Genomic DNA, 51,459 nt, shown 5'->3' on the forward strand with positions numbered 1-51,459 from the left:
GTATCGGATTCCCACATTCATCCGTACATGTACGGATGAATGTGGGAAGTGTTCGGATGAAGTTGCGAATCAAGGGAAGCCAAGCGTTTCAAAAAATGCCAAGTTTTCTGTTTGCACTTTGCGATTCCTCGTGTATACTGACTTTCGCATTTAACGGAGAGTTGTCCGAGTGGCCGAAGGAGCACGATTGGAAATCGTGTAGGCGTCAAAAGCGTCTCCAGGGTTCAAATCCCTGACTCTCCGCCAGTTAATTCCAAAGCAGGCCTTTGAGCCTGCTTTGTTTTTACCCCACGCGGAGGGGTGGCAGAGTGGTTGAATGCGGCGGTCTCGAAAACCGTTTGGCCTGTATAAGGTCACGAGGGTTCGAATCCCTCCTCCTCCGCCATTTAGATTGAGAAAGCTCCCGGTATTGGGGGCTTTTTTCTTTTGAGTCCCTTACAAGCAAATACGGCGGAGGAGGAGGGATTCGAACCCGCCAGGGCGCGGAGCGTAAAGAAAACGCGCCAGTGGCGCGTTTTTAGCGCAGCGCGGTCGGCGTAAGCCGACCGAATAAATTTTGAGCTCCGCTCAAAATTTGGACATCCCTCCTATTCAACCCGCCCCCGTATCACGTTCGATCCCGGCCCAAAATCACAAATGTGTACACCACCCTCCAAAACCGACATTTTTCGACGTCTTTGGAGGCTGACGTGCACGTTTGGTGCTTACGCCCGCATCCAGTCCCGACCGTTTACCGAGCAATAGGGCCGCCAGGCCCGCCGAACATGTACTATGTACGGGCATTATCCAAACCCGCAACTCAAAGGACCCCATCTTGCCCGTCGCCACCGCCATAACCGTTACCTCACATGCCTCGGATGCCATGGTCGCTATCCCCTTTTGGCTCGAGATGTTCGCTGTTGTCGCGGCATCAATCTCGGGCGTGTTGGTCGCGCGCGAGCATAAGCTTGACCTGGTGGGCGCGGTCGCACTCGCCGTGGTCTGCGGCCTGGGCGGTGGTCTTTTGCGCGATATGACACTCCAGGTCGGCAACGTCTACATCCTCAACCAACCGATGGCGCTGCCGCTCTCCATCGCCACGGCGGCCATCATCTACATCTTCCCGGCAATCGTCGATAAACCCGAGAAACTCATTCCCCTGCTCGACATCATCTCGGTCGGCATCTATGCGGCAACTGGCGCAGACAAGGCGCTGGTCTACGGCTTTGCGCCGGCGGTGTGCATCATGATGGGCTTCTTCACCGCGGTGGGTGGCGGCATGTTGCGCGACGGCTTTATGGGCGTGGTTCCGGGCATTTTCCAACGCACTAACTTTTATGCCATCGCGGCCATCGCCGGATCGGCAAGCTATGTAAGCCTCGTCATGAGTGGCTTGGTCAGCAATGTCGCCGCGCTAGTCGTATGCGTTGTCGTGACCATGGGTCTGCGCTGGCTCTCGCTGCGCTTTGACATCAAAAGTCCCACCGAGGACGACATCGCACGTTTTTTGCATCGCAAAAAGTAGACAGCACGGCACAGCCCTCCGAAATGCAACCGAGAGGTTCTTTTAGAGCACCCGCGCGTTGGGTACCCTGTTAGATACATGTCGAGTATCTAACGAAGGATTCACTATGCCTTGCAACCTAGCACCGTCGTCCCGGCGCCGTAAAGCGCGTGGCCGCATCGCCCTCCTGTTCGCACTGATTGTGCTTGCGCTGACCGTACTTCCCACGGCTTCGTTCGCCGGCACAGACACCGCCGGCAACGTACTCACGACCGACGAAGGCTCCACCCCGTCCGGGGTCGAAGGCGACCTGTACTGGGCCGGTCAGAGCCTCAACCTGGACGACACCTCCATCGGCCGCGATATCATCGCGGCGGGCGAGACCCTCTCGATTCGCGACTGCACCGTGGGTGGCGCCGTTCGTCTTGCGGCACGCACCATCGACATCGCCAAAACCACGATCGATGGCAGTGTTACAGTGGCCGGTCAGCACGTTGTACTCAACGCCGACAGCACCGCCAGCTGTTTCTATGCGATAGGCGAGACGGTTGCCCTGCGCGGTTCTACCAAGTCGGCAGTGCTCGCGGGCGACACCGTGACCATCGATGGCACCGTCGACGGCGATGTCGAGGTTTGGGCCGAAAAGCTCATCTTGGGTAAAAACGCGCACATCACCGGCACCGTGAACGCGCATGTTTCCGAGGACCCCGAGCGCGCCGCAGGAGCCGAGGTCGGCGCGCTCAAGATCGACCGCACCGAGAACGAAGATACTTCCACCCTTAACGATATCGTCGGCGGCATCGTCGCCGCAGCGCTCTCGACCTGCTTTATCGCCCTGTTGCTCGAGCTCGTCTTTCCGCGTGCGACCGCCAGCGCCGCCGGAATGCTCCACCAACGCCCCACGCCCCTGTGGGTGAGCGGTCTTCTGGGTACGATTGCTGTCGTCCCCGCCGTCCTGCTGCTGATTATCTCGATTGCCGGCCTGTCGCTTGCCGGAGCCCTCTTGTGCGGCGTTATCGGCATCGCGTTGGTGTCGAGCGCCTTTGCGGGGTGCGCGATCGCCCGCATGATCGGACACAACCAGAACCGCTACGCCATGGCAGCCGTCGGCGGTGTGGCCGCAGGCGCCCTCACAGGACTTCCCCTCATCGGCGACTTCATCAGCGGCGTGGCATTTGTCTTTATGCTCGGCTACGTTATCCAGATCATCTGGCGCAACGCCCACCTCAAGCCCCAACAAGCCTCCAACACGCCAGGACTCCCCACCGCCTAGCCGCCAACCACCGCAAAAGGGCCAGGCACCTTTGCGGTGGCGCAAAATAACCTGGCCCCATTACACCAAAAAGGGCGCCGACCATTGCGGTCGACGCCCTTTCTTATTGGCGGTTATAAGCCCCAGCGCTTATTTGTTGACCTGGCCGGCGCGGACGGCTGCCTTCTTGCGGTCGGTGGCGTTGAGCAGACGCTTGCGCAGGCGGATGTTCTTGGGAGTGATCTCCACCAGCTCGTCGTCGGCAATGTACTCCAGCGCCTCTTCCAGCGAGAAGGTGCGAGGCGGCACCAGCTGCACGGAGATGTCGGAGGTCGAGGAACGCTGGTTACCCAGGTTCTTGGTACGGGCGATGTTGACGACCATGTCGCCGGCCTTGCTGCGCTCGCCCACGATCATGCCCTCGTAGCACTCGGTGCCCGGCTCAACGAACAGCTGGCCGCGCTCCTGCAGCGTACCCAGAGCGTAGGCAACGGCCTTCTCGGTGGTCATGGAGATCATGGCGCCGTTCTGACGATTGCCGATCTCGCCGGCGTAGGGGCCATACTCCAGGAAGGTGTGGTAGAACACGCCCTCGCCGTGGGTGACGTTCATGATGCGGTTCTTAAGACCCATGATGCCGCGCGTCGGGATCTTAAACTCAAGGTGCGTCACGATGCCCGAGGTGTCCATGCTCGTCATGATGCCACCGGAGGTACCGAAAACCTCGACGACCTTGCCCGAGTACTCGTCCGGGCACTCGACAACAGCCTGCTCGACAGGCTCCAGCTTGTTGCCGTTCTCGTCCTTCTTAAACAGAACGCGGGGACGGCCGACCTGGAACTCAAAGCCCTCGCGGCGCATGGACTCCATCAGGACGGACAGGTGCAGAATGCCGCGGCCAGAGACCTCGACGCCGCTCTTGTCCTCGAGCTCCTCGATCTTCATGGTCACGTTGTTCTCGGCCTCGTTGAACAGGCGCTCCTTGAGCTGACGGGCGCCCACGATGTCGCCGTCGCGACCGACGAGCGGGGAGGTCGAGGCCTCAAAGACGATGGACAGGGTCGGCGGATCGATCTCGATGGGCTCGAGCTCGACAGGGTTCTCGGGATCGGTGTAGACATCGCCGATATCGGTGCGGTCAATACCCACGACGGCGGCGATATCGCCGGCGCCGACTTCCTGGCACTCGGTGCGGCCCAGGTAGTCGAAGGTAAAGAGCTGCTTGACGGTAGCGGTGGCGCTGGAGCCGTCGTTCTTCACAACCAGGATCTGATCGCCCTGGTGAATGGTGCCGGAGTACACGCGACCGATACCGATGCGGCCAACGAAGTTGGAGTGGTCGATGGTCACGCACTGCATGGCCAGCGGAGCGGTCTCGTCAACTTCGGGCGCGGGCATGTCGTCGATGATCATATCGAGCAGCGGATACATGTCCATGTTGCCGTCGTTGGGGTCAAGGCGGGCAAAGCCATTCATGGCGCTGGCGTAGATGACGTGCTCCATGGCAAACTCGAGCTGGTCGTCGGTGGCGCCCAGGTCGGCCATAAGGTCGAGGCAGTCGTTGTAGGCCTTCTCGGGGTTGGCGCCCGGACGGTCGATCTTGTTGATGACGATCATGATCTTGAGGCCGGTGTCGATAGCGTGACGCAGCACAAAGCGGGTCTGGGGCATGGGGCCCTCAAAGGCGTCGACCAGCAGCAGGGCGCCGTCGGCCATACGCAGCACGCGCTCGACCTCGCCGCCAAAGTCGGCATGGCCCGGGGTGTCGATGACGTTGATCTTGACGTCCTTGTACTCGATAGAGATGTTCTTGGCGAGAATCGTGATGCCGCGCTCGCGCTCCTGGTCGTTAGAGTCCAGGACGCGGTCCTCGACCTGCTGGTTGGCACGGAAGGCGTCCGTGGCACGCAGGAGCTTGTCGACCATCGTCGTCTTGCCGTGGTCGACGTGGGCGATGATGGCGATGTTCCTCAGATTGTCTACGCGCATGTAGTTCCCCTATCTTCTATCCATATACAAACGGCACGCGTATGCGACCCACCCAGCAATGCAACGCTCGGCGGGAATATTGAGCCTTTTACCGAAAACTCGTTTATTTTAGCGATTTTAGATAAGAGGGGTTTCCTCGCCTGCAGGTTCAGGGTCGCTCCACATAAAACCATCGCCGGCACCCATGCCCTCGTACAGCACGTAAGCCGAAAAGCCGCTCTCGAGCGTGGTCTCAAAGAAGCTCACGAGCAGAGCGTCGTGATAGCCGCCGTCAATCTCGACGCAGCCGGTATAGCCGATGGCATAGCGGGCGATACGGCCCAGACCCTCGTCCTTAAGGCCCATCTTGTGCTCGGAGATAAAGTTGGTGGCAGCCTCCAGGCACGCCTCTTCGCCGTCCTCGTCGAGTGCCGCCAGATAACGGTTGGAAGCAGCGTCCTCGATCGCCACGACTACGCCCGGATTCTCGCCGGCGGCAAGGTCGTCCAAGAACGCACCAATCAGGTCACACACCATGGCGTCGAGCTCGGCGGAGACGTTACCGGCGTCCTGCATATCCTGTGCCATCTCTAGACCTTCCCATCGAATCCGGCGTCGTTACAGTTCTTGTGCCTCGGCAGCGATCTTGGCGGCAGCGTCGCGGGCGCGCACCATATCCATCGCGCGCTTGTCGAGTACCTTGATCTGGTTGGTCAGCATTACTGCATCGACCACACCCCAGATTACCAAGCCTGTTGAAATCGAAAACCCAAGCGCACCAACTGTACCACGAAGACGAGAACAGATTACCGCGACAAGGGCGGAGATGATAACCATCTTGATATAGGAGCCGCGGCGCTCGCGAAGCGTGCGGGCCTGCGTCACATAGGCGATGCGAGCCGCCTCGGATGCCTCCGAGCGCATCTGGGCTTCACGCGCGATGGCGGCGGCCTCGGCCGAGGCGCCGCGCTCCATTAGTGCACACTCCGTCTCATGGCTACCCGTCATTTAAAAATCATCGGGCGAGAGCGTATGGACGAACTCGTCGAACTTCTCAAATTCCTGCTCGTCATCGACTTCCTCGGCAACCGGAGAGACAGTCCCCAGGCGGTTCATGATGTCGTCCTCCACAAACATGGGGGCATTGCTGCGCACGGCGAGGGCGATGGCATCGCTCGGACGCGCATCGATCCTATGCTCGCTATCGCCGGCCAAAACGACGACCGTCGCGTAGAACACGGGAGGCTCGGCGCGGACAATCTCGATACGCTCAAGTTTTGCATCCAGGGCATCAAGCGTATCGAGCAGCAGGTCATGGGCAATCGGACGCTCGGCGCGGCCGCTGTCGATACCGCGGCTGATGGCCGCGGCCTCAAACGAACCAGTCTGGATAGAAAGGGAGCGTAGCGGCGCAGGGGAGTCCGATTTGCTGCAGCGCTCGCGAAGCACGATAAGCGATGGCACGGGACCGGCGGCCATGACGATGGTCTCTATGTCGACACGAACCATGGAACACCTCCGGTACGTAGCGGTTAACACGCGGCGCCTTCGCCGCATTGAATTGCTATACTACCCAATCTTTCGCACAGCACACAAAACCAAAATGAGTTCTATAACACACAAGAAAAAAGCCCCGAGGCAACACCTCGAGGCTCTTCACAGTTTTGATGGTGGACCTGACAAGATTCGAACTTGTGACCTCCCGGTTATCAGCCGGACGCTCTAACCAACTGAGCTACAGGTCCATCATGGTGGAGGTTAGGGGGATCGAACCCCTGACCTCAGGCTTGCAAAGCCCGCGCTCTCCCAGCTGAGCTAAACCCCCACGAAGACAGTAATAAACACCCCAGCGGCGACTCGGCTCTCGCTGGGGTGTTTATTGCGAAAGAAAGTGGTGGACCTGACAAGATTCGAACTTGTGACCTCCCGGTTATCAGCCGGACGCTCTAACCAACTGAGCTACAGGTCCATCGCGCAAGGGATATATTAGACGAGTCGTTACGCGCGCGTCAACAACTTTTTTGAAAATCTTTGAGGGGTGTGTCAGACGGCTGGGCGAGATGGGTTAGGTTTGCTGCTCGGGCAGTCCTGCGCAAGACGAAGGCCACATTAAGTGGCCTTCTTTGCGTGCGGAACTCGCGACAAACCCAACCCATCTCGCCCAGCCGTCTGACACGGGGCTCCAAGCTTGTCAAAAAAACGGTCGGCGCGCAGTGCGCCGACCGCCGATATATGGGGTCTGATGATTTTTACCAGTTAGGGCCTCTTACTCGTCTAGGAGATCCTCTGGCATGTCGTTGCCGTCGCCCAGGTCGACTGGGGCGTCGTCGGTGTCGGCTGCGGCCTCGGCACCTTCGCCTTCGGGCTTTTCCTTGGCTGCCGTCATGCGGGCGACAGCGCATACGCGGTCGTTGTCGTCGACGGACATCATCTTGACGCCCTGGGTGGCGCGGCCGGTCTGGCTGATCTCGTCGGTCTTGACGCGAATGACCGTTGCACCTTCCGTCACGATGAACAACTCGTGCTGCGGGCCCACCGTCTTCATGGCCGCGAGGTTGCCCTTACGCTCGGTCATCTGGATGGTATAGACGCCCTGACCGCCGCGGTTCTGCTCCGGGTAATCCGCGACCGGCGTGCGCTTGCCGTAGCCGCGCTCGGTGATGACAAACAGGTCACCGTTGCCGTTGGTGACCTCCATACCCAAAACGCTCACGTTGTCCTTCATGCTGATACCGCGAACGCCGCTGGTGTCGCGGCCGGTGGCGCGCACCTGCTCCTCGGAGAACATAATCGCCTTGCCCGCAGTGGTGGCCAGGATGATCTTGTCGCCCTCGCGCACACGGCGCACGGCGAGCAGCGCGTCGTCGTCCCTCAGGTTGATGGCGATCAGGCCGTCGCGGCGGCTACGGTCGTAGGCGCTCATCACGGTCTTCTTGACCATGCCGCTCTTGGTGGCAAACATCAGGTACTCGTCGGCGGGGAACTCGCGGCAGCTGATGACGCTCGCGATCTTCTCGCCCTCCTCGAAGGGCAGCAAGTTGACGATCGCGGTGCCGCGGGCCTGGCGCGTACCCACCGGCAGTTCGTGCACCTTCAGGCGATAGACCTTGCCCTTGCTCGAGAAGAACAGCACGTACTCGTGCGTGGATGCGATAAACATCTCGTCGATGACGTCGTCCTCTTTAAGGTTGACGCCCGACACGCCCTTGCCGCCGCGCTTCTGGGCGCGGTAGGCAGCCACCGGGATGCGCTTCACGTAGCCGGTGTGGGTAATGGTCACGACCATGTCCTCGTCGGCGATGAGGTCCTCGACATCCAGATCCTTCTCGACATGGCTGATCTCGGTGCGGCGTTTGTCGCCAAACTTCTTCGAGATCTCGCGCATCTCCTCCTTGATGACGCCCAGGATCTTCTCCTCATGCGCCAGCAGGTCCTCGTAGTAGGCGATGGCGCGGCGCAGGCCGTCCAGCTCTTCCTGGATCTTGTCGCGCTCCAGGCCGGTCAGGCGACGCAGCTTCATCTCGAGGATGGCCGTGGTCTGCTCGGGCGTAAAGCCAAAGCGCTCGATCAGGCGGCCGCTAGCCTCGGAGTCAGTCTGCGAGGAGCGAATAATGCTGATGACCTCGTCGATATGGTCGAGAGCCATCAAGTAGCCCTCGAGGATATGGGCGCGCGCCTGGGCCTTCTTAAGGTCAAAGCGGGTGCGGCGGGTGACGACGTCGACCTGGTGGTCGATGTAGTGCTGTAGCATCTCGCGCAAGCTCAGGCATTTGGGAACGCCGTTGACGAGCGCCAGGTTGTTGGCACCAAAGGTCGTCTGCAGCGAGGTGTACTTATACAGGTTGTTGAGCACGACCTGTGGAATGACGCCCTTCTTGAGCTCGATGACCAGACGGATGCCCTTCTGGTTGGACTCGTCGCGCATGTCCGAGATGCCCTCGATGCGCTTGTCGTTTACGAGCTGGGCGATCTTCTCCTGCAGGGTGCCCTTGTTGACCATGTAAGGGATCTCGGTAAAGACCAGGCGGCTGCGACCGGTCTTGGTGGATTCCACGTGAGCCTTGGCGCGCACGGTGATGGAGCCGCGGCCGGTCTCGTAGCTCTGCCTAATGCCGGCGCTGCCCATGATGATGGCACCGGTGGGGAAGTCCGGACCGGGCATGATCTGCATAAGCTCGTCGACGGTGGCATCGGGATTGTCGATCAGGTAGCAGGTGGCCTCGATCGCCTCGGTGAGGTTGTGCGGGGCGATATTAGTGGCCATGCCGACGGCGATACCCTGGCTGCCGTTGACCAGCAGGTTGGGGAAACGCGCGGGCAGTGCCACGGGCTCGGCGAGCGACTCGTCGTAGTTGGGCTGCCAGTCAACGGTATCCTTTTGCAGGTCGCGCAGCAGCTCCATGGCGGGCTTTGCCAGGCGGCTCTCGGTGTAACGCATGGCCGCCGCGCCGTCGCCATCGATGTTGCCGAAGTTGCCGTGGCCGTCGATGAGCGGCGTGCGCATGGAGAACCACTGCGCCAGGCGGACCATGGCCTCGTAGACCGCGGAGTCACCGTGCGGATGATACTTGCCGATAACTTCGCCGACCGTCCAGGCCGACTTCTTGTGTGGGCGGTTGGGGTAGATGCCGCTCTCGTTCATCGCGTACAGGATGCGGCGGTGCACCGGCTTTAGGCCATCGCGCACGTCCGGCAGGGCGCGCGCCGTGATGACCGACATCGAGTACTCGATGAACGACTGCTTCATCTCGCGGCCGAACTCCGAAATCTGGAGCTGACCGCCGTTGATATCCTCGCCGGCCGAGGCACCGCGATCGACCGCACCGAAGCTCTCCTCGAGCTCGGCGTCGTCATCCTCTTCCTCTTCATCCTCGGCGTCGGGGTTATAGGAATCTGGATCGCCGTCCTCGCCCTGCTCGGCGCGGGCGAGCAGGCGCTTCAGATCATCGGGCATACCGGCGTCGCCGGCATCGTCCATACCCTCGTTGTTGTTGATATCGTCTGCCACGTTACCTCCTCATGGTTTGCGTGGTCCATTAGTTCCCTACCACGGAGACGAATTACCGGGAACACCGGATAACCCTCCTAGGTTTTCCAGGTGCCCCAGGTTGCCCTGAAGGATGAGGGCGCGCGCCTTGCGTGCGGCGGCCGAAATCCTGAAGGGTAAGATGGGGTGCCTGGGAAAGCTAGGCGTCTAAGAAGCGTGCATCATGCGCGTGTTTCTCGATGTACTCGCGGCGATAGCCGACCTCGGAACCCATCAGTTCGCGCACGGCGCGGTCCGCCACCACGGCGTCCTCGATCGACACGCGCTGCAGGATGCGGGTCTTGGGGTCCATCGTCGTCGAGGCAAGCTGCTTGGGGTCCATCTCGCCCAGGCCCTTGTAGCGCTGGACGGTATAGCCTTTGCGCTTCTTGGTGATCTTGCCATCCTTGGCCTTGCCGTCCTCGTCGTTGTCGTCGGGGTTCAGGCCCAGGCTCTGAATGGTGTCGCGCAAAATCTCGTCTTCGGGCTGGCGGCCGTTGGGATACACGTAATGGATCTTGTTGCGCACCTTAATGCCAAAGATGGGCGGGCAGGCAACATAGACGTAGCCGGCATCGATCAGCGGACGCATGTACTTGTAGAAGAACGTCAGCAGCAGGATGCGGATATGCGCACCGTCGACGTCTGCATCGGTCATGATGATGATCTTGTGGTAGCGCGCCTTGGTGATATCGAAGTCGCCGCCGTCGCCGGCACTCGTCGTGACACCGCAGCCGATCGCGGTAATCAGCGACTGGATGGTGTCGCTCGAGAACGCGCGATGGTCACCAACGCGTTCGACGTTCAGAATCTTGCCGCGCAGGGGCAGAATCGCCTGGATGTCTCGGCGACGGCCGTCCTTGGCCGAACCGCCCGCCGAGTCGCCCTCTACGATGAAGAGCTCGGTCAGCTCGGCGTCGCGCACCGAGCAGTCAGCGAGTTTACCGGGCAGAGACGCCGTCTCGAGCAGGCTCTTGCGGCGGGTCGCCTCGCGCGCCTTGCGGGCGGCGTTGCGCGCCTTGCAGGCCTGTTGCGCCTTCTTGACGATCTCGCGGGCGGGCTTGGGATGCTCCTCGAGGTAATCGGCGAGGCCGTCGGTCACGATCTTGAGCGTGAGCGCGCGCATATAGGAGCTACCGAGCTTGGCCTTGGTCTGGCCCTCAAACTGCGGATCGGGCAGCTTGACCGAGATAACGGCCGAAAGGCCCTCGCGCACATCGTCGCCGGTCAGGTTGGCGTCTTTTTCCTTGAGCAGGTTCTGTTTGCGCGCGTAGTCGTTGATCACGCGGGTGAGCGCGGTGCGGAAGCCCTCAAGGTGCATGCCGCCCTCGGGAGTGTAGATGTCGTTGGCAAACGACATGACGTTCTCGCCGTAGCCGCTATTCCACTGCAGGGAAACCTCGACCTCGCCCATCTTGGCCACGGGAGCGTCCGGGTCCGATTTGCCCTCGATGTAGATGGGCTCCTTAAAGGCCTCGGGGACGTCCTTGCCCTCGTTGAGGAACTTGACGAAGTCGATGATGCCGCCCTCGTAGCAAAACTCCTCCACGTGGGGAGTCGCCTCGCGCTCGTCGGTCAGCACGATCTTGAGGTTCTTATTGAGGAACGCTGTCTCCTGCAGACGGTTGTGCAGCGTATCGAAATCGTAGATGCAGGTCTCGAAGATCTCGTCGTCGGGCCAGAAGGTGACGGTGGTGCCCGTCGAATCCGAGGTGCCCACGACCTCCATCTTCTTGACGGTCTTGCCGCGCGAGAACTCCATCTCGTAGGTGTTGCCATCGCGACGAACCTGAACGACCACGCGCTTGGACAGTGCGTTGACGACGGAGATGCCTACGCCGTGCAGGCCGCCCGAGACCTTATAGGCCGAGTTATCGAACTTACCGCCGGCGTGCAAGATCGTCATAACGACCTCGAGCGTCGGGATCTTTTTAACAGGGTGCTCGTCGACGGGGATGCCGCGCCCGTTGTCGACGACCGTGATGGAGTTGTCGGCGTGGACCGTCACCTGGATCTCGGTGCAGAAACCGGCCATGGCCTCGTCGACGGAGTTGTCAACGATCTCCCACACCAGGTGATGCAGACCGCTGGCGCTCGTCGAGCCGATATACATGCCCGGGCGCTTACGAACGGCCTCGAGACCTTCGAGAATCTTAATCTCGCCGCCATCGTAATCGTTTTCGTTTGCCACACGTCCTCCTTCAGTCAAGAAAATGTGTACAGCCTTACTAGTTTATCGTAAAAAAATACCCTCGGGACCGAGGGTATTTGGCTCTACAAGGCCACCAGATGCGATTTAAGGCTCTTTTTTGCTTTGCACGCCCTTGGCCCACTCGGCACTGGCTCTCATGGCATTCTCGAGGGCCTCGCGCAGTTTTTGGTCTTCGATGGGCGCCACCTGGCGCTCGATCTCGGTGCACTCGGCCTCACTTAGGTCGGCGTGCGGGGCCGGCGGGCGCTCGGTCGTCGCCGGGCGCAGGCGCTCCTTGGCGGCGGGCGGCGTGTGACCGGGCGCGGTGGTTTTGAACACCAGGCCGTCCACATGCGCACCGGCGCGCTCCATGCGCGCGCGGATGATCTCGCGCAACAACGTCATTTCCTGCGTCCACGAGGGCGAGTCGAGATACACCAGCAGCTCATTGGACTCGGGCAGGTAGCGCAGTCCCGTCACATGCCGCCCCTCGCGCGTGCCCGAGCATACCGCGTTCCATGCGCGATAGACCGTGCGCGACTCCTCGGCGGCCTCCATCTGCGCACGGCGCTTAGGCGTTGCAGCCGCCAGGATGCGCTGGCGCTCTGCGTTCAAAAACCCGCTGAAGGCGACTGTCTCGCTCTCGCGCTCGTAATTAGCACGTCTCACCCATGCTCACCACCTTGGCTCGATCAAGCAGGTCATCGGTAAAGTACCCCAGGTTGGTCGTAGTTATGACCGTCTGGATATCATCGCCAATCAGCCGCAGGAAAGCGCCGCGACGCTCGCCGTCGAGCTCGCTCATCACGTCGTCCAAAAGCAGCAGTGGGGCGGTGCCCAGGACATCGCGAGCCACGGCAACCTCGGCCACCTTCCAGGACAGCACCAGCGTGCGCTGCTGTCCTTGGCTGGCAAATGAACGGGCGGAGCGACCCGCCACGGTAAACTCAATCTCGTCGCGATGCGGTCCCACCAACGTCACGCCGCGGCGAATTTCCTCGTCGGCATGCTCGTCAAGGGCGGCCAGCATGCGCTCGTACGCCCAACCCTTCAGCTCTTCGCGATCCTCGACCTGGGGCAAAGCCCCCAGCGTGGACGCATAGGTCACGTTGGCGGCCTCACCTGACGCTACTTGCCCGTAGGCAGTGTGCACATGGCCCGCCAGCCGGTCGAGCAGAGCCAACCGGTGCACGAGCAGGGCCGAGCCCGCGCGGGCAATCGAATCGTTCCACGCGCCGAGCATCTCGCGGCAGCACCAGGTCTCCTTGAGCAAGGCGTTACGCTGGGTCACGCAGCGCCCATAGGTGCTCGCAAGATCGGCATAGCGTGCGCTCAGTTGCATGCCAAAGTCATCGAGGGCGGCGCGGCGCACACTGGCGCCACGCTTAACCATGTCCAGATGGTCGGGGCAAAACAGCACGCTCGGAAGAACCCCGCGCACACCGGCGGCAGAGCATCTCTTGCCGTTGCGGCTAAACGAGCGCTTACCGTCCTCCGCGCTCAATCCCATATCAAGCACGCGGCCGTCGCCCTCGAGCCTCAGCTCGATCTTGCACGAGCCCACGCCGTCATGGACGAGCTCGGCTGCGGTCGGATGCCTAAACGAGGCGCCGCTCGTCAGCAGCTGCAGCGCCTCTATGAGATTGGTCTTTCCCGCCGCGTTGGGTCCCGCAAGTATCGTCACGCCCTCGTCCAGGGCAAGGCGATAGCTATCGAAGCTGCGGTAGTGCGCGACGGAAAGATCGCGGGCGAACATGGTCATGGCGCAGCGCTAGATGCGGACCGGCATGACCAGGTACAGGTAGTTGATCTTGTCGTAGGACTTAAAGATGCCCGCCTGCGAGTAGCTCTTGAGCTCCAGCGTGATCTCCTTCTCCTTGGACAGGGCATTGAGGCAGCCGAAGATGTAGTGGTAGTTGAAGGCGATGGTGCCCGACTCGCCCTCGGCCTCGACATCGATCGTCTCCTGCGCAAGGTCCTGGTCATTGGAAATGGAGGACAGGCCCATCTGACCGTTCTCGACATCGATCTCGAACTTGACGGCGGGGTTGGCGCTCGCGATAACGGCCACGCGCTTGAGGGCGGCGTTAAAGGCGGCGACGTCGATCTTGACGCTCGTCACGCACGAATCGGGGATGAGCTGCTTGTAGTTGGGGTACACGCCCTCGATGCGACGCGACACGTAGGTGGTGTTGCCGGCCTCGAAGACGACCTGGGTGTCGGTAGCCCCGATCATGATGGTCGCCTGGCTGGCCATGATGTTCAGCGCGTCGTTAAAGGCGTCAGCCGGAACGTTGAGCTCAAAGGAGCCCTCGAGGGTCGAGGTCTCGACCTGCGTATCGCACACGGCCAAGCGGAAGGAATCGGTCGCCACCAGGCGTACGGTGTTGTTCTCGACCTTCATGTGCACGCCGCCCAGGATGGGGCGAGCCTTGTCGGTCGAGGTGACGCGCCACACGCGGCCGACCATTTCGGACAAGACATCGGTCGGCAGCTCCACGGCACTCTCGATGGCATAGGCCGGAAACTCGGGGAAGTCATTGGCATCGAGCGTGTTCAGGCGGAAAGAGCTCTTCTCGCAACCAATCAGCACCTGGCGCTCGGACAGCTCAAAGGTGACCGGGGCATCGGGGAGGGTCTTGGTGATATTGGAGAGCATCTTACAGGGAATAACCATCTCGCCCCCTTCTTCGACATGCGCCGCGATGCGATGACGGATCGAGATGGTGTAGTTAGAGGTCTGGAATTCCAAGATGCCGTCTTGGGCCTTAACGAGCACGCCCGACAGGATGGGGAGGGTGGATGCCGAAGCGACACCCTTCATAACGACGCCGATGGCTTGTGTAAGCGAGCTCTGGCTGACGGTGAACTTCATCTTTTAATACCTTTCTATAGATATAAATATCTTAATAATAGTAATAGCACTGACGAAACTGTTGATTACTCCCAAAGACGCAGGTCAGACCCAGAAAGAGAATCGACAGCAACCTGTGTGCAACAGGGGTGGTTTTCCACGTTCAAAACCTGCGCAAAACTTTTCATCACCGCGGGTTGGGTTTTAGACACCTTATGCCCGTGGTTTCGACAAGTTTTCAACAGGTGTCTCTATTTCCCTACGAGCGCAGTGTAATTTTATCGCGCAGCGACTTGAGGTCTTCGGTGACGGCGCGGTCTTCCTGGATCATCTTCTGGACCTTTTTGTAGCTCGTGCTGACGGTCGAGTGGTTGCGGTTGCCAAATTCGGCGCCCACCGCCGTGGTCGTCATCTCGCACATCTCGATGGCCAGATAGATGGCAATATGGCGTGCTTTGGCGATATTGGCGTTGCGACGCGGGCCGATGAGCTCCTCGTGCGTCACGCCGTACTGCTCTTCGATGACGGACTGAACCGTCTGGACGTTGATCTTTTTGGCCGATGTGTCGAAGTACTGGCTGGCGATGGCGTCGATATCGTCAAAGGTGAGCTCCCCGCCCTCGCGCTCGCGGTCGCCCGCCTCGCCGGCGCAGCGCTCGCAAAAGCTCTCGAGTTCGCGGATGTTGGTGCCCGAGACCTCGGCCATGTGTTTAAAGTGCTCGTCGGTCAGGTGCCCGCCGTCGCCCCCATAGGCCGCCAGCAGCGAGTCGTCGCCTGCCTCGGGAGCGGCGACGATGGTGTTCTCGTAATAGCGCTGCAAGATCTTGTATTTCATCTCGTAGCTGGGCTCTGCGACCAGGCAGAGCATGCCGGCGTTGAAGCGGCTGGTCAGACGCTCGTCCATGCTCAGGTCCTTGGGGGCGCGGTCTGCCGCGATGACGACCTTCTTGTTGTTGCGGATGAACTCGTCCATGAGCTGGAAAAAGTAGTCCACGCTCGCGCGCTTGCCGATGATGTTTTGGATGTCATCGATGATGAGCACGTCCACGCCGTGGTATGCCTGCATGATAGGGGCGTTGCTCTTCTTTTGGCGGTCGAACTCGGTCATCAGGTCGTCCAGATATGCCTGGGAGTTGGCATACTTGACCTTGATCTCGGGCGACTTCTCGGCGAGCTCGTTTTTGATGGCAAGCAGCAGGTGCGTCTTGCCCAGGCCCGATTTGCCGTAGATGAACAGTGATGTGCACGTGCCGCGCTCGTCCGCGAGGGCGGCAAACTTGAGTGCCGAGCGATAGGCATGGCTGTTCTCGGGGCCGTAGACAAAGTTCTCAAAGGTGAATTTTGAGTTCGCGGCGAGCGGGGCTCCATCCGCATTCTGCTCGGCCGGCACGGTCGGTGCCGGCATGGGTGAAGCGGGGGTCGCGGCTTGCGTGGACTTAGTCGGCGCTCCGCCCTTCATCTGGTTCATCATGCGACGAAAATCATCGGCCGAGAGCGTGTTCTTGATTGCAATGCCCGAATCCGCGCCCGCCGCTGCGTCGTGAGCGATGGGCATGTGCGTGACGGGTGCGTTCGTTGACGTCGCCGCCGCGGTCGGCAACGGTGCCATGGTTTCACGGGAAACATCGCCGTGCTGGTGCTCGATTGTCGGCACGTCGCCTGCGGAGGCTGGCGCCGCCGGGGAAGCAGCGGATTCCGCCGCGGCGCCTTGCGGTGCCACGATGTCGAGCGCAATCGGTGCAAAGGCGATTTCTTCCAGATAGGCCTCAATGGCCGGTTGATGCTTTTTGAGCTGCGCGATGGCAAAGCGCGAGGGGGCCTCGATCGTGAGCGTATCTTCGGTCAGGCTTATGGCGCGCGATTGCCCCAGCATGTTGATGAGGCGTGCATCTTGGCCGTCGCGCTGGCAAAAGGCGATGGCATCCCCCAGGATGATGCTTGCTTCCTCGTCCACTGTCTCTCCCGTTCTTTAGCTCTGAGCTCGCACGCGAGCGGCGCCGAGTTCGGTCAGATGGTATTTCTGGCCATGCTTGATGACCAAGCCGGCCTGCGCCAAGTCATTGAGCGTGCGTGACCAAGTGGGGGCCGAGTTTCCAAACGCCCTCGCCAGATCGGTTGCACCGCACGCTTGATTTTGCGCCAGATAGCCCAGCGCGGCGTTGCCGCGATCGCTTACGAACACGTCCGGCTGTGGCTGCGCATACTGATTTGCTGCATTAGGATACATCATTTGAGCTGCTGATTGTTGAGAACTCTGCATCGGCGGCATTTGCTGTTGAAAACTTTGAGGCCACTGTTGGTAAGGCTGCGGAGTCATCTGCTGGGCCCAGGGGTTGTACTGCTGCTGCGGCATCTGCTGGTACGGCTGCTGATATCCCTGCTGGTACTGCTGTGGGAACTGCTGGCCATACCCCAGTGGCGGCATCTGCTGATATGGATATCCCTGTTGGTACGGCTGATATCCCATTTGCTGGCCACCCGGTGCCCCCGTCGCCTGCTGCATTGCTGCTGCATCCTGATCCGCCAGCGGCATGGCCTCTGGCACGTTTGGCGGCATCGACATCGACGCCGCCTGGGACTCTTGTGTAGGAAGCATTCCGGGCGGCTGCATCTGTCCCACGCGGGGCTGCATCTGTTGCGTTGCCATGGGCTGCTGCGCAAAAGCTCCCGGCAGGGGATATGCGGGCTGCTCCGTCTCGGGCCGCACGGCAGCACCGCGCCCGCCGGCGCGTTCGATTTCCTGCACGCGTTTAGGATCCAGGCTTACCGTAACCACGGTGCCGTTGCCCATGTTGTCCTCGATGGACACGGCCCCGCCGGCGTTTTCCAAATACTCCTGCACCATGGGAAACCCTGCTCCGGTTCCACGGATATAGCGCTTCATCTTGCTGTTTGCGCTGGTAACGCCAAAGTCGAAAGCGCGCTCCTTGTCGTCGATGCCGGGTCCTTGATCAGCAAAGCGGATGGTGTCTCCGCCGTCCAGAATCGAGATGATGGGCTCGGCAAAGTGCGCGTGGATAAAGTTTTCGACAATCTCGCGGATGACCATGAGCGAGATATGGCCACCTTGTTCTTTCATGCACTGGTAGACGGTGTTGGTCGTCTCTTCCAAATACGTGCGGACATCTTGCGGATCAATGACGATCACACGCGGTGTCGACAGCATGTCGTCATAGACGGCGATGCGCGCGGCGTACATGGCTTTTGGCGCCTGCGTGGTCGTCTGCTCGCCTTCCTCACGCTCTTCGCGCACGCCGGTGATGTGCTCGTTGTCGGGTGCCGGGTCTCCGGAATCGACCATGGTGTAAAAGTCGTCAGACATGCCGCTCGCAATCTTTCAAAAGGTTTCGAACAAATAGTAGCTCACCGTGCAATGTTTCTCATCTTTCGACAACTTTTCAAAACCTGTTGAAAACTTTGGAAAACGGACGAAAAGTTCTCAACATTGCCAACATGACCTGTTGAAAACTCGATGAAATATCGTGAAAAGTTGCCATGCACCGCTAAATCGAGCTCGGCTTATGGGGGAACCGTGTGAACTGCGCAACCTTTTACCTTTGATTTCTTGACATTTGAACATTGATTTCCCTACAATCTTCAAGCTCACGTGTCTATATCTGCGTCCGCGCCCCCGCGGACACTCGAAATGCAGCAGGAGGAACTTAAGATGAAGCGTACGTATCAGCCTAATAAGCGTAAGCGTGCCAAGACCCATGGCTTCCGTGCCCGTATGGCCACTAAGGGTGGTCGTGCCGTGCTCGCCCGTCGTCGCGCCAAGGGCCGCAAGCGTCTCACTGTCTAGCAGCGATACACACATCTCGCATGAAGACTATTAAGTCTCGGCAAGATTTCGAGCATGTGTTCAGTCAGGGGCGTCGTTTCAATCACCCTCTGATTCGAATGACCATATGTGAATCGGTTGGCGAAGGCGACTCCGGAAGGGTCGCCTTCGTTGGTGCTAAACGGCTCGGTTGTGCTGTCGTGCGCAACCGTTCTAAGCGTGTGATGCGCGAGGCCGCCCGCAGCTGTGGATTTCCCGTTGCGGGTTATGACATCATCTTGTTCGCAACTCCCAAGACGAGGGTTTCTTCGCCTCAGGAGATGGACAATGCATTGCGTTCGCTTATGAAACGCGCCGGCGTTGCCGGGGAGGAGCGATGAGCAATCACGTTTTGCGACGTGTTGCCATCGCTCCTATTCGCATATATCAACAGGTTATTTCGCCCTTATTGCCTGACGCCTGCATTTATTACCCAACGTGCTCGCAATACGCCGTCCAGGCGATTGAGAAGTACGGTGTTTTGAGAGGCTGCTGGCTTGCCGTGAGGCGCATCGCTCGCTGCAATCCCCTGCACGTCGGCGGTTATGACCCTGTGCCCTAGCGGGCACTCGCTATCGGAGGAAAACTTACATGTGGGATTGGATCGTTAACATCCTTTTCGAGCTGCTCAAGCTCATCCAGACCTTTGCGGTCGACTGGGGCCTGTCCATCATCATCCTGGTGGTCATCATCCGTCTGCTGCTGACGCCGCTTATGCTCAAGTCGACTAAGTCGACGGCACGCATGCAGGTGCTGCAGCCCAAGATGCTCGAGATCCAGGAGCGCTATGCCGACGATCCCCAGCGTCAGGCCGAGGAAATGCAGAAGTTCTACAGCGAGAACAAGTTCAACCCGATGGCTGGTTGTCTGCCGCTGTTGATTCAGATGCCTGTCCTGTTCGCCCTATTTACGCTGCTGCGTAACCTGCCGGACTACTTTAACGACGGCACGTTCTCGTTCTTTAATATTCTGCCCGACCTGACCACCACGCCGAGTGCCTCCTTTGCCGATGGCTTTATGGTCGCGCTGCCTGCGCTGGTCTGCCTGATCCTGTTCTCTGTCCTGACCCTGATTCCGCAGCTCTATATGTCGCGCAACCAGACCGGCCAGCAGGCTCAGAGCATGCGTATGATGGCCGTTGTCATGACGGTCATGATGCTTTGGATGGGCTGGAGCCTTCCCGTTGGTGTTCTGCTGTACTACGACGTCTCGTCTGCTTGGCAGGTTATCCAGCAGATTTTTGTGACGCAGAAGGTCATCGACAAGGCGAAGGCCGATGAGGAGGAGCGCCTTAAGAACGCGCCGCTGCAGGTTGAGGTCACTCGTCGCGAGAAGAAGCCGCGCCCGCACAAGAAGAAGTAGCGGGATATCAATCTTATTTAGGTACCTAACTTTTGGAGTACGTTATGTCTGAAGAGATCATCGAGGATATGCTTGAGGAGGTTGCCCCGCAGGTCGCGGGCGATTATCCCGAGATTGCACAGCGCTACAAGGCCGGTGAAGAGCTGACCGACGAGGAGCTCGACACCATTGCCGATGTCGCGATTTCCATCCTGCGTTCCATCCTTTCGCACTTCGATGCCGCCAACTCTCCTATCGATGAGTATGAGGGCGACGAGGGTGAGCTGATTCTGGATGTAACGGCTCCCGACCTTGCTGTTCTCATTGGCCGTCATGGTCGCACCCTTGATGCCCTTCAGGTTATGTTCTCTTTGCTAGTGAGCCGCAAGCTTGGCTTTAGGTATCCGGTTGTAGTGGACGTCGAGGGATACAAGAGCCGCCGTCAGGACAAGGTTGCCTCCATGGCTCAGTCTGCAGCCGAGCGTGCCATCCGCACTCATAAGAGTGTTTCGCTTCCGCCCATGAATGCCTATGAGCGTCGACTGGTTCACATTGCACTTCGTGGCAATGATGCCGTCGATACTCATTCTGAGGGTTCTGACCCTGATCGCCATGTGGTGATTGTTGCTCGATAATCTGCTCGAGCTTATGCTAAGGGGACGTGGTTTCCACGTCCCCTTTTTTTGTCAAAAGTTCTTGATACACTGATTTTTGTCAGAAAGGAGCTTTCGTTGTTAGTACTTACTGATCAGCAAGCTGACGAGATGTTGACTCGTCTAACTTCCTATTGCAAAGAGTATTCCTTGAGCGTATCTGATGTTGAGCTGAGGAAATGTATTCAGCATTTGGATTTGGTTCTGGAAACAAATAAGACAACTAATCTCACCCGTATTCTTAACGTAGAAGATGCTGCGGTACTTCATATCCTCGACTCACTTGTTTTGCTCCCCTATATCAATAAGGCTCCTGAGGGAGCTTTGCTCGATATGGGGACAGGTGCGGGCTTCCCTGGTATTCTGTTAACCATAACCACGCATCGTGAAGCTACTTATATTGACTCTGTTGGTAAGAAGGTTGATGCCGTCAATTCTTTTGTTCATGCTCTTGGGTTGAAACATGCTCATGCGATTCATGATCGCCTTGAAGAATATGCTCGAAGCCATAAGAAGCAGTTTTCTGTCGTAACCGCCCGCGCACTTGCCCCTCTACCGATTCTTGTTGAGTATGCGGCTCCGTTCCTCAAGGATGGAGGTCTATTTGTTATCACCAAGGGTAATCCTTCGGATGAGGAGCTAGTTTCCGGCATGTCGGCAGCTAAGATTTGCGGCTTCACTTTGCTTCTTAATGACGCAATCGATTTGCCTGAGGGCTTGGGCCACAGGGAGTTCATTGTTCTCAAGAAGAGTCATCCAGCATCCGTTTCATTGCCTCGTGCAAATGGCATGGCTAAGAAGAATCCGCTTGCCTAGATGTTTCACGTGAAACATAATGGATACTAACAACTTGCAGTGTTTCACGTGAAACATGGCGGTTGATATCGAATCGGAATGTTTCACGTGAAACATCCTCCGTTTGACAGCTTTAATACACACCAGGAGGGACCGTGGGATTTCGCGACGTTAAGCGTTCTAAGAACGCAAAAGACACGCGTATCATTGCAATCATCAATCAAAAAGGCGGCGTCGGTAAGTCAACGACGGCTGTAAACCTTGCAGCAGCACTGGGTGAGCAGGGTCGTAAGACACTGATTGTCGATTTTGATCCGCAGGGAAACAGTACCAGTGGATTTGGAATTGAAAAAGAAGACCTTGATCACTGCATCTATGATGCATTGTTGAATGATGTGCCGGCAGAATCGCTTGTTCTTGATACAAATTGCAAAAAAGTATTCGTAATTCCAGCTACGATTCAGCTTGCAGGTGCCGAAATTGAGCTCGTAAGCGCAATTGCTCGTGAAACCCGCCTCAAAGATTTGCTTGAGCCGATTCAGGACGAGTTCGATTTTATTTTCATTGACTGTCCTCCTTCGCTCGGCCTGCTTACTATCAATGCCTTGACCGCAGCAGATAGCGTTTTGATTCCAATCCAGTGTGAGTATTACGCACTCGAGGGCGTTACGAAGCTGCTTGAGTCAATGAAGATGGTCAAATCACGTCTGAACAAGGGCTTAGACACCTATGGCGTGCTTATGACCATGTATGACTCACGTACTTCTTTGTCGAATCAGGTTGTTGAGGAAGTTCAATCGTACTTTGGTGATAAGGCATTTAAGACGCTGATTCCCCGTACGGTTAAAATCTCTGAAGCTCCGTCTTTTGGAGAACCGGTAATTACCTATGCACCTCAAAACAAGGGTGCAAAAGCGTATATGAACCTTGCAAAAGAGGTGATCAAGCGTGCCTAGTGCAAAGAAACGTGGCGGATTGGGGCGTGGACTCAATGCTTTGGTCTCTGAGGCCGAGTATGAGACCGGTGGTTCTGCTGCATCTGCTTCAAATGTCGCATCTGAAACAAAACTATCTATTGAGGATATCGTTCCCAACCCTAATCAACCGCGAATTCACTTTAATGAAACTGAACTTCGCGAGTTGAGCGAGTCAATCCAAGAACATGGCGTTTTGCAGCCGCTCTTGGTTCGCAAGCATGGAAACGGCTATGAGATCATCGCTGGTGAGCGTCGTTACCAGGCGTCAAAGCTTGCTGGTCTTGAGGAACTGCCTGTCATCATTAAAGATGTTAATGATGAAGAGATGCTGGCTCTTGCTCTTATCGAAAACCTTCAGCGTTCTGATCTGAATCCCGTCGAAGAGGCTAAGGGCTATCGCCAGCTCATCGATGCTAGCGGTATGACCCAGGAGGCATTGTCGAAGGCCGTAAGCAAGTCGCGCTCTGCAATTACAAACTCGCTGCGCCTTCTCGATCTCCCCGAATTAGTTCAGCAGATGATTTTTGAGGGTAAACTTACTGCTGGTCACGCACGTGCGATTCTTGCAGTTCCCTATGAGGATGCTCGAATTCGACTTGCAGAGAAGGTTGTTGCGGAGGGCCTTTCCGTAAGAGCGACAGAAAATCTTGCTCCATTGTTTTCTGCCGGAGAGACGCCTAAGACGCCGAGGCCTGCAACGCCTCAGTCTTTTAAAAAGGCTGCGCGTGTACTTCGTCAGGTATTTAATACCAACGTGCGCGTGAAGAGCTCGCGTGGAAAGAATAAGATTGAGATTGAGTTTAAAGACGAGGAAGAGCTCTCTCGTATTCTTGGTGAAATGATTCAGTTTGATCAAGGAGGCCACGATGAGGAATAAGATTATTACTGCGATTGCGTTGGCGACGACTGTCGCGGCTGGTGCCTTTGCTGGCTTTAAGATCGCGACAGACGATGAACTTCGAGGTCGTTTGCTTCGTAGTGCGCATGATATCGTTGATACATCCAAGAAGAAAATGGATGTTATGACAGAAGATGTTGCCATGCGCACTGCTCAGGTAACGAAAAATCCTAAGATTAATCAAGGTTGGGTTAGCAACCAATGGGAAAATGTAGGCTATTAGGTACCTAACAATTACCCTGCATATTTTGAGCGGCCCTTGTCTGATTCATGAGACAAGGGCCGCTTATTTTGTCCGTAAAAAATGGGAAAGCTAGCAACGGTCCAAAATTGAGGTCAATAAATGAAATGGCCCCGGTTGCATATCCTGCAACCGGGGCCATTCGATGTTTCACATGAAACGTTTTGGAGTGCGACTCCCCTATGCGTTCTTCTGAACTTTGAAGCGCTGTTTCAGCTGTCCGCAAGCGGCGTCAATATCGTTACCACGGGAGTTACGAATCGTGGTCTCGATGCCACGGGACTCAAGACGACGCTGAAGATCCTCAACCTTATGAATCGGCGACGGCTTGAGCGGGCTGCCCTCGATGTCGTTAAGTTGAATCAGGTTAACGTGGCACAGCGTTCCCTCGCAGAAGTCGCAGAGCGCCTGCATCTCGGGATTCGTATCGTTGACGCCTTCGATCATGGCATACTCATAGGTCGGGCGGCGGCCAGTCTTCTCGGTGTAGAGCTGAAGCGCTTCGTGAAGGCGAAGCAGCGTGTACTTCTTAACACCGGGCATGAGCTTATTGCGCGTCGACTGGATGGCGGAATGCAGGGAAACGGCAAGAGTGAACTGCTCGGGGATATCGGCAAATTTGCGAATACCGGGAATAACGCCGCTGGTAGAGACGGTGAGGTGACGAGCGCCGATGCCGATGCCATCGGGGTCGTTGAGGATACGCAGTGCCTTGAGAACCTCGTCGTAGTTGGCAAACGGCTCGCCCTGGCCCATGAAGACAACGCTTGTGGCACGCTCGCCAAAGTCGTTGGATACATGAAGCACCTGGTCGACGATCTCTTGAGCGGTCAGAGAGCGCTTGAGGCCGTTGAGACCGGTAGCGCAAAAGGCGCAGCCCATGCCGCAGCCTGCCTGGGTGGAAACGCAGACGGAAAGCTTGTTACGACGGGGCATGCCGACGGTCTCGACGGAAATGCCATCGTGGTACTCGAGCAGATACTTGCGCGAGCCATCTTTGGAAACCTGCTTGGTGAGTTCAGTCGGCGTATCAAAGGCAAACGCCTCTTTAAGCTGCTCGCGGAAAGCCTTGGGAAGATTGGTCATATCGTCAAACGAACAAACGTTCTTCTCAAAGACCCATTCGATGAGCTGCTTCGCGCGGAAGGCGGGCTGGCCAAGTTCGGCCACGAGCTCGCGAATATCGTTTTGGCTCAAGTCGCGAATGTCCTGAGATTTAGTCTTGGGATTCATGGAAGCCTTTCGATTTTGGGGAAACGTAGAGGGTATCGCTACAATATGGTATCAGCTGCAGAAATTATAGAGGAGGAGTCTGCCCATGCCGGGTAAAAGCCTAGAGAACATGCACGTAGCGGTCTTGGCGGGCGGTCATTCCGCCGAGCGCGAGATCTCGCTCGATTCGGGAAAGAACGTTGTGGTGGCACTGAAGGAAGCCGGCTACACCTCGGTGGAGCTGCTTGACACGGCCGCTGATGACTTTATGGTAACCATGGCGACCGGCGGATTCGATGTGGCATTTATCGCCATGCACGGCGCCGGCGGTGAGGATGGCGCCATGCAGGGTGCCATGGAGACCCTGGGTATCCCCTACACGGCCTCGGGCGTACTTGCCAGCGCCTGCGGTGCCGACAAGGAGGTCTCTAAGCTCCTATACGCCAAGGCGGGCATTCCCATTGCCCCCGGCCTTGCGCTCGAGGTGGGCGACGAAGTCGATATCGATCATATCGTCGAGGTTTGTGGCGAGCGCTGCTTTGTGAAGCCGGCCGTCAACGGTTCCAGCTATGGCATTTCCCTGGTCCATGAGCCCTCCGAGCTGCCCGCGGCAATCGCCAAGGCGTTTGAGTACGGCGACAAAGTGCTGGTCGAGAAGTGCATCGAGGGTACCGAGGTCACCGTCGGCGTATACGGCGAAGATGACGTGCGCGCCCTGCCGATTGTCGAGATTCGTAAGCCCGAGGACTGCGAGTTCTACGATCTGGACGTGAAGTATGTCGACCCTACGGATATCCATCGCATTCCGGCGCAGATTTCACCCGAGAATTACGCTCGCGCTCAGGAACTTGCCTGTGCCGCTCACAAGGCCCTCGGTTGCCTGGGTATCTCGCGCAGCGACTTTATTGTGAGCGAGGACGGCCCCGTTATCCTCGAGACCAATACCATTCCCGGCATGACCGATACGTCGCTGTATCCGGATGAGATCCGCCACACCGACGACATGACGTTCCCGCAGGTCTGTGACAGCCTGATCCGTATGGGCCTTCGTCGAGCGGGCATTGCATGCTAATCGAGGACGCGGTTTCGTCAGGAACGCCGCAGTTTGTCATCGACTCCTATGCCACGCTTGCCGACCGCGCCAAAACGCAGTCCTTCGGCCTTATCGAGGAAGATGTGATTATCCTCGATACCGAGACCACGGGTCTTTCGGTGCAGGACAACGAGCTGATCGAGATCTCGGCGGCCCGTCTTTCGGGCCGCGAGGTCATCGACCGCTTCGATACCTTCGTGCATCCCAGGCAGCTGATTCCCGCCGAGATTACCGAGCTCACGAGCATTACAAATGCCGATGTTGCAGATGCCCCGTCGGCGGTTGAGGCCGTCGCCGCTCTCGCCGATTTTGTCGGTGGCTGCCCGGTGATCGCACACAACGCCACGTTCGACCGCTCGTTTATCGAGTCGGTCAAAGGCGGCGTCAACGTGAGCGATATTTGGATCGATTCGCTGGCGCTGTCGCGCATCGCGCTTCCGCGCCTGGCCTCGCACAAGCTGTCTTTTATGGCCGATCTGTTTGGCTGCGACTCGGTATCACACCGTGCCAATGCCGACGTCGACGCTCTGTGTGGCGTATGGCGCGTGTTGCTCGTGGCGCTCACCGACTTGCCCCAGGGCCTCATGGCGCGCCTAGCCGACATGCATCCGGACGTGCCTTGGTCCTATCGTCCTATCTTCTCATTCTTGGCAGGGCAGAACCCTGGTTCTATCTTCTCTCTCAGCGCCGCTCGTGCTGACGTTCTCAAGGCCGATCGCGCCGACGATCGGGTGGACGCCGATGAACTGCCGGTTCTCAAGATGCCGAGTCGTGAGGAGATTGAGGCAGACTATGCGCCAGGTGGCCTAGTCAATCGCATGTATCCCACCTACGAGCCGCGTGATGAGCAGATCGCGATGGCGCTCGAGGTCCGCGATGCGCTGGTCACGGGCACTCATCGAGTAATTGAGGCAGGCACAGGCGTCGGCAAATCGATGGCCTATCTGGTACCTTTTGCCGAGGCAGCACGCCGTAACAACATCACGGTTGGTATTGCGACCAAATCGAATAATCTTGCCGACCAGCTCATGTACCATGAGCTGCCAAAACTTGCCGAGCAACTGGACGGCGGTCTGTCATTTTGCGCTCTCAAGGGGTATGACCACTATCCGTGCCTGCGCAAGCTTGAGCGCATGAGCCGCGGCCAGGTCGAGATTACCACCAAGCGCGATCCGGCGGACACGCTCACGGCGGTCGCGGTCATTATGGCGTACGTCTGCCAATCAGCCGATGGCGACCTCGACTCGCTCGGCATTCGGTGGCGCAGCGTCAACCGTCCCGACTTTACGACGGCCTCGCGCGAGTGCGCTCGTCGCCTCTGCCCGTTTTTCCCTGATAAATGTTTGGTCCACGGCGCTCGCCGTCGTGCGGCGCACGCCGATGTGGTGGTCACCAACCATTCCCTGCTGTTCCGCAACGTCGCGGCCGAGGGCAGGATTTTGCCTCCGATTCGTCATTGGGTAATCGACGAGGCCCATTCCATCGAGCGCGAGGCACGCCGTCAATGGGCGCGCGTGGTGTCGGCGGACGAATCACGCGTTCTGTTTGAGCGTCTGGGTGGCTCGAGCACCGGCGCGCTAAGCCAGGTTTCCCGTGATTTGGCAACCTCCGAGGGCTCTACGCTCTATCTGGGCCTTACTGCCAAGGCGACGTCGACGGTTGCGCGCGCGAGCATGGCGATCGCCGGCGTGTTCGATGGCGTTCGCGAGCTCGGTCGCCGTGCCCGTGGGGGCTATGACAATGCCAATCTATGGATTGGCCCCGAGCTGCGCGAATCTGACGACTGGCATGATTTCTTACAGTCGGCCTACGCTGCCATCGGCACATTGGAACAAGCTGACAAGAGCGTCGACGCGCTGGTACAAGCCGTCGCCGCCGACAAGCCCGAGGTTGTTGTCGACCTGGGTGATATCTCGCGCCGCCTGCACGAGCTGGCCGAGAACCTCAAGCTCATCATTGACGGCACCGATGAACACTACGTGTATTCGCTGCAGGTCAATCGCAGGCTGCGTGCCGGCGGCGAGTCGATGACCGCGGAGCGCATCGATATTGGCGAGGCCTTGGCAACCGAGTGGCTGCCCGAGGTTCACACGGCTATCTTTGCCTCGGCGACCATGACGGTGTCCAAAAGCTTTGAACACTTTAACCATGCGGTCGGCCTCGATCGCATCGGTGCTTCAACATCCTCATCGCTGCACTTGGACTCGAGCTACGACTTCGATTCGAACATGGCTGTAGTCGTTGCGGGCGATATCCCCGATCCGCGCGATCGTGAGAGCTATCTTACGGCGCTCGAGCGCGTGCTGGTCGACGCTCATCTTGCCATGGGCGGCTCGGTGCTCACGCTGTTCACCAACAGGCGTGACATGGAGGAGCTGTACGATCGCGTCGAGCCCAAGATGGCTCGTGCGGGCCTGGAACTCAACTGCCAGCAGCGCAACTCATCTCCTCGTCGCCTGCGCGACCGGTTTATCAACGAGCCAACCTCATCGCTTTTTGCGCTTAAGGCCTTCTGGGAGGGGTTTGACGCCAGCGGCGAGACGCTGCGCTGCGTCATCATTCCCAAGCTGCCGTTCTCGAGCCCCACGGACCCGCTCTCGTGCGAGCGCAACCTGCGCGAAGACCGCGCTTGGGCGCGCTATTCGCTGCCTGAGGCAGTGCTCGAGGTCAAGCAGGCGGCCGGCCGCCTTATCCGCTCGTCGACCGATTGCGGCGTGCTGATTCTGGCCGACCCGCGCCTGGTGACGAAGGGCTACGGAAAGAAGTTCTTAACGTCGCTGCCCACGAGCTCCTACCAGCGCATCGAATCGGCGCAGATCGGGCACTATCTACAGCTGTGGCGTGCACGCCACGAGCGGCGGCGCTAAAGCGGACAGACGAGGGTTTTTGCCATATCGCACAGACGCTTTGACAGGGCGGGGTCATCCAAGATGCGGATGGCTCCGCCCGCTGCGATTATCTGGCTCAGCAGCCAACGCTCGGAGCCGTAATGTACGGTTACCGTTGCCATGTCTGTCCCGCTGCGTTCGATTAGGGTGATGCCGGCCCAGTCCAGATGCTCCGCCATATCGAATGGCATCAAGAGCTTTGCGCTACGCTGCGTCCGGGCAAGGGAATCGTGGAGGGATGCAACGTCCGGTGCGTGAGGCACGACGGAGTCTTCCGTCAAGGCGAGTCCCTCGATTTTATCCATGCGATAGGTGCGCTGCTCATCGACCGCGATGTCCCAGGCAATCAGATATGTTTGGTCGCCGTTTGCTGTAATGCGCAAGGGGTCGACCAGACGCTCGCGTGGCCGCGCATCGTCCATCGAGCGATACGAGATACGACAGCGAACACCGTCCTGAATGGCGCAGCTCAGCTGCTGCCAGTGCGACCCGTGGTTGACGGTGTCAAAGACGTGCTGGTTATAGCCGAGCTCTTCGGGTAGAAGAGCATGTCGAATTCGAGCCGCCGCCTGGGGCTCGATCCCCAACGATTCAAGTTCGTGGTTGAGCACAGCGCCCTCGGCGGCACTCAGGCGCAGCGGTAGTACACGCCCGGCGTCACCGGTGAGGACCACGCGCTCGCCGTGGCATTCGCAGATGATACGCGCACCCGATTCTCGGTCCGCGAGCGTCGAGACGATCTCGAGAATCTCGTCGAGCGACGCCCCCGTGATGTCAAAGCGACTGCAAATCTCGGTTCGTGTCATGCCGCTCTCGCCGGCGGCGTAGAGGGCCTCCATAATGTCGATGGCGCGCGAGAGCCTCTGCTCGCTGGTGAGTTTACGCACGGGCATGCTCGTGCACCGTCCTTTCAATGAGGTGGTTCCACGCCTGCTTGAGCGATTTGGGGGCCATGGGCCTCATGCCGTCCATGGCGTGGGCCATGCAAAATGAGGCGGCGGCTTCAAGATCGCGCACGTCAACGGTCCAAGTCCATCCCGAATCGGTGTGTGCGAGCTCACCTCGCCCGCGCGTGAGGCCGTTGATCATATCGATCTGCGTCTGCGGGGCGAACGAGAACGTAGCCGCAACGGGCGGGCGGTCGGCAAAATCGAATTCAAAGAACAGGTAGTCGTTGAGATTGAAGTCTGCAGGGATGGCGTAGGCCTTCGAAGGACGCCAAGCGCGAACGATACGGTCGCAGCGGAATGTCCTGATGTCGTCGGTGGCATTGTCGAGGCCGCAGAAGTACGCAACGCCCTCGCGCTCGAACATGCCGTAGACGCAGACGGTACGCTCTTTCTGCTCACCGCGTCCGTTCTGATATAAAAATCGCAGTGCGCATCGCTCGGCAAAGGCGCTCCATACCGCATCGACGGTGGGAGAGCGGCGGATCGGTGCTTCGTCCGCCGTCGTCCTGCCGGTGAGGTAGGCAATCTTGGAACGAATATCGGCAAGCGGCGCGGCAAAAGTGGATGAGCCGGCCGCTATTGTCTGGTCGATAGCGTTGAGCAGGATATCGGCGTCGTCTGCGGTGATGAGGCCGCCTGCCGCAAACGTGTGCTCGCGGTCGATTGTCCATGAGCTTTCCTCGGTCTCCTGCGCGCCGGCGGGGCGAACCTCCTTGATTAAGATGCCGCGTTCGAGCAGTTTGTCACGATCGCGCCGAAACTTGCGCTTATCCGAGTCGATATTGCCCGAGCCATATCCCAGGTCAGAATCCAAGACGATCTGCTCGGTCGTCAGCGGTTCGGGGGAGCTGTTGAGCACAAAGAAAAGATTGAGGATGCGCTGAGCCGTTTTATCGAAACTGGGCTCCGAATTCCCCTTTTTAATTGTCGCGGTCGCGTCGCTTGCCGTCATAGAGTCCTCGCATGAGAAGGTGGTTTGCTGCCATGATTTTAGTCCGATATGGAGATTAGGCTATATCCTTGTCCGCTCGGGGCGTTAAGATGGCCCGAATTCGGTCGTTTGCGCTCGCTCGGGGTATACTTTCGACTATATACGGTTCTAATGTGCATGCATTGGGCCTATTTGTCGGATTATGGATGTGGAGCGCACATGGCGAACACCCAGAACTATATTAACCACCTGCTGCAGAACACCGGCATCACGCCGGCATGCAGCGAAGAAGAGCGCTTGGCTGCCGAGGATATCGCTCAGATCTTCCGCAACCACGGCTTTGATCCCGAGGTTCAGGAGTTCAATGCCCCGGCGCCCAGCAGGTTGGCATTTGCCGTTACCGGTATTCTTGCGTTTGCCGGCGCCCTGCTGATGGGCATCGGCGGCGGCATCGGCTTGGTCGGCACCTTGCTGGCCATTGTCGGTGCCGTTCTTTACGTGCTCGAGCGCACGGGCCATCCCGTGGTTTCGCGCCTGGGCAAGACGGGCGTGAGCCAAAATGTCATCGCCTACCACAAGGCCTCGGGCCCGCTCGCGTCTCCGCGCAACCGCCCGGTGGTCGTTGTCGCACACTACGACTCTCCCCGTGCTGAGCTGCTCGCCCGCGAGCCCTATGCTTCGTATCGTGCGCTCATCGCCAAGCTGTTGCCCGTTGCCACGGTTGCCCCTGCTGCCGTTGCCATCTTGCGTATCCTGCCGCTCCCCGGCGCGCTCAAGGTTCTGCTGTGGATTGTCGCGATCCTCGCTTCCCTCGTTGCGCTCGCCAACGCGGCAAACATCATTTCTAACCGTTTTGTGCTTCCCTATACGTCCGGCGCAGTGTGCAACAAGTCTTCTGTCGCCGCTATGCTCGGCGTTATGGACAACGTTGCTCCCTTCCAGGGCGAAAACGAGTTTCCCGACGATGTTCCGTTCGATACCTATTTTGGGGAGCAGAAGCGTCGTGCCGAGGAGATGGCGCGCGCAGCAGCGGAGTATGCCGCGGCCCAACAGCAAAACGACTACGGCAACACCATCGAGTATGAAGAGCCTACCTACGCCGAGGACGAGTTCGGTCAGCCGATTGCTCCCGACGCTCAGACCGAGCCCGAACAGGGCGAGGCTTTCGACGAGCAGATCGAGGGCTTTGAGGGTGCGTCTGCCGACGAGACGCTGATTGGCGCCATCGTGCCCGAGGATCAGAATCAGGCTGTCCAGGCCGAAGAGTTCAATGACGAGGTTCCCACTGCCGAGCCGGCGGAGGAGCCTGTCGCGGCCGAGCCCGAGCCCAGGCTCTATCGCAATGCCGCCGGCAACATCCGCTTTGGTTCGGATGCCATCCGTGCGCTCGGAATGCTTCCCGAGTCCTGCACGCTCGATTACGAGGAAGGCGAGGAGCCGACGTTTGAGCCCGAGCCTGCCCCCGTCGTGACTGCATCTGCGCCCGTTGTCGCCGTGGATGATGAGTCTGCCGCGGTTACCGCTGCCGTTGCCGAGCCCGAGGCGGTGTCCGCGATCGATCCCGCGGCAGGACTGGACATTTTGGCTCCCGCCGCGCCGGCGCAAGACGTTACGGACGAGTCTGACGACGATTACGTTGAACAGCCGAGGCGCGTGTCTTACGAGAGCGATACTGATTTCTCGGCCGAGATTCCCGCGGCAACGCCCCATGCCGATATTGCATCTGCGTTCTCTTCGATTGGCGCCAGTGCTTCCAACTTCTTTAAGGGTGCGCTTGCAAAGGGCAAGAAATTTGTCGACGATTTCGAGGAGAAGCGCGCTGTCGCACGCGAGGCTGCCGAGCAGGAGGCTATCGCTCAGCAGCAGGCAGCCGAGGCGGCACGTGAGCGCGCGGCGCAAGAGTTCGAGCAGAACGAGGCTATGCAGTCCGTGCCCGTCGACGCTGCCGAAGCTACAACGTCCTTTGAGTCCCAGCAACCGGCGTCCACGGATATTGTTGAGGCGACGACGTCTTTCGAGGCTCAGCAGCACGTCGATAGCACCATGTCGTTTGATGCCGCGCAGTTCGATTCCACGATAACGTTTGAAAAGCAAGGCACCGCGATTGCCGAGCCCCTTCCTGTTTCCGATGAGCAGGGCGCCGTGGCAGACGATGACGAGCCTATTGATGCTGCCGAAATCCAAGATGCCGCCGAGGACGAGGCCGCCGAGGCCAACCCTGACGAAGAGCAATACGCGGCAGCCGAGCAAGATGATTCGGCCGAGGTCGAGCAGGAGGAAGTGCCTGCGGTTTCCGAGGCTTCCGAGACAGATGAGTCGAGGCCTTACTCCACGCAGATTTTCACCATGCCGGCCCCGAGTGGTTCCGGTGCCACGGTTGCCGATGTTGCTCCCACCCAGGACGAAACGGTCGATTCCCTTATGGCCCAGATTTCCTCCCAGGCATCACCGCGTCCGCAGATGAATGTTCCCGATCCGGCGTCGGCTCCGTCGCCTGCACCTTCCTCGTCTCCGCTGGCTTCGGTCCCCGATCCGTCGCTGCCGTCGATGAAGCAGGCAAACGTTGCGTCTCGCACGTCGCTGTTCGACCTTCCCGACCCCTCCGCACAGGTCAACGACCCCTTTGCTACCGCTCAGGGTCCCGAACCAACATCGGCACCCGTTGCGCCTCCTAGGCCCGTTGCGTCGGGCGCTCAGCCGATCGAGACCATTTCGGCTCCCGCCCCGGCGGCACCCAAGTCTCGCAAGCGCGGCCTGGGCGGCCTGTTCGGTCGTAAAAAGAAAAACGAACAGGACAGCATGAGTGATTGGCTGGGCGTCGAAGACGATTACGATGCCAAGAAGTCCGGTCGCGGCATCGGTTCGTGGGATAATTTCGAGGACGATAACGATGGCTGGAAGGGCGGCGCTACGTCTTCCGACGGCGCTTCTTCCGAAGATATGCTCTCGGCTGTCGCCTCTATGGGCGACGATGAGCTGCTCGGTCACGATATCTGGTTTGTGGCAACGGGCGCCTCGGATTGTGATGGCGCCGGTATGAAGGCCTTCTTGGCTTCGCATCGCGATAAGCTCCGCGGCGTCTTCTTCATCAATCTTGAATCCGTCGGCGCCGGTAGGCTTTCGGTGGTGACGGTTGAGGGCGAACAGCAGCTGCTCAAGGGTGATCGCCGCATCATGAACCTGGTCAGCAAGGTGTGCAAGTCGTTCCATGTCGATTGTGGCGCGCTCGAGATGCCCTATGCCAAGACCGATGCCTATGCCGCGCTCGAGGCGAGCCGCCGAGCCCTCACCATCGCCGGCGTGGACGGCACGCGCCTGGCTTGTGCTCGTACCGAGGACGACCTGCCCCACAATGTCAACCCGACGAACATTGCCACGGTATCCGAGGTCGTGACCGAGGTTATCCGCCGTTCGTAGACGGAGCTCTAAGGAGTCAACGTGTTTTCGTATATTAAGCGCCATTGGCCTGTCTACGTGATTTTGACCTTGATTGCCATTGCGTTGGGGTTTGGAGCTGCCTATATCGTGGGCGCGAAGGGCTCGACCCCCGCCTCCGCAATCAGCGAAGAGGTGGAGCAAGAACAGAGCACGGGCGCCGATGGGATTCCTGAGTCCGAGCAAGCAATCGTTGATGGCGGATCTTCGTCTGCAGAGTAGATACGGCGATTTAAATGATTGAAAGCGGGCGAACCGGGGGACTGGCTCGCCCGCTTTTTCATCGCGCTAGCGCTTCTTTGGGATTGACCTAAGGCGAGCGAACCATAGGGCTGCGGCACCCGAGGTCAGGAGCGCGGTGATGCAAGCGGCGATGGGGGCTGATCCTGTTGCCGGTAGGTCCTGCGGTAGGGTACAGCGTTGAATGACACTGTCCTCGTCATGTGACTCAAGTTTATCGCCGCCGCCGTTGCGGCAAAGATCGACGCGTGCGCTGTTGGTGAGTGCAGTTTGGGGTGTATAAGCCGACGTTGCCTGCATGTGCACGACTGCGCCCCGAGCATCTGTGCCAAGGGTTGCTCTGGCATCGTCAAGGTCGTCGTGCTCATCTTTGAGATCATCGCGGGTCCAAGAATCCGCATCGCTTCGAGTCGTAAAGTCGGCGGCTACTGCACCGTATTCAATGCGAATGCCCGTCACGACGGTATTGGATGCAAGGTCGAGTTCTTTCGCCTCCAATGTGGTGGATTCCGTGGTCGAGACATCCGCCTTCCAGAGGTGCCAGCCGTCGTAATCGACGAGGCGGCAATCCTCACCCAGACTCTCTTTTACTTCGTCGGACTCAAGCCAAGGATTTTCGTGCCCATCGTCAAGCGTCGCGTTTGCCGACTCATCGACGTCTGTCGAGTCCAACGGCGCCGTGCGATACCACACGTTGCACAGACCGTTGAGGTCGCCGATGGCGACGGGGGTTTCGATTGAGACGAATCTCGCCGTATCGTCCTCGGCACACTCAAGATCATCGGTAATTGTGAACTCATCAACCCAGGTAGCTGAATCGTTTCGAGCATCGATGGTATAGGAGAAAAGCCCATCCGTATTGGTTTGCATCGCGGCGCGGTTTTTTCCATCGCCGTTAGCCAACAGACCCTTCCCGATAGGTTGGACAAGTTCCTGACGCTTGTCGACCTGTCCTTTGATCTCGATGGGCGCATCCTTCATCGCGACGGATTGGACTTCTCCCGTATCCTTTATTTCAAACGTTATCTCCTCGGCAAGGTCATGGGTCCGCGGAGACATCGTTTCGCGCAACGAGTAGGTGCCGGGTGCAAGATGTTCGATGCGGTGCGGCTTGTCGGATGAGGTCCAGGAGTCTATTTTGGTTTTATCGGGACCATATAAGGTGAGCTGTGCGCCTTTCACTTCCTGCTCTCCGCTTGCATCGACCTTGGAGATATCAACCTTGGTGTAATCGTCGGATACGTTAAGCCGTGCTTCCACAACGGGTGTTTTCTGGTCGGCATAGGTAAGGTCGACGATATGATGCGTCCGGTCGAGCAAGAAGCCGGTCGGCGCTTGAGTCTCGACAACCTCGTAGCGTGCAGTGCCAGATCCCAGCGGGAGGTCGTCCGCGCGTGCCTCTCCAGTTTCATCCGTCGTGACGGTAGCGACAGTCTCACCGTCGAGCGCGGCAATGCTACCGTCGGGGCGCACGATATCGCCTGAGGCACGGATCTCAAAGACGGCGCCCGCGAGGCTGCTGCCGTCTACGGCAGCGGTTTTAACGATCCTGATGTTTCCGGTCGCGGCGTGGTCATAATACGAGGCGATTGCAACGGGCGTTAGGTTCATGTCGGCGGGTATGTTTACCTCGATCTCCTCGCCGACAAGATAGGGCTCTTTGGCCGAGGTTTCGCGTACATAATAGGTGCCCGGCACGAGCGATTCGGGCAGTGTGACGGTCCCGGTCGCGTTAGTCGTAAAGGTGTCCATTACGTTATGTGTTGGATACCAGCAAGTTTGTGAGACAGGTTCGTGATTGCTGTCGAGTAGTTGGAAGGTGAATCCGGCTAGTGGAACAGAAGCGCCTGTTTGGGCATCGCGTTTTACAATTTGGAGATGCGTCGACAGAGCGTGGTTGTCCACGATATATTGAAGCTCGGCGCCGTCGGAAATCTGATTGGCCCCGACGGTCCATTCCCCTGCACGTTTAAAACCCTCGGGGACGGTTTCCGGAACCTCGCGAACGGTGTAGCCGGCGCGGTCGTATGGGATGGCTCCGTGGACACCGGCGGGTCGCTTGCCTGCGCCGAACCATGCTTCTGACAGATCTTTGGTGGAGGCAAAGCCATAGATGTTTGTGGTCAGTGTGCCAACAACCTGCTGAGAGCTGTTGCTGACAACCTCAAAGACAACACCTCCCGCCGGCTGCTCCAGGCCGGATTGGTCGCTATTGCCGTAGTCCTTGAATTTGGAAATCTCAAGGTCAAACGCAATGGGGGTATCGGAAACGCGAGATTCGATCTCGACCACGCCTGAATCGCCGAGCTGATCGGCTCCGACGGTGTAAGACCAGCTGTCACCGGAGGGCAAATAGCCCTCGGGCGACTCCGATTCATAGATGGTAAAGGTTCCCAGCGGGACATCGGTGAGGGTAGCTTGACCGCTTTCATCGGTCCTGAGGGTTTGTGTCCATCCAAGGGTTGATTGCGATACGCATACGAATTCTGCTCCTGCGAGCGAAGCCCCAACTTGGGGGCCTGCATTCGTTGCGGCGTCGAGCTTTACAATGCGCAAGGTAATGGTGCCGGGTTGTTCATCAATGGTGACGTATCCGCCGTTATCCGTCGTGGTAAAGGCAATGCGATCGTGCCGGGGGATATAACCATCTGGCGCTGTTGTCTCAACTAGGTAGTATGCCGTGTTGGGTAGGAGTGTTGCCTGTGCTCGACCGTTGCCGTCCATCTGGATGGTGCCAACACGTGCGTCGCTGGCGCTCTCAAAAATATCGAATGTTGCCCCGGTAAACTGATAGGTATTGTTTCCGCTGGTAATAACGGTGTTCGCAGACTGCTTTTGGAAGGAAACAGAGACCGCCGGCAGTACATAGAGCATGTCTTGACGTCTGCTGCCGCCCGATACGGCCCCTAAATAGCGCCGCGCGCGGTGCGGAGCGGCTTTGATGCTTCCTGATTTTGCGCTGTCGTGGAGCCACCGCGCAGCCGCCACGACTTCATTGTCGGCGGTAAAGCGCCCGCTCTTGGTTTTGCCCTGAGCGGTCGTGTAGGAGTAGGTGCCGTCGACATGGGTGGTGCCGTTGAGCATCCATACGGCAAGCTGGGTGACGGCGCGGGCGCGATCGGGTGAAAGATGGTAACCGCCAAACGACGTGGCGGTAGGATATCCGTGACAAACGATTGCTGCGAATTCGTCGTCGAGCCACACCCAGCCTTGATCAAAGCTGAGCCATGGGCCGCCCGGCTTGGTGGGGCCGGGACGCTCCTGGTTCATGCAGTAGGCAATCGAGGCGTCTTGAGCTTCATACTTGCCGATAAAGAAGGGCCCACAATCATCGCTGATAGTGCGGAAGCCGAGCTGGTCGTAGCCATCGACGGCAAATGCGGCTCCCGGTGCCAGGCAGCCGAAAAGCAGGAAGAGGAGCAGGAGCAGCGGACCTGTTGCGATTGTGCTGTGGACAGAGTGCGTGGGTGCGTTGGACATGGCTGCTCCTTATCCCTCGTGCGCCGCATGGGGAGGTTGCGACGCGTAGGATGAGGCTACCCCCGAGGTTCATGCGGGTAAGTACCGGAGCCTGACCAAAAGCTTGCCCAATTCCTGACAAATAGAGCTCAAATACAACAATCAAGCAAAAGCGCAGGTAGAAGATAAGGAGAAAAGGAGGCCAAAGGTCCTTGTCTCCACAATTGATACGATTTTCAAACGAATCTCCACAGCTAAAACAAGTATCGCCACCCTTGTATCGAACAAGACAACCGCGTTATACTATCCCCCACATATGCGGGCATCGCCAAGTGGTAAGGCATCAGCTTCCCAAGCTGACACTCGCGGGTTCGAGTCCCGTTGCCCGCTCCAGTAAAAAGCACAAGCACGGCGCCATCACGGTGCCGTGCTTTTTTCAATAAAGTGCCGGGACTCGAACCCGCCAGGGTGCGAGCGTTAAATAAACGCGAAGCGTTTATAGCGAGCAGGCAAGGTCGCCGATAGGCGACCGCAGCCGGTGCGGATTTGCGAAGCAAATACGCGGATGTCCCGTTGCCCGCTCCACCGAGCACGGGAGACCTCGGGAACGTCGGGTCCAACCCGCTTTGCCCGTGCATGTGTGCGGACCGGGCCTGCCGACCGCAGCCGGTGCGGATTTGCAAAGCAAATACGCGGACGTCCTCACGGCCGCTCCAATTCCAAAATGTTAGGTTGATGCCTGCTGCCCATACTTGCGCCTGCGCACGGTACAATGGTTGGGTTACGACCAACGTGCCAATAACCAAAAAGGAGCCGCTATGATCGATCGCTATACCCGCCCGGAGATGGGACACATCTTCTCCCTCGAGAACAAGTACGCCATTTGGCAGGAGATCGAGGTCCTGGCCTGCGAGGCCCAGGCGGAGCTCGGCAAGATCGGCATTTCTAAAGACGAAGCCCAGTGGATCCGCGACCATGCCAACTTTGAGAAGGCGAAGGTCGATGAGATCGAGGAAGTCACGCGCCACGACGTCATTGCCTTCCTGACCAACATGAAGGAATACATCGATGCCGATGTTCCCGAGGGCGACCCCAAGCCCAGCCGCTGGGTTCACTATGGCATGACCAGCTCCGATTTGGGCGACACGGCTCTGTGCTACCAGCTCACCCAGGCCTGTGACTTGATCATCGAGGACGTCAAGAAGCTCGGCGAGATTTGCAAGCGTCGCGCCTTTGAGGAGCGCGATACGCTCTGTGCCGGCCGCACTCATGGCATCCACGCCGAGCCGATGACCTTCGGCATGAAGTTTGGCTCTTGGGCCTGGGAGCTCAAGCGCGATCTGGATCGTCTTGAGGACGCCCGCAAGAATGTTGCCTTCGGTGCCATCTCGGGCGCTGTCGGCACGTACAGCTCCATCGAGCCGTTTGTCGAGGAGTATGTCTGCGAGCACCTGGGTCTGGTCCACGACCCGCTGTCCACGCAGGTCATCTCTCGCGACCATCACGCCTATCTCGCCGGTGTCCTCGCCACCACGGCGGCCACCTGCGAGCGCATCGCTACCGAGGTTCGCAATCTGCAGAAGACCGATACGCTCGAGGCCGAGGAGCCGTTCCGCAAGGGCCAAAAGGGCAGCTCCGCCATGCCGCACAAGCGCAACCCCATCACCATGGAGAAGGTCTGCGGCCTGTCGCGCGTCGTGAAGTCCAACGCCCAGGTTGCCTTCGATAACGTCGCCCTGTGGCACGAGCGTGACATTTCGCACTCCTCTGCCGAGCGTGTCGCCCAGGCCGACAGCTTCATCGCCCTCGACCACATGTTCCAGTGCCTCATTCGCGTTATCGACGGCCTGCAGCTGTATCCGGCCCGCATGATGGCCAATCTCAACAAGACCCGCGGCCTCATCTTCTCCTCCAAGGTCCTGCTGGCCCTCGTCGATACGGGCATCACCCGCGAGGATGCCTACGCTATCGTGCAGGAAAACGCCATGGCCACCTGGCATGAGGTGCAGGATTGTGTCTCTGGCCCCACCTTTAAGGAGCGTCTCGAGGCCGATCCGCGCTGCACCGTCAGCCAGGAGAAGCTCGACGAGATCTTTGACCCGTGGGACTTCCTCACCCGTATCGACACGGTCTTCGATCGCCTGGAGCAGCTGAGCTTCGAGTAGGGTTGACCTAATTCGACCGCCCGCAGATGCATTTCAACCATTGGCGCCTTGCCCGTCTTGGGCGAGGCGCTTTTTTCGCTGCTGAATCGGCTCCCGGTAATAAAATGAATCCTACTGCTGTTTCGATGAAAGGAGGCGCGTGCCCAGACGTATCAAGCGAGCCACCATTGTCTCGTCTGTGCTCATACTCCTTGTTGCCGCCTGTGCGGTCGCCCTGACGTATACCGCTCGAAACAGCTCTCCCTCCTCGAATGAAACCGACAAGGATCTCCCGGTACTCAAAATCGGCGTTACGGATAACGATCCCTATGTGTATATCGATACCACGGGCGATTACGCCGGTATCGATATCGATATCGCGCGTGAGGCCTGCAAGCGTGCTGGAATCAAACCGCAATTTGTTGACATATCTTGGAATGATCGCGATCGCCTGCTCAAAAACGGCGATATCGATTGTCTGTGGTGCGACTATTCGCCCTGTTATCGCGAAGATGATTATTACTGGACTGAGCCGTATCTGACCGTGACAGTCTCGGTTGCCGCCAAGAAAACGAGTGGTATCAAGGGTTTGGAGTCTCTCGATGGAAGCAAGACCATTGCGGTGATTGCGGGTTCGGTGAGTGAACGCCGATTGCTTGCCGGGGACCTAGGGATCTCGCCGGATGTGCACATCAAATCGTATGGTTCTGCCGAACTCTGCAAAGCTGCCCTGGTCAAAGGTTATGTTGACTGTTGGATGGCGGACGTTCAATCGCTCGACCGGCTCGTCGCGCAGTATCCCGGTGTTTATCGCGTGTTTGCCGACAACGTTATGACAGTTGACCTGGGCGTTGCGTTTGAGAACAGCTATGAGGGGGAGTACGTCAAAAACCTCAATACCGTGCTGTTCGACATGGACCGAGATGGCACGATTGAGCGCATTGTGGACAGTTACAAGGCAGGGGCGACGACAGGCAGGCAAGGAGCGGAATCATGACAAATGATGGGCGCCGCTTGCATCGAAAGCATTTAGTTACCGCGGCTGTCGCCGTTGTGACCAGCATTGTCTTGTTGAGCCTGCTGTATACGGTCGGCACGCATCGCTGCCTCGATAAGACGCTTGGGTTTGGCCGGGAAGCCATGGTGTTTTTACAGGCCGCCTGCGAAAAATATGACCGATATGAGCAGGGAAGAAAAACCGAGGCGACGCACAATTTGGATGCCGCGGTCGAGTCATTCGCGACGTTCTTGCCGTCTGACCGCGTCGAAATTAACGATGCACTGGTCGAGGAGTATGTCCACAACGAGCACCTTTCGGGAATGCTGGTCATGGACGCCGACGGCCATATGATCGCTCATTACGATGTCGACGGTCGCGATCCGCTGATGCTGTGGCGAGAGGAGCTGGCCTGTTCGTCGGTCGCATCGATGTATCGAGGCTCCAAAGTGTCCTACTCGACCGTCGTAGAGCGTCGCGGCGTTGACTTTGCCGTGACCGCCGTTCCGTACGGCGATGGCGTAGCACTGGGGTATCGATCGCTTGCGGCTGATTCCGCCGATGATTATTCGTACACGATAGCCGACGTGCTCGTGAACAACACGTTTCACCAGAGTCCAACGGTGCTGGTGATGTGTGATGCGCAAATCGTTTCCTCAAACGATTCGACCGTCAATATAACTCTTGCTCGACTTCTCGTCGATAGTGGAATTGACTGGAAAGACGAAGGTCTAACACGTGTCGAATATCGGGGGGCTACCTGGTATGCCGTGCGTGCGGCGTATAAGGACTACCGCCTGTTTGCGCTGTATCCCAAATCTGAGGTCATGTCTGGCAGGATCACATTTGTCGCCGCTGGCGTCTTGGTGAGCCTTGCGTTTTGGGTCGTGGTGCTGTTGGCTCAAAATATCGTTGACCACCGCAATTTGGCCGAAAAGGATAAACAGCTCGGCATTATCAATGCCATAAGCGCTATCTACGATTCGACCTTCCTTTTGCATCTCGACGCCCTCGAGATCGAGGGAATCAATATGTCGCCGGCGATAGCGAAGATATTTGCCGAGCACAGCGAGGCATATGACTTTATGGACACGGTCTGCCGGGATATCGTGAGCCCCGAAAGCCGCGAAGCGGTTGTGGAACTCGTAGATATAAGTACGCTCCGTGAACGTATGGAGGGCGTGCCGTACTTGGCTGCCGAGGTGCGAGATTGTCGAGGTGCTTGGTACTCGCTACAGGTTGTCCCCCAGCATCGCGATGAGCAAGGCCGGCTGGAGTCGGTCGTCGTGGCGACGCACAACATATCGATGGTCAAGCATGCCGAGGAGCTGTCATACCAAGATAAACTGACGGGGCTTCGCAACCGCAACTATCTTGAATCGCGCGGAGATAGCCTGGTAAACGAGGGCTTGCCCGTGAGCGTGATTATGGTGGACTGCAATTATCTCAAGCGGACCAATGACATCTATGGTCACGAGATGGGGGATGAACTGCTGCGACGGACGGCGTCCGTGCTGCGGCGGGTGGCTGGTGCGGATTACCTGCCGATGCGCGTTGGCGGCGACGAGTTTTTGCTGGTTTGCCCCCATACTGACAACGAGTCTGCGCTCGGGCTGGAACAGGATCTTCGTCTCGGTCTTGCCGCGGTAAGTGATGAGGCCCTGACGGTCAGCGCGTCGATTGGCGTGGCGACCGTCGAGACGGCTGGAAATACGCTGGCCGATACATATCGTGTCGCCGACCACGATATGTATCGGGAGAAGCGCACGGTCCACGCACAGGGTACGGACTGCTAATCTTGCCCCTACGAGTCCATGCATCGTAGGATGTTGAATCGGTGCCCGCGATACTTTATCGCCTCGGACGGGGATAATAAACGTCTGAAATTTCTTTCTGAGAGGGGATCTCAATGATTAGTTTTGACTACAAGCCGCAGGGTGTATGCTCTCGCAATATTCACCTCAATCTCTCTGACGATGGCAGCAAGGTGCTGGGCGTTGAGTTTACCGGCGGCTGTGACGGCAATCTCAAGGCAATCTCCAAGTTGGTCGAGGGTGCTCCTGCCGATCGCGTAATCGAGGTTCTCGCCGGTAATACCTGCGGTATGAAAAAGACCTCTTGCGCCGATCAGCTCACGCGCGCTATCGAGGCCGCTCGCGCCGAGATCGCCTAATGGGTATCGCCGATCACATCAAGAATGGAATATCGCGCCGTGGCTTTGTGCTCGGCGGTGCTGCCGCGGGCGCTGCCACGGTGCTTGCCGGTTGCTCGAAAAAAACGGGCAGCAGCGACGATGCCGCCGGCGAGCCGCAGGTTATCAAGGACGATTCGAAGATTGTCTCGATCACTGATGAGTACGAAGCTGTTGATATCGATCTTGAGCCCACGGCCTCGTGGACGCTGCCGCTGGGCACGCTGCTGTACTACTGCGATGGCGACTACGCCGCCGCGATGATGGCGCCTGCTTCTGCCCTGCATGCCAATACGCTTGGTGTGCTCAACCTGGGCGATGGCTCGCTTACTACACTTATCGAGGATCCCGTTGAGGGAACCGGCTATGCGTTTTACGACGTTCGCGCGGGTGATGGCGTGTTCGCATGGGTCGAGATGAACTTTGCCAATGCGTCTTGGAAACTCTATGCGCAAAACCTTGCAGGCTCCTCCCTTACCGGCACCGCTGTCGAGCTCGACCGCGGTGGCGAAAACTACGATCCGCCGCTCTTCACAGCGTATGGGTCGTCGGTCATCTGGTATAAGATGCCCTCGTCCGGCGGCAGCAAGACGAGTAACGATTCGTACTGCTACCGTCAGTCGCCCAGCGAGTCCAAGCCTGAGACTATTTGGAAGTCGACGGGCCGTTTCGCATCCGCCCCGCGTGTGAGCGACGGCATTCTGACCATCTCGCCCCGCGTGCACAATGATGAGGGCGTCTATTACGGTATGACGGCAATCGACCTGACCGACGGCAACAACACGAAGCGAGCTCAGCTGGTGCTTCCTTCGTCGGTTTCGCCTTTCGAGGCCGTGTATATGGGCGACACCTTCGTGTTCTCCATTGAGGCGACGTATAGCGGTGTGGGTAGCCTGGGCAATATGGGCACCTATATCGGTAACGAGGGCGGGCCGTACCTCTTCCTTTCGCGTGAGCCGCTCGCGTGCGCTGCGGGAAGGAAAAATAAATACCTGGTTAAAGTCCAGGCGTCGCATTTTTTGATTGACACTCCGGCTAAGACCTACGGCTCGCTTCTGTCGCCCGACCGAGCCCTGGAGTATGGCGATTATCCTGCTACGGCGGGTAAATCGAGCTCGTTCTTAACGTACGCAACGGTGCGAAACAGTCAGGGAATTCCCGAGACGGTTACCGCTCGCTTGTTCTCTCTTTAGTCTCCGAGGGGTTAAAAAGGCGTCGACAGGGGAATAAACGCGTTGTAATTGTGAGTACCGCCCGCCGAGCTGCCGCGTCATAGTGGCATCCGGCGGGCTCAGGTGCGTTAAAATGGGCTTGTTCTTAGCTAATTGAGACAGGGGGGCCGTGTTATGGCTTCAGATGCAAAAAAGATTCTGCTGGTCGAGGATGAGAAGGCAATCCGTGACGCTGTCGCTGCCTATCTCGAGCGCGAGGGTTATTGGGTTGTGGGCGTGGGCGACGGCCAGTCCGCTATCGAGGAGTTCGAGAAGCATCAGTTCGACCTGGTCGTGCTCGACCTTATGCTCCCCAAGATCCCCGGCGAGCGCGTTTGCCGCACCATTCGCGACACCTCGGATGTCCCCATCATCATGCTGACGGCCAAGGGCGAGATCGAGGACCGTATTATCGGTCTTGAGCTCGGCGCCGACGACTATCTGATTAAGCCGTTCTCGCCGCGCGAGCTCGTCGCCCGCGTTCGCGCTCTGTTCCGCCGTGCCCATCAGGCCGACGAGCCCGCCGTCGAGGTACTCGACTTCGGCGATCTGGTCATCGATATCTCGGGCCACAAGATTTTGGTCGAGGGCAAGGAAGTCGACCTGACGGCTTCCGAGTTTAAGCTGCTCACCACGCTTGCCCGTCACCCCGGTCGCGTCTACAACCGCATGGAGCTGGTCGAGAAGGTGCTCGGCTACGACTTTGAGGGCTATGAGCGCACCATCGATAGCCACGTGAAGAACCTTCGCGCCAAGCTGGGCGATGATCCCAAGAAGCCCAAGTGGCTCTACACCGTCCACGGTGTCGGCTATCGCTTCGAGGCTCCGGCCAAGACCGATAAGTCGGACGAGAAATAGGGAAATCACATATGACACCTGCGCGCTTTGAAATCGGACAAAAGCACAAGCAGGAGAGCGAGGCGGGTTCCAAGGCTAGTTGGAACACGCCTCGTTCCGATTCACGGCCAACGATGAGCTATCCCTCGCGCATGGCACTTGCTTTTGCTCTGACATCGCTCATGACGGTATTGGTGCTGGTGGGCGTGGTCTCTGTTGTGTGGGGCACGGTCTTTTCGGATTACACGCGCTCCAATATCGTCGAGATCGCCAATTCTGCTGCCGAAAAGCTTGCGACGTCGTATGAGGAAAACGGCAACTGGACTGCGGGCGAGCTGCGCACGGTCGCGACATCGAGTTTGGTATCCGACGACCTGAGTATGCAGGTCGTCAACAAGAAGGGCGTTGTCGTCTATGACGACTCATGGCCTTCGGCAAGCGCGACCGCCGATGTGCGCGAGAGCGAATCGGCGTCGAGCAGCTCGAGCGGTAAAAAAGCATCGCATAGCCCGGTCTCGTCTGCTCCAACCGACTCCGATAGCGTTGCCAACGTCGAAATCATAACGTCTTCGGGCGAGCATGTCGGACAGGTAAAGCTATGGGCCATCGGCTCCGATGCCTTGCTCACCAAGGCGGATTCTGCATTTAGGGAGAAGACCTTTAACGCCATGGCCCTCGCCGCGGTTGTTGCAATCTGCATTTCGGTCGTTATCGGATCGCTCGTGTCGCGCATGCTCACCAAGCCGATTCATCGTATTACGAGCACGGCCAAGCAAATTCGCGATGGCGATCTGTCCGCTCGTACTGGTTTGCGCGGTGATGACGAGATTGATCAGCTGGGTGAGACCTTCGATGAGATGGCCACTTCGCTCGAGAAGGATATGAAACACGAGAAGCGCCTGACCTCAGACGTGGCTCACGAACTTCGTACTCCGCTTATGGCCATGCTCGCGACAGTCGAAGCCATGCAGGATGGGGTGTATCCCACCGACGACGAGCATCTGGAAACCGTTGCATCCGAGACACGTCGCCTGGCCCGTCTGGTGCAGCAGATGCTCGATCTATCGCGCATGGAAAACAGCACAGCGCCGCTCAACCTTGAGCCGGTGGACATGGTTCCCTTCGTGCGTTCCATCGTCAACGCTCAGGAGCGCCTGTTTGTTGACCGCGATCTGCGCTTGCGCTTTGCAGATGAAATCCAGGGTCACGACGATGTCGTCGAGGCCGATCCCGACATGATCACGCAGTGCGTCATCAACCTCATGAGCAACGCCATGCGCTACACCCCCGAGGGCGGTTGGGTCGTGGTGTCGGTGCTCAGTGACCGCAAGCATGTCAGTATTGCCGTTTCGGATACCGGCATCGGTATTGCCAAGGACGATCTGTCGCGCATCTTTGGTCGTTTTTGGCGTGCCGACGCCAGTCGCGCCCGTGAGGCGGGCGGTCTGGGCGTGGGCCTCGCCGTGACTAAACAGATCGTCGAGCGACATCATGGCTACATTTCCGTGGAGTCGGAGCTTGGAAAGGGTACGACTTTTACGATTCATCTGCCTCGCGAGCACACGGCGGACGCGGCATCTACTACAATGGAGCACTAGCTTTTCGCTATTCGGTGAAGGAGGGGTTTCATCCCTGCCGCTCCGAGTTTGCGAAAACGTGCGGGAAAGAACCCGCATTACTGTCGTATTTTGGTAAGGAGTGACTCACGTGACAACGATGGAGCGTCGTCCGGATTCCCGTGGCAAGGTTCGTGATATCTACGATGCCGGTGAAAACCTGCTGATGGTCGCCACCGACCGCATTTCTGCGTTCGACTTCATTCTTCCCGACGAGATTCCGTTTAAGGGAGAGGTGCTCAACCGCATCTCGGCATTCTGGTTTGATAAGTTTGCCGACATCGTTCCCAACCACCTCGTTTCCATCGACCCGGCGGATTTCCCTGGGGAGTTTGCTGAGTATCGTGACTACCTCGCCGGCCGCGCCATGCTGGTTAAGAAGGCCCAGACGATTCCTATCGAGTGCATCGTCCGCGGCTATCTGACCGGTTCGGGCAAGAAGACCTACGACGAGAACGGCACCGTCTGCGGCATCCAGCTGCCTGAGGGCCTGACCGAGGCTTCCAAGCTTCCCGAGCCGCTGTTCACGCCGTCCACGAAGGCCGAGATTGGTGACCACGACGAGAACATCTCGTTCGAGCGTTGCTGCGAGATCGTGGGCGAGGATATCGCCACGCAGATTCGTGACCTTTCCCTCAAGATCTACAAGGCCGCTGCCGAGTACGCCGCGACCCGTGGCATCATCATTGCCGACACCAAGTTCGAGTTTGGTGTCATCGATGGCAAGGTCACGCTGATCGACGAGTGCCTCACGCCCGATTCCAGCCGTTTCTGGCCTGCTGCCAGCTACGAGGAGGGCAAGATCCAGCCCAGCTACGACAAACAATTCGTCCGCAATTGGCTCAAGGCCAACTGGGATATGACGGGGGAGACCCCGCACCTGCCCGCCGAGGTCATCGATGGCACGTCCGAGCGCTATCGCGAGGCCTTCCAGATCATCACGGGCTCCCAGTTCACAAGCATGAAGGAGAACGCATAAGTGAGTACCCGTAGCGCCACGAACAAGCGCACGCAATCCCACGAGGTTACCGGGGTTGCGCGCAAGTCCGCCGCATCTGCTAAGCCTGCCCGTCAGGCAGCGAGCTCTGTCCGCGTCGTGCCGGCTTCGTCTAAGGCACGCCGCAAAGAGCTCGAGAAGGGCGAGAACCTCGAGGGCCTCTCTAAAGAGGAGAAGCGCGCCCGCAAGGCTAAGCAGCGCGCCAAGGAGGACCGCATCTACACGGTGTCGAATATCCTTCTCAAGCAGGATGAGGACTACACCAAGCGCCGCCGTATTTGGTGGGCTGTGCTCGCTATCGGCATGGTGCTCGTCGTGGCAATCGGGGCTTCGCTCTACTTCGCTCCCGCTGGCATGGTGTCCAGCCCTGTCCAGATGGTCGGCATCGTTTTGTCCTACGTCGTCATTTTGGGTGACTTTATCTACGACTTCGTTCGTATTCGTCCCCTGCGCAACATGTACCGCACGCAGGCCGAGGGCATGTCCGAGAACAAGCTCAACGCCCTTATCGAGCGCTCGGCTGCCGAGGAGGACAAGAAGGACTCCAAGAAGAAGTAGCGTTTGCATGCATACTTATCGCTAAGATATAAGGCGCGTCGTTTTTGCGGCGCGCCTTTTTACTGTTCTATAGATAGATGGAGTGGCACATGATTCGAGCTGCCCTGACGGTCGAAGAGGCTCTGGAGGGCATGAAGGCCCTAGAGCCCAAGATTAAAAACTATGCGCGCCTGGTTGTCCGCAAGGGCGTAAACGTCAAGCCCGGCCAGGAGGTTGTCGTTCAGTCTCCGGTCGAGTGCGCGCCGTTTGCGCGCGTGGTGGTCGCGGAGGCCTATGCCTCCGGTGCCGGTCACGTGACGGTTATTTGGGCCGATGACGCCGTGACGAGGCTCACGTACGAGCATGTCGAGAAAAGCTATTTTGAGCAGACGCCCGAGTGGAAGCGCCTGCAGCTTGATTCACTGGCCCAGGATGGTGCCTGCTTTATCTTTATCGAGGGTGCGGACCCTGCCGCTCTTAAGGGCATCGATCCCGCTAAGCCTGCTGCAGCTTCTAAGGCAAGGAACACGCAGTGCAAGGTCTTCCGCCGCGGACTGGACTACAACATCAACCCGTGGTGCATCGCCGGCGCGCCGGTCGTTGCCTGGGCGCGCGAGGTGTTCCCGGGAGACGCCGATGAGGTTGCAATCTATAAGCTGTGGAATGCGATTCTGCACACCGCGCGCGCCGATGGCCAGGACCCAGAGAGCGACTGGGAACTCCATGACGCCGCATTCGAAAAGAACCTGCGTTTTCTGAACGACAATCGTTTCGACTACCTGCATTACGCCGCGGCAAATGGAACCGATCTGACGATTGGCATGACGAAAGGTCACGAGTGGGCCGGCGGCAAGGGCAAGACGCCCGAAGGGCACCCCTTCTTCCCCAACATTCCCACCGAGGAAGTCTTCACTTCGCCCGATCGCATGCGCGCCGACGGTATCGTGTACTCGGCCATGCCGTTCATCCACCATGGCAATAAGGTCGACGATTTTTGGATTAAGTTCGAGGGCGGCCGCGTAGTGGACTACGATGCCCGTGTGGGCAAGGCAACGCTCGCAAGCATCATCGATACTGACGAGGGCGCTGCTCACCTGGGAGAGGTCGCGCTCATCTCCAAGAACACGCCGATCCGCGAAAGTGGCGTACTGTTCTACGATACGCTCTATGACGAGAACGCTAGCTGCCATCTCGCGCTAGGTGTCGGTTTCCCCGAATGCATCGAGGGTGGGTATGACATGTCCAAGGAAGAGCTCCTGGAGCATGGCGTTAACGTCTCGAGTACGCACGTCGATTTTATGATTGGCACGGACGACATCGATATTACGGGCATTACGCCTGATGGACGTGAAGTTGTGATTTTCCAGAACGGCCAATGGAGTTGGGAATAGTCCCAGACCGTGGTACAATGCCACCCGCGGGCCGTTAGCTCAGCTGGCAGAGCAGGGGACTTTTAATCCCAAGGTCCAGGGTTCGAACCCCTGACGGCCCACCATAGAATGGAAAAGCGACTGGCGGATGCCGGCCGCTTTTTTGTTGCCGCGACGCGGGTTCGAACCCGAAAGGGCGCGGAGCTGAGTAAACGCGTGAGCGTTTGCCAGCGCAGCGCGCAAGGCGCGAAGCGCCGCAGCGGCCGCCTGCGGAGCAGGCTGAACCCCTGACGGCCCACCCAAAGTAAGGAATACGAAATGAAAACAAATAGATACGGAATTAGCGGCAGCACATTAAAGATAATAGCAGCCATTTCGATGGTTCTCGATCATGTAAGCAGGATCGTCCTGACCAATGGAATCATGACTCACGCATCGTACAGTCAGATATCAGACGAACAGTGGGCGATTCTAAGCGAGGCTTCGGATGTGCTTCATGTTCTTGGCAGAATTGCATTTCCCTTATTTTGCTTTTTGATAGTTGAGGGATTTTTGCATACTCATGACTTAAAGAAGTACCTGCGAAATATGCTTGTCTTCGCAATCATTGCGGAGCCCATATACGATTTCGTCCAAACCGGGCAACTATTTGACCTTCGGCAACAAAATGTTATGTGTGAGCTCCTGCTTTCCTTGGTCTTTTTGATTGTTCTGGAAAAGATACAAAGTCGTTCAAAACGGAAAAGATACATCGCAGAAACTGCTCTGATTGTTTTGACAGCACTGGCAGCTGAATACACTAAACTAGATGGCGGTGTGTATGGCATTATGCTTGTGGCTGCATTCTATTTATTCCACGACAGCAAGGCCAAGATGTTCTTTGCTGCAGTATGTGCAGTGCTCCTTTCGTCATGCCATATAGTTGGCGGCGGATTTGAGTTTGCTACAGCTAATGTATTTAATCCTGATGTTGCTGCCGCGGTCGTTTCGTTGCTGCTTATCAATCTTTATAATGGTAAGCGAGGGCTGAAGCTCAAATATTTCTTCTACATTTTCTATCCGGCACATCTTGCTCTGCTTTATGGTGTCTCACTTATTGTTTTGAACTGTCTTTAAAAACTCTCAAACAAGTCTCTGAAAACGAAACAAATTGACCCTAAGACTGCTTGTGAATTTCCGGAAGAACTGAGAGATGCGAGGATAGGCAACGAGGGCTGCAGAGAGATGCTTCTCAGTTCTCTGGCGGATCGCACGTATCTGTATGAGGATCACTTCCACACACTCATTAATAACAGTGATAAACACGGCAGATCCTCAAAACATGAGGCTGTGGAGGTCGAACGATGCTTCGAAAGCATGAATGGCAGCGAGAAAATGAGTTCGGAAGCGCCCTCTGGATGATCCAGCATAGAATAGAAAGCGATCGGCTCCGGCTGGTCGCTTTTTTGTTGCCGCGCCACGGGTTCGAACCCGAACTTCTCTATATATAAGAACGCTTGGCGAACAAAACCTGCCTTTTACCGACGGGAAACAAATAGCTGATGCTTTTGGAGTAAAGTGGCGCTCCAGAGATGACCGATGCCTTAACACCTATAAACCAGCTGGTCATCGCCAATATCAGAAGCCAATGCTTCAGTTTTAACCTCAGTGATGCGACTGAGGGACCTATTCATTTGTGAACATAATATGGAGTGCGCGATTCCCGCCCCCGGCGCCCCTCCGGTCTGGCAATATATCTCCTTGCCGCGCGGCCCGGTGGGACCGGATCAGCCGCCAGGCGTGCACCTTGAGAACCGGATACTGCGAGGATGGACACATTCAGTGTCGCATCCGGGCAGACATCGAACCATTT

At 58.1% G+C, this 51,459-nt stretch carries 41 protein-coding genes and 7 tRNA genes; 30 read left to right on the forward strand and 18 right to left on the reverse strand.

The features are described 5' to 3' along the window. Positions 1-155: 155 nt before the first annotated feature. The 4 genes from AAAV21_RS09115 to AAAV21_RS09130 all read left to right on the forward strand — a co-directional run bounded on the left by AAAV21_RS09115 (position 156) and on the right by AAAV21_RS09130 (position 2,756). Positions 156-246: transfer RNA gene (locus AAAV21_RS09115), tRNA-Ser, on the forward strand. A 48-nt stretch (positions 247-294) separates the two neighbouring features. Continuing rightward, positions 295-385, forward strand: a tRNA-Ser gene (locus AAAV21_RS09120). A gap of 429 nt (positions 386-814) precedes the next feature. Then, positions 815-1,504, forward strand: a complete 690-nt coding sequence (locus tag AAAV21_RS09125) for a TRIC cation channel family protein (RefSeq protein WP_349109111.1) — start codon at positions 815-817, stop codon at positions 1,502-1,504. Between the two features lie 106 nt (positions 1,505-1,610). Further along, positions 1,611-2,756, forward strand: a complete 1,146-nt coding sequence (locus AAAV21_RS09130; RefSeq protein WP_117655811.1) for a polymer-forming cytoskeletal protein — start codon at positions 1,611-1,613, stop codon at positions 2,754-2,756. A 129-nt stretch (positions 2,757-2,885) separates the two neighbouring features. On the opposite strand, the gene typA is transcribed toward AAAV21_RS09130, so the two are convergent. The 14 genes from typA to AAAV21_RS09200 form a co-directional block, all read right to left on the reverse strand. Continuing rightward, a complete protein-coding gene (gene typA / locus AAAV21_RS09135) occupies positions 2,886-4,724 on the reverse strand; it encodes a translational GTPase TypA (RefSeq protein WP_349109114.1) in 1,839 nt (612 codons plus the stop codon). Between the two features lie 117 nt (positions 4,725-4,841). Beyond that, positions 4,842-5,291, reverse strand: coding sequence for a hypothetical protein (locus tag AAAV21_RS09140; RefSeq protein WP_089572580.1), 450 nt, complete (start codon positions 5,289-5,291; stop codon positions 4,842-4,844). Positions 5,292-5,321: 30 nt separating this feature from the next. After that, positions 5,322-5,678 (reverse strand): hypothetical protein, encoded by a 357-nt coding sequence (locus tag AAAV21_RS09145; protein ID WP_349109117.1) that lies wholly within the window; start codon positions 5,676-5,678, stop codon positions 5,322-5,324. 33 nt (positions 5,679-5,711) lie between these two features. Further along, positions 5,712-6,212, reverse strand: coding sequence for a bifunctional nuclease domain-containing protein (locus tag AAAV21_RS09150; protein ID WP_349109119.1), 501 nt, complete (start codon positions 6,210-6,212; stop codon positions 5,712-5,714). A gap of 159 nt (positions 6,213-6,371) precedes the next feature. Beyond that, positions 6,372-6,448: transfer RNA gene (locus tag AAAV21_RS09155), tRNA-Ile, on the reverse strand. Between the two features lie 4 nt (positions 6,449-6,452). After that, positions 6,453-6,528: transfer RNA gene (locus AAAV21_RS09160), tRNA-Ala, on the reverse strand. 67 nt (positions 6,529-6,595) lie between these two features. Beyond that, positions 6,596-6,672: transfer RNA gene (locus AAAV21_RS09165), tRNA-Ile, on the reverse strand. Positions 6,673-6,969: 297 nt separating this feature from the next. Continuing rightward, positions 6,970-9,681 (reverse strand): DNA gyrase subunit A, encoded by a 2,712-nt coding sequence (gene gyrA, locus AAAV21_RS09170; protein ID WP_349109168.1) that lies wholly within the window; start codon positions 9,679-9,681, stop codon positions 6,970-6,972. A gap of 208 nt (positions 9,682-9,889) precedes the next feature. Next, positions 9,890-11,920: a DNA topoisomerase (ATP-hydrolyzing) subunit B gene (gene gyrB, locus AAAV21_RS09175; RefSeq protein ID WP_117769723.1), complete on the reverse strand. Its 2,031-nt coding sequence runs from the start codon at positions 11,918-11,920 to the stop codon at positions 9,890-9,892. Positions 11,921-12,025: 105 nt separating this feature from the next. Then, complete coding sequence (locus AAAV21_RS09180; protein ID WP_117584032.1) at positions 12,026-12,589, reverse strand: DciA family protein; 564 nt, start codon at positions 12,587-12,589, stop codon at positions 12,026-12,028. Further along, on the reverse strand, positions 12,576-13,682 hold the full coding sequence (gene recF, locus AAAV21_RS09185) for a DNA replication and repair protein RecF (protein ID WP_118388784.1): 1,107 nt from the start codon (positions 13,680-13,682) through the stop codon (positions 12,576-12,578). Before recF ends, AAAV21_RS09180 begins: the two co-directional genes overlap by 14 nt. A gap of 9 nt (positions 13,683-13,691) precedes the next feature. Beyond that, a complete protein-coding gene (gene dnaN / locus AAAV21_RS09190) occupies positions 13,692-14,795 on the reverse strand; it encodes a DNA polymerase III subunit beta (protein WP_349109122.1) in 1,104 nt (367 codons plus the stop codon). Positions 14,796-15,033: 238 nt separating this feature from the next. Next, positions 15,034-16,728, reverse strand: coding sequence for a DnaA/Hda family protein (locus AAAV21_RS09195; RefSeq protein ID WP_349109124.1), 1,695 nt, complete (start codon positions 16,726-16,728; stop codon positions 15,034-15,036). Between the two features lie 15 nt (positions 16,729-16,743). Then, positions 16,744-18,075 carry an ATP-binding protein gene (locus tag AAAV21_RS09200; protein WP_349109126.1) on the reverse strand — a complete coding sequence of 444 codons (1,332 nt, stop codon included), beginning with the start codon at positions 18,073-18,075 and terminating at the stop codon, positions 16,744-16,746. A 366-nt stretch (positions 18,076-18,441) separates the two neighbouring features. Here AAAV21_RS09200 and rpmH point away from each other — a divergent pair, with 366 nt between their 5' ends. The 9 genes from rpmH (at position 18,442) to AAAV21_RS09245 (ending at position 23,481) form a co-directional block, all read left to right on the forward strand. Next, a complete protein-coding gene (rpmH, locus tag AAAV21_RS09205; RefSeq protein ID WP_019127408.1) occupies positions 18,442-18,576 on the forward strand; it encodes a 50S ribosomal protein L34 in 135 nt (44 codons plus the stop codon). A gap of 20 nt (positions 18,577-18,596) precedes the next feature. Continuing rightward, positions 18,597-18,935: a ribonuclease P protein component gene (gene rnpA / locus AAAV21_RS09210; RefSeq protein ID WP_082435526.1), complete on the forward strand. Its 339-nt coding sequence runs from the start codon at positions 18,597-18,599 to the stop codon at positions 18,933-18,935. Next, entirely contained in the window at positions 18,932-19,156 is a 225-nt protein-coding gene (gene yidD / locus AAAV21_RS09215) for a membrane protein insertion efficiency factor YidD (protein WP_022093804.1), read from the forward strand. Before rnpA ends, yidD begins: the two co-directional genes overlap by 4 nt. Positions 19,157-19,185: 29 nt before the next feature. Beyond that, the gene (locus AAAV21_RS09220; protein WP_349109129.1) at positions 19,186-19,956 is read left to right on the forward strand and encodes a YidC/Oxa1 family membrane protein insertase; all 771 of its coding nucleotides are present in this window, start codon (positions 19,186-19,188) and stop codon (positions 19,954-19,956) included. A 44-nt stretch (positions 19,957-20,000) separates the two neighbouring features. Then, entirely contained in the window at positions 20,001-20,570 is a 570-nt protein-coding gene (locus AAAV21_RS09225; protein WP_022093802.1) for a R3H domain-containing nucleic acid-binding protein, read from the forward strand. Positions 20,571-20,666: 96 nt separating this feature from the next. Continuing rightward, positions 20,667-21,404: a 16S rRNA (guanine(527)-N(7))-methyltransferase RsmG gene (rsmG, locus tag AAAV21_RS09230; RefSeq protein WP_349109132.1), complete on the forward strand. Its 738-nt coding sequence runs from the start codon at positions 20,667-20,669 to the stop codon at positions 21,402-21,404. A 134-nt stretch (positions 21,405-21,538) separates the two neighbouring features. Beyond that, positions 21,539-22,339 (forward strand): ParA family protein, encoded by an 801-nt coding sequence (locus AAAV21_RS09235; protein WP_055251322.1) that lies wholly within the window; start codon positions 21,539-21,541, stop codon positions 22,337-22,339. Then, entirely contained in the window at positions 22,332-23,237 is a 906-nt protein-coding gene (locus AAAV21_RS09240) for a ParB/RepB/Spo0J family partition protein (protein ID WP_349109134.1), read from the forward strand. The genes AAAV21_RS09235 and AAAV21_RS09240 overlap by 8 nt, the downstream gene beginning before the upstream one ends. Then, positions 23,227-23,481 carry a hypothetical protein gene (locus AAAV21_RS09245; protein ID WP_055251321.1) on the forward strand — a complete coding sequence of 85 codons (255 nt, stop codon included), beginning with the start codon at positions 23,227-23,229 and terminating at the stop codon, positions 23,479-23,481. The genes AAAV21_RS09240 and AAAV21_RS09245 overlap by 11 nt, the downstream gene beginning before the upstream one ends. 198 nt (positions 23,482-23,679) lie before the next feature. Here AAAV21_RS09245 and rlmN read toward each other — a convergent pair whose 3' ends face one another. Continuing rightward, positions 23,680-24,732 carry a 23S rRNA (adenine(2503)-C(2))-methyltransferase RlmN gene (rlmN, locus tag AAAV21_RS09250; RefSeq protein WP_117634727.1) on the reverse strand — a complete coding sequence of 351 codons (1,053 nt, stop codon included), beginning with the start codon at positions 24,730-24,732 and terminating at the stop codon, positions 23,680-23,682. A gap of 85 nt (positions 24,733-24,817) precedes the next feature. Here rlmN and AAAV21_RS09255 point away from each other — a divergent pair, with 85 nt between their 5' ends. Both AAAV21_RS09255 and AAAV21_RS09260 read left to right on the forward strand, forming a co-directional pair. Next, positions 24,818-25,783, forward strand: coding sequence for a D-alanine--D-alanine ligase (locus AAAV21_RS09255; RefSeq protein WP_117655795.1), 966 nt, complete (start codon positions 24,818-24,820; stop codon positions 25,781-25,783). Continuing rightward, positions 25,777-28,671, forward strand: coding sequence for a helicase C-terminal domain-containing protein (locus AAAV21_RS09260; protein ID WP_349109139.1), 2,895 nt, complete (start codon positions 25,777-25,779; stop codon positions 28,669-28,671). The genes AAAV21_RS09255 and AAAV21_RS09260 overlap by 7 nt, the downstream gene beginning before the upstream one ends. On the opposite strand, the gene AAAV21_RS09265 is transcribed toward AAAV21_RS09260, so the two are convergent. Further along, positions 28,668-29,585 (reverse strand): WYL domain-containing protein, encoded by a 918-nt coding sequence (locus AAAV21_RS09265; protein ID WP_117716220.1) that lies wholly within the window; start codon positions 29,583-29,585, stop codon positions 28,668-28,670. The two genes, AAAV21_RS09260 and AAAV21_RS09265, sit on opposite strands and share 4 nt — an antisense overlap. Beyond that, positions 29,572-30,594, reverse strand: coding sequence for a WYL domain-containing protein (locus tag AAAV21_RS09270; protein WP_117647825.1), 1,023 nt, complete (start codon positions 30,592-30,594; stop codon positions 29,572-29,574). Before AAAV21_RS09270 ends, AAAV21_RS09265 begins: the two co-directional genes overlap by 14 nt. A 198-nt stretch (positions 30,595-30,792) precedes the next feature. Between AAAV21_RS09270 and AAAV21_RS09275 the strand changes: the two genes are divergently transcribed. Beyond that, a complete protein-coding gene (locus tag AAAV21_RS09275; RefSeq protein ID WP_349109143.1) occupies positions 30,793-33,990 on the forward strand; it encodes a hypothetical protein in 3,198 nt (1,065 codons plus the stop codon). A 21-nt stretch (positions 33,991-34,011) separates the two neighbouring features. Further along, positions 34,012-34,230, forward strand: a complete 219-nt coding sequence (locus AAAV21_RS09280) for a hypothetical protein (RefSeq protein WP_022094153.1) — start codon at positions 34,012-34,014, stop codon at positions 34,228-34,230. 66 nt (positions 34,231-34,296) lie between these two features. Here AAAV21_RS09280 and AAAV21_RS09285 read toward each other — a convergent pair whose 3' ends face one another. Further along, a complete protein-coding gene (locus tag AAAV21_RS09285; RefSeq protein WP_349109146.1) occupies positions 34,297-37,728 on the reverse strand; it encodes a SpaA isopeptide-forming pilin-related protein in 3,432 nt (1,143 codons plus the stop codon). A 297-nt stretch (positions 37,729-38,025) separates the two neighbouring features. Here AAAV21_RS09285 and AAAV21_RS09290 point away from each other — a divergent pair. The 13 genes from AAAV21_RS09290 to AAAV21_RS09350 all read left to right on the forward strand — a co-directional run bounded on the left by AAAV21_RS09290 (position 38,026) and on the right by AAAV21_RS09350 (position 50,723). Next, positions 38,026-38,100 (forward strand) — tRNA-Gly (locus tag AAAV21_RS09290). Between the two features lie 425 nt (positions 38,101-38,525). Next, on the forward strand, positions 38,526-39,872 hold the full coding sequence (purB, locus tag AAAV21_RS09295) for an adenylosuccinate lyase (protein ID WP_349109149.1): 1,347 nt from the start codon (positions 38,526-38,528) through the stop codon (positions 39,870-39,872). Between the two features lie 139 nt (positions 39,873-40,011). Next, on the forward strand, positions 40,012-40,848 hold the full coding sequence (locus tag AAAV21_RS09300; RefSeq protein ID WP_117655801.1) for a transporter substrate-binding domain-containing protein: 837 nt from the start codon (positions 40,012-40,014) through the stop codon (positions 40,846-40,848). Then, positions 40,845-42,644, forward strand: a complete 1,800-nt coding sequence (locus AAAV21_RS09305; RefSeq protein ID WP_349109152.1) for a GGDEF domain-containing protein — start codon at positions 40,845-40,847, stop codon at positions 42,642-42,644. The genes AAAV21_RS09300 and AAAV21_RS09305 overlap by 4 nt, the downstream gene beginning before the upstream one ends. 113 nt (positions 42,645-42,757) lie before the next feature. Continuing rightward, positions 42,758-43,021 carry a TIGR03905 family TSCPD domain-containing protein gene (locus AAAV21_RS09310; RefSeq protein ID WP_089572560.1) on the forward strand — a complete coding sequence of 88 codons (264 nt, stop codon included), beginning with the start codon at positions 42,758-42,760 and terminating at the stop codon, positions 43,019-43,021. After that, entirely contained in the window at positions 43,021-44,232 is a 1,212-nt protein-coding gene (locus AAAV21_RS09315) for a hypothetical protein (RefSeq protein WP_349109154.1), read from the forward strand. Before AAAV21_RS09310 ends, AAAV21_RS09315 begins: the two co-directional genes overlap by 1 nt. 153 nt (positions 44,233-44,385) lie before the next feature. Beyond that, the gene (locus AAAV21_RS09320; RefSeq protein ID WP_006236208.1) at positions 44,386-45,108 is read left to right on the forward strand and encodes a response regulator transcription factor; all 723 of its coding nucleotides are present in this window, start codon (positions 44,386-44,388) and stop codon (positions 45,106-45,108) included. Between the two features lie 11 nt (positions 45,109-45,119). Further along, a complete protein-coding gene (locus AAAV21_RS09325) occupies positions 45,120-46,685 on the forward strand; it encodes a HAMP domain-containing sensor histidine kinase (RefSeq protein ID WP_349109156.1) in 1,566 nt (521 codons plus the stop codon). Between the two features lie 118 nt (positions 46,686-46,803). Next, positions 46,804-47,682 carry a phosphoribosylaminoimidazolesuccinocarboxamide synthase gene (locus AAAV21_RS09330; protein WP_349102555.1) on the forward strand — a complete coding sequence of 293 codons (879 nt, stop codon included), beginning with the start codon at positions 46,804-46,806 and terminating at the stop codon, positions 47,680-47,682. Further along, positions 47,683-48,258, forward strand: coding sequence for a hypothetical protein (locus AAAV21_RS09335; protein ID WP_349109159.1), 576 nt, complete (start codon positions 47,683-47,685; stop codon positions 48,256-48,258). 89 nt (positions 48,259-48,347) lie between these two features. Then, on the forward strand, positions 48,348-49,628 hold the full coding sequence (locus tag AAAV21_RS09340; RefSeq protein WP_349109162.1) for an aminopeptidase: 1,281 nt from the start codon (positions 48,348-48,350) through the stop codon (positions 49,626-49,628). A gap of 28 nt (positions 49,629-49,656) precedes the next feature. After that, positions 49,657-49,732 (forward strand) — tRNA-Lys (locus AAAV21_RS09345). Positions 49,733-49,925: 193 nt separating this feature from the next. Further along, on the forward strand, positions 49,926-50,723 hold the full coding sequence (locus AAAV21_RS09350; RefSeq protein ID WP_349109165.1) for a TraX family protein: 798 nt from the start codon (positions 49,926-49,928) through the stop codon (positions 50,721-50,723). The last annotated feature ends 736 nt before the right edge of the window (positions 50,724-51,459 follow it).

The organism is Collinsella sp. CLA-AA-H302 (genome assembly GCF_040093305.1).
Lineage (GTDB): Bacteria > Actinomycetota > Coriobacteriia > Coriobacteriales > Coriobacteriaceae > Collinsella.

Coding starts and splice junctions, on each gene's coding strand:
- AAAV21_RS09130 (WP_117655811.1), top strand. CDS start 1,611: ATGCCTTGCAACCTAGCACCGTCGTCCCGGCGCCGTAAAGCGCGTGGC.
- typA (WP_349109114.1), bottom strand. CDS start 4,724: ATGCGCGTAGACAATCTGAGGAACATCGCCATCATCGCCCACGTCGAC.
- AAAV21_RS09140 (WP_089572580.1), bottom strand. CDS start 5,291: ATGGCACAGGATATGCAGGACGCCGGTAACGTCTCCGCCGAGCTCGAC.
- AAAV21_RS09145 (WP_349109117.1), bottom strand. CDS start 5,678: ATGGAGCGCGGCGCCTCGGCCGAGGCCGCCGCCATCGCGCGTGAAGCC.
- AAAV21_RS09150 (WP_349109119.1), bottom strand. CDS start 6,212: ATGGTTCGTGTCGACATAGAGACCATCGTCATGGCCGCCGGTCCCGTG.
- gyrA (WP_349109168.1), bottom strand. CDS start 9,681: ATGGACGATGCCGGCGACGCCGGTATGCCCGATGATCTGAAGCGCCTG.
- recF (WP_118388784.1), bottom strand. CDS start 13,682: ATGACCATGTTCGCCCGCGATCTTTCCGTCGCGCACTACCGCAGCTTC.
- dnaN (WP_349109122.1), bottom strand. CDS start 14,795: ATGAAGTTCACCGTCAGCCAGAGCTCGCTTACACAAGCCATCGGCGTC.
- AAAV21_RS09200 (WP_349109126.1), bottom strand. CDS start 18,075: ATGGTCGATTCCGGAGACCCGGCACCCGACAACGAGCACATCACCGGC.
- rpmH (WP_019127408.1), top strand. CDS start 18,442: ATGAAGCGTACGTATCAGCCTAATAAGCGTAAGCGTGCCAAGACCCAT.
- rnpA (WP_082435526.1), top strand. CDS start 18,597: ATGAAGACTATTAAGTCTCGGCAAGATTTCGAGCATGTGTTCAGTCAG.
- yidD (WP_022093804.1), top strand. CDS start 18,932: ATGAGCAATCACGTTTTGCGACGTGTTGCCATCGCTCCTATTCGCATA.
- AAAV21_RS09220 (WP_349109129.1), top strand. CDS start 19,186: ATGTGGGATTGGATCGTTAACATCCTTTTCGAGCTGCTCAAGCTCATC.
- AAAV21_RS09225 (WP_022093802.1), top strand. CDS start 20,001: ATGTCTGAAGAGATCATCGAGGATATGCTTGAGGAGGTTGCCCCGCAG.
- AAAV21_RS09245 (WP_055251321.1), top strand. CDS start 23,227: ATGAGGAATAAGATTATTACTGCGATTGCGTTGGCGACGACTGTCGCG.
- rlmN (WP_117634727.1), bottom strand. CDS start 24,732: ATGAATCCCAAGACTAAATCTCAGGACATTCGCGACTTGAGCCAAAAC.
- AAAV21_RS09255 (WP_117655795.1), top strand. CDS start 24,818: ATGCCGGGTAAAAGCCTAGAGAACATGCACGTAGCGGTCTTGGCGGGC.
- AAAV21_RS09260 (WP_349109139.1), top strand. CDS start 25,777: ATGCTAATCGAGGACGCGGTTTCGTCAGGAACGCCGCAGTTTGTCATC.
- AAAV21_RS09265 (WP_117716220.1), bottom strand. CDS start 29,585: ATGCCCGTGCGTAAACTCACCAGCGAGCAGAGGCTCTCGCGCGCCATC.
- AAAV21_RS09270 (WP_117647825.1), bottom strand. CDS start 30,594: ATGACGGCAAGCGACGCGACCGCGACAATTAAAAAGGGGAATTCGGAG.
- AAAV21_RS09275 (WP_349109143.1), top strand. CDS start 30,793: ATGGCGAACACCCAGAACTATATTAACCACCTGCTGCAGAACACCGGC.
- AAAV21_RS09285 (WP_349109146.1), bottom strand. CDS start 37,728: ATGTCCAACGCACCCACGCACTCTGTCCACAGCACAATCGCAACAGGT.
- purB (WP_349109149.1), top strand. CDS start 38,526: ATGATCGATCGCTATACCCGCCCGGAGATGGGACACATCTTCTCCCTC.
- AAAV21_RS09305 (WP_349109152.1), top strand. CDS start 40,845: ATGACAAATGATGGGCGCCGCTTGCATCGAAAGCATTTAGTTACCGCG.
- AAAV21_RS09310 (WP_089572560.1), top strand. CDS start 42,758: ATGATTAGTTTTGACTACAAGCCGCAGGGTGTATGCTCTCGCAATATT.
- AAAV21_RS09315 (WP_349109154.1), top strand. CDS start 43,021: ATGGGTATCGCCGATCACATCAAGAATGGAATATCGCGCCGTGGCTTT.
- AAAV21_RS09320 (WP_006236208.1), top strand. CDS start 44,386: ATGGCTTCAGATGCAAAAAAGATTCTGCTGGTCGAGGATGAGAAGGCA.
- AAAV21_RS09325 (WP_349109156.1), top strand. CDS start 45,120: ATGACACCTGCGCGCTTTGAAATCGGACAAAAGCACAAGCAGGAGAGC.
- AAAV21_RS09330 (WP_349102555.1), top strand. CDS start 46,804: ATGGAGCGTCGTCCGGATTCCCGTGGCAAGGTTCGTGATATCTACGAT.
- AAAV21_RS09340 (WP_349109162.1), top strand. CDS start 48,348: ATGATTCGAGCTGCCCTGACGGTCGAAGAGGCTCTGGAGGGCATGAAG.
- AAAV21_RS09350 (WP_349109165.1), top strand. CDS start 49,926: ATGAAAACAAATAGATACGGAATTAGCGGCAGCACATTAAAGATAATA.